This window comes from Nocardia sp. NPDC057227 (assembly GCF_042669725.1).
Lineage (GTDB): Bacteria > Actinomycetota > Actinomycetes > Mycobacteriales > Mycobacteriaceae > Nocardia > Nocardia asteroides_A.
Genome location: NZ_JBHUXA010000016.1, coordinates 56588 through 112865 on the forward strand (window position 1 = coordinate 56588; position 56278 = coordinate 112865).

Consider the following 56278-nt stretch of genomic DNA (forward strand, 5'->3'; position numbering starts at 1 on the left):
GACCCGCGACCTGGACATCGAACAGCTCGTGCAGGGCGCCTTCGCCTCGGTCGCCGACGCCGCGGACGCACTGCGGCTGCTCCCGCCCGCGCTGGCGGGGTTGCGGCTCCCGCAGCTGAGCACCCCGGCGGCGGGTGCGCTGGCCTGTAGCAATGGCGCCGCGGAGCTGCCTGCCGAGGTCGAGGTGCTGCTCAACGGAAGCGAGGTCGTACTATGCGCGCCGCACTGAATCGTCTGTCGCACAGTGAAACCGGACTCGGCGCGGCGGTGGTGCTGGTCGCCGCGCTGCTCATCGGGACGACGACGCTGCTCTACCTGCGCCCGGCCGGGCAGCGCACGATCACCTTCGAGACCACCGACGCCTCGGCGCTCTCGATCGGACTCGAGGTCCGGGTCGCCGGCGTGCACGTCGGCAAGATCACCGATATCGACCTCGGCGCCGAGGTGGTGCGGGTGCGAGCGCGGATCGCCGAGGATACCGTCGTCGGCACCGACTCCCGCGTCGAGGTGCGCATGCTCACCCCGGTGGGCGGCTACGCCGTCACCCTGGTCCCGCTCGGCGACAGGCCGCTCGGCGACACCGCGATCCCCAGCGCGCAGGTCGTGGTCCCGTATTCGATCGGCGACGTGCTGCAGGCCGCGCCGCGGGTGACCGAGCACGTGGACGGCGGCACCGTCGATGCCGACATCGCGCAGGTCGCCGCCGCGCTGGAGCACAACACCACCTCGGTCGGCTCGCTGATCTCCGGCATGAACAGCATCGCCGCGGTGATGGACCGGCAGCGGCAGCAGGTCCGCGAGATCACCGGCCTGGCCGCGGAGTACCTGGGCTCCTTCGAGGCGAACCGCGAGTTCGTCTTCGACCTCATCCGGCAGATCGACATCGTCGCCACCACCTACAACAACACCCACGTGGGGTTCAACGAGGCCTACCGGCTGCTCGGTGACGTGCTCATGCGGTTGCAGCCGATCGAGCAGTACTACCTGGACCACCGCCGGGAGGTCGTCGACGCCGCGCAACGGGTCAGGGACTCCATCGCCGGGTTCGAGGCGAACATGGGCCCCGCCCTCGATCAGCTGGTGACCCTGCGTGACCAGCTGCTGGCCTGGCTCACCCCGGACGGGCTGGCCACCGTGCGCGGCGGCACCGTGCTGGCCTCCGAACTCTGCATCCCCCTCCCCGGACGGACGTGCTGATATGAAGCGGACCAGCAGGCGGATCACCGCGATCCTCGGCATCGCCGGGGTGGCAGCCGCCGGTGCGGTCGGGTTCGCCGTCACCGGCGGCGACGAGCGGCCGGTCGCGGGCTACTGCGCGCAGCTTCCCGACGCCATCGGGCTCTACGAGGGCAACCCGGTGACCCGGATGGGCGTGCGGATCGGCACCGTCGACCACATCGCGCCGAAGGGCGCGTACGTCGAGGTGGGCTTCACCCTGAACAGCGGTCACGGCATTCCCGCCTCCGCCCAGGCGATCACCCGCTCCAAGTCGATCCTGGCCGACCGGAGCCTGGAACTGGTCGGCAGCCCCGGCAGCGGTCCCGAGCTCGCGGCGGGCGCCTGTATCCCGCTGACCGCGGGCCACACCCCGAAGAGCATCTCGGAGATCACCGGCTCGGCCGCCGACTTCATCGATCAGCTCAGCCCGGACACCGGGCAGGAGAGCTTCCGGACCGCGATCGCCGGGCTCGCCGAGGCACTGCGCGGCCAGGGGCCGAACGCGCGCGCCATGATGGTGCACGCCGCCGCGGCGGCGAACAGCCCCGACCAGCTGATCGCGGACCTGGGCACGATCATCGCCGACATGGCCCCGCTCACCGACGAGGCGCTGCGCAATTGGCAGGCCGTCCGGTCGATCCTGGACCAGATGCCCGCCGTGGTCGCCGCGGGCATCGATCTGTTCCCCGGTGTCATCGACGTCTGCGTCGGTGTCGGCTGGCTGGTACACATCCTGCACGACGTGCACAACAGCTACGGCGATCTGCTCTGGCCGCTGCTGCGCGGCCCCGTCACCGACGCCATCCACCTCGCGGCCGACCGCTCGGGCGATCTGCGTGGCCTGGTCGAAGCGATCCCCGCCGTCGCCGCGCTACTGCGGCAGCAGACCGGGGAGGACGGCGCCATGCTGGTCGCCTACCAGCCACCCCCGGGCGGCCCGCTGGACCTGCTGCTCGGCGGAGGCGCGCGATGAGCGCCCGCGGCCTGCGCCGGGCCGCCGTCACGGCGCTGTGCGCCACCGCCCTGGTGAGCAGCGGCTGCTCGCTCGGCCCCGACGATCTGCCCTCGGTGCGCGGCGGGATCGGCGACAGCTACGACGTGCACCTCGAATTCGCCGGGGTGATGAACCTGCCCAACGGCGCCGACGTGATGATGGACGGCCTGCGCATCGGCGAGGTCAGCGAGGTCGCGGTGCGGTCGGACACCGTGCGGGTCACCGTGCGGCTCGGGGAGGACAGCAGGGTGCCCGCGAGCACCCGCGCGATCATCCGGCAGAACACCCTGCTCGGTGACACCTACGTCGCCCTCGACCACGACGCCGTCGGCCCGGCCGAGCGCTTCCTGCGGGCCGACGACACCATCGACGTCGACCGCACCAGCTCACCGCCGCAGCTCGAGGACACCATTGCGGTGCTGGCGTACTTCGTGAACGGAGGCAGTATCCAGCGCATCCAGGACACCATGGGCCGGATCAACGCCGTCCTCCCGGTCCCCGGCGACACCCGGCGGCTGGCCGCGCTGGTCTCCACCGACCTGCGCGACCTCTCCGGCGGTATCGGCGAGATCGATCGGCTGCTCGACGGTTTCGATGCCACGGCGGTCGCGGTGAACAGCAGGGCGGAGACCCTCGGCACGCTGTTCTCCGCCGACACCGGGTACTACTGGCGCCGGGTCGCGATCAATATCGTCTCCTATATCAGCCAGATCCTGCCCTCGGTCGGCAGCGTCTACGAGGGCGGGCTGTGGCTGGTACCGATGCTGAACTCGCTCGCCGACACCGGCGGGGTGCTGCGCGGCCTGTGGGACAGCGGCCCCGCCGACGCGGCCCGGATCGCCGACTTCCTGCGGCTGACGGTGCTGCCCTTCGCCGCGCACCCCGCGATCACCATCCGGTCGGTCGAGACCGGTGCGGGCGAGCAGATCATCGCCGACGTCGAGAACCTGCTGCGGATGCTGGGAGCGGTGCGATGAACCTGAAGACCCCGCTCTCGGTCCTCGGCATGGTGGCCCTGGCCGCGGGCTCGCTGGTCTACCTCGGCGACATCGGGCTCGAGCCCGGCGCCTTCGCCGATACCAGTACCGCCAGCATGACCATCCCCGACACCAACGGCCTGGTCGCGGGCTCCCGGGTGCTGCTGCGCGGCGTGCAGGTCGGCCACATCAGCGCCGTGCACACCTCGGCCGCGGGGGTGACCGTCGACTGGAACTACGAGCGCGACACCAGGATTCCGGTCGCGAGCCGGTTCCGCGTCGACAACCTCTCGGCGCTGGGCGAGGCCTACCTCGCGGTCCTGCCGCCCTCGAGCTCCGGCCCCTTCCTGGCCGACGGCGCGGCCGTCCCCGCCGAGCAGATCGTCGTCCCGACCACCTTCGACGAACTGTCCCGGCGGCTGACAACCCTGCTCGAACAGATCGAGCCGGAGCAGGTGAGCGCCATCTTCGCCACCGTCGACACCGCGCTGCCCGAGGACCCGTGGGTCCTCGGCGACCTGAACCGGGCCGGCCGGTTGCTCTCCGCCATGCTGCTGCAGCGCTCAGGCAGCCTGACCCGGCTGCTCGACACCATCCAGCCGCTGCTGCGCCAAACCGCCACGGTGCCCGACGATCTCGCCGCCACCACCCCGATGCTCGCCGACTTCGGCTCCGGCTTCCGCGACCTGCTCGGCGGCATCCACTTCGCCGCCTCGTTCGGTCCGCTGAAGGACGGCATCGAGTACGGCGCCGGGCCGCTCATCGACCAGCTGCAGGGTTTCCTCGACGACACCGCCGCCGACCTGAACATCCTCGGCACCGAGCTGCTGCCCGGAGTCACGGCGGGCGGCGCCGCGCTGTCGACGGTGAACATCGGCCGGTTGCTCGACAACGCGCTCGCCGCCACCGGACCCGGCGACGCGGTCACCGTGCGCGTGACCGTCCCCGGCCGCTGATTCGAAGGAGTGAACACATGACCGACAAGACCGAGCACGCCACCCCGCCCGCTCGGCGCGGGACGCTGCGCGGAGACTCCGCGATCAAGGTCAGCACCCTGCTCACCGGGCTGGTGATCCTGGCGCTGGTGGTCACCGCCGGGGTATTCGGTCTGCAGTGGCGGAGCGCCGCGAACGAGCTCACCGCCGCCGACGCCGCCGCGGCCGACACCGCCCGCGCCGAACAGGTCGCGCTCGACTACGCCACCGCGGCCGCCGAGATGAACTTCCAGGATCTCGCGGCCTGGCGCACCCGGCTCACCGAGGGCACCAGCCCCGAGCTCGAGGCCCGCCTCACCCAGGCGGCGACCTCCATGGAACAGATCATCGTCCCCCTGCAGTGGGTCTCGACCGCGCAACCCATCGCCGCCAAGGTGCGCTCCGAGGACAACGGTGTGTATTCGGTCGACTGCTTCGTCGGCATCACCACCAGGAACAGCCAGGCGCCCGATGGCATTCAATCCACCGCCACGTACAAGCTCAGCATCGATCGCGGCAGCAACTGGACGATCACCGACATCGGTGGCATCGGGACCCCGCTCGGCGCGGGCGCGCCGCGCTAGGGAAGTGATCGCCGGATCCGGCAGATCGTGATGGAAGAGGTGGAGCTGAACCGTCTGCGGCGCTCGAGCTGCCATCGGCGAACTCGCCGGGGTGGACCGGCCATCGAACAGGTGTGCTGGACATCCCGGCCCGCTCATCGCGACGGATCGCGGCGAACAGCTCGACCCGCGAGGCGTTCCGCTTCGGACCCATCGCGGTGGGTTTGGACGTGTCGACGCAGATGGGAGGCAGTGTGCGTAGCAGATCCTCGGATCATGTCTTCGGGGGTGCCTTCGAAGACGATGCGGCCACCGTCGTGCCCTGCTTCGGGGCCGAGGTCGATGATCCAGTCTGCGGCGGCGATGACATCGAGATTGTGCTCGATCACTATGAGCGTCGAGCCGGCGGCCACGAGACGGTCGAGCAGGGTGATGAGCCGGGCGATGTCGGCGATGTGCAGGCCGGTGGTCGGCTCATCGAGGATGATCGTTCGGCCTGGCGTGCCGAGTTCCGCTGCGAGCTTGAGTCGTTGACGTTCACCGCCGGAGAGGGTGGAGAGCATCTGGCCGAGTGTGAGATATTCGAGTCCCACGTCGCGGAGCCGTTCGAGGATGCGCAGGATGGGCGGTTGGACGAAGAAGCCGAGGGCGTCGGTGACGCTCATCTCGAACACGTCGGCGATGCTCTTGCCCTCGACCGTGTGGGCCTGGGCCTCCGTGGTGAAGCGGCGTCCAGCGCAGACTTCGCAGCGAGTGAGTACGCCCTCCATGAAGGCCAGGTCGGTGTAGATCACCCCGTTGCCTTCGCATTCGGCGCACCCCCCGCTGGAGTTCGGAGTGAAAAGGCCGACGGGCTGCCGAGTTGCTTTGGCGAATGCGTCGCGGATCAGGTTCAGTAGTCCGGTGAAGGTGGCCGGGCTGGAGCGGCGGGAGCCACGGATCGCTCGTTGGTCGATGACCACGGTGCCGGGCTCGACCGCGGGGAGGCTGCCGAGGACGAGGCTCGACTTTCCGGAGCCTGCGACGCCTGTCACCACGGTCATCACCCCTCGCGGGATGCCAGTGTCGACGTGTTGGAGATTATTGGTATCGGCGTCGCGAATCTCGATCCAGTCGGTGGTCTCGCGTCGATCCCGCTCGACTCGTCGGTGCTCTCTCAGGCCGCGGGCCGTGGGCGTGTCGGCTCGGATGAGCCCGTCGTAGTCACCTTGATAGATGATGCGTCCACCGGCGGCCCCGGCTCCGGGGCCGAGGTCGATGATGTGATCGGCGAGGGCCATGATGTCGGGATCGTGCTCGACCACGAGCACGGTGTTCCCTCGGTCGCGGAGTGCTTGCAGCATCCGTCCGAGTGCGGCCACGTCGCGTGGATGCAGGCCGACCGTCGGTTCATCGAACACGTAGAGCATGTCCGCGAGGGCGCTGCCGAGGTGACGGACCATCTTGATTCGCTGTGCCTCGCCGCCGGAGAGGGTCGAGGTCGCGCGGTCGAGGCTGAGGTAGCCGAGCCCGAGAGTCGTCATGCGTTCCAGATGGACGCGCAGGCTCGCGACGAGTGGAGCGACCGCTGTGCCGTCGATGCCGTCGGCCCAGGTCGCGAGGTCGCTGACCTGCATCGCATTGCAGTCCGTGATGGAGACGCCGTGAATCAGGCTCGCCCGCGCCGGCTCGGCCAGCCGACTGCCACCGCACTCCGCGCACGCCGCCCGTGCGACGATCCGCTCGAAGGCGGTTCGCTGGGCCGCCTTGAATGACTCGGGTTCGCGCTGCAGGTAGATGCGGTTGAAGCGCGTCACCAGTCCCTCGTAGGCGGTGCCGACCACGTCCATGCCCGCGGGCGGGCTGTGCTTTCCCGCCGGAGCGTGCAGGAACAGGTCGCGCTGTTCCGCGGTGAAGTCGCGGATTTTCAGGTCCGGGTCGAAGAATCCCGACTTGACGTATGCCTTCCACAGCCAAGTTCCCGGCTTGAAGGTCGGGAAGGTGATTGCGCCTTCGTTGAGGGAGCGATCGTCGTCCACCAATTCGGATTCGACCACCGCGGCTGCTACGCCGAGCCCTTGGCAGTTCGGGCACATCCCTGCCGGGTCGTTGAAGCTGTAAGCGTGGGAGTACCCGGCGGACGGTTCGCCGAGCCGGGAGAACAGCAAGCGCAGCCGGGCACCGATATCGCTGATCGTGCCCACCGTCGAGCGCGGGCCACCGCCGAGGCGTTGCTGATCGACCACAATCACCGCGGACAGGTTCTCCAATACATCCACGTCCGGGTGCGCGTAGGTCGGGAGGCGCCCCTGCGCGAACGCGGAGAACGTCTCGTTGAGCTGTCGCGCCGACTCGGCCGCGATCGTGTCGAACACCAGTGACGACTTCCCCGACCCGGATACACCGGTCACCACGACCATGCAATGCTTCGGCACGTCGACGTCAACGTCTTTGAGGGTGTTCTGCCGTGCCCCGCGCACTCGGATCAGGTCCTGAGTTTTCGTTGTCATGAAAGCCTCCGGTATGCGCGAATCGACAAAAGGACGAACAGCACGGCGTGGTCGGCGGCGACGGCGGTGAGCATGTCGGCGAACACGACGATGGAGTCGCCGTTCGTGCCGGCGATGGCCGCACCGAGCAGCACGACCATGACCGGACACAGCAGTTGGATGCCGACCACCTGATTCCTTTCGTGCAGATGCAGATACCCGTCTTCGAGGGTTCGAGGTCCTTCGGTGTTCCGGTCGCCGACACCGTGCCCTCTCGGAGAATCGCTACGTCGTCGGCCTCTTCGAGGTACTGGGTCGCGAGAAGCGCGGTCGAGCGCCGGCCGATCCGCGCCCGGAAACGACTTCCGCGCACCCTGCACGATGGTCGCGCCTCCTGTGCTCTCATTGCTGCTCATGTCGGTCCCCGCCGTCGATCTCTACACTGTAATATACAACGCATAGATAGGAGTCGGGCGATGGCGAAGCGAACCGGCGTCGATGAGCTGAAGCTCCTCGGCCTGCTGTGGAGGGAGACGCCCGCGGGCACCCGCAGCGGGATCAGCAAGCAGGGCATCACCACCCTGGCCGTGCACCTTGCCGACACGGAAGGCATTGACGCGGTCACCATTCGCCGCCTCGCCGCGGAGGCTGGAGTGACCGCGATGGCGCTCTACCCGCACATCGGTGGCCGCGCGGAACTCATCGAGCTCATGCTCGATCACGTCGCGGGCTCGACTTACGCGAAGACCGGGGTGCCCGACGATGCGGACTGGCGCGCGCGGATCTCTGCGATCGCCGATGCCAACTGGACGAGTTGTCAGAAGCACCCGTGGATCACCGACGCTGCTCCGGGTCGACCCGTGCCGGGCCCCGGCACGTCGGCCAAGTACGAGGCCGAACTGCGCGCACTCGACGACGTCGGCCTGACCGACATAGAGATGGACCACACGCTGACAGCGCTCGTCTCACTGGTACACGGCACAGCCAGAGCCACCATCGCGACTCAGCGATCACGCGAACCCGACGAGCAGAACGACACAGGATGGTGGGCGAACATCGAGCCCGCGCTGACCAGTGCTATCGGCAGTACCACACGGTTCCCCACCGCTTCGCGAGTCTCGCGGGCGGTCGGTGAGGCGACCGGAAAGGCCAACGACCCGGAGGGCGCCTACCGTCGGGGAGTGGCCCTATTCATCGAAGGGCTCTCCAATCACGTACGAGACTGATCCCGGGCCGGGATGGCGCAGGAAGTCCTCAGCGGTGGTAGGGGCCGGGATCGTCGTTGATGAAGGGCTGGTCACCATTGCCGTCGATAGGCCCCGGAGAAACCGTCGCCCCGACACGATCCGGCCTCGCCGCGGGCAGCTACCAGGTGGAGTTGAACCGTCAGCGGCGCCGGCCGTATCGTCGCGGCGCTCCGAGCTGCCATCGGCGAACTCGCCCCGGGGTGGACCGGCTTCGCCCGCGCCGCTCCACGGCGGAGCTGACCCGGCGTCCCGGGCCGCTGCGTCGGCTGCCCGCCGCGCTGCCGGTGCGCACCTCCGCTGATGCGCCGAGCGTGCGGTGAACTGGCGCCTGCGCGCCGAGCCAGTCCTCGATCGGTGTGCCCGGACGCGGTCAGCTTCCCGCGCGGTGGAGCGGTGCGGCCGCCGTGAGGGCGGTGTGCCCGACCGGCTCGAGCAGAACCTCGGGAATGTCGGTGTGCACCGCCCGCACGAACTCGCCGAGCCCCTTGGCCTGCGGGTCGGTCCTGGTGCAGGAGGCGACGCCTTCGCCGAGGAAGCCGACGATCACGAAGTTGAGCGCGCGCAGGTTCGCGAATTCGTAGCGGCGGATCTCGTAGCCGGCGGCTTCCGGGACGAGCGCGCGGAAGCGCTCGGTGCTCAGGTGGGCGCGGAGCCATTTCCAGCGCCGGTCGGTGTCGGTCCACAGCCCCACGTTGGCCTTGCCGCCCTTGTCCCCGGAGCGGGCCGCGACGATCGCGCCGAGCGGTGCGCGGGTACGCGGCCCGAAGTCCGTCGGCGTCCCGTCCGGTTCGGGAGCCGGCGCGACCACGCCGGTCCAGCGGTCGTCGGTGTGCGGGCAGTGCGGGACGGCTTCCCAGGAGCCGTCGGCGTGGACGACGACGTGGGTGACCTCGGTGGCGGGGACGGTCGTCGGCCAGTAGACCCCGAACTCGGTGGCGGAGGTGGGCGGGGTGGTCGTGTGGAAACCGGCGTACCCGCCGACGAAGAGTTCGAGCACGGCGTCGGAGAAGGCCCGGTCGACCGGAGCGCGGTCGCGGTGTTTGACGGTGATCCGCAGGTGCGCGGTGGCCTCGGCGAAGCACGTGGGATCCGGGCGGTCGTAGCGCAGCAGCTGGATGTCGACGTCGTCGAACTGCTCGACGCCACCGAGGGTGTCGAGGAGCAGATCGGTGGCCCAGCGCGCCTTTTCCTCGATGTCGAGGCCGGTGAGCACCATCGTCATGGTGTTGCGGTAGCCGCCGATGCGGTTCATGGCCACCTTGAGCAGCGCGGGCGGCGGGCTGCCGGTGGTGCCGGAGACCCGCACCCGGCCGGGGCCGTCCTGGGTGACGGTGAGGGCGTCGAAGCGGGCGACGACGTCGGGGTTGGGGTAGATCGGTGAGTCCACCTCGTAGAGCAGCTGCGCGATCACCGTTCCGGGGGAGACCAGCCCGCCGGTGCCCGGGTGCTTGGTGATGACGAAGCTGCCGTCCGCGGCGAGCTCGGCGATCGGGGAGCCGGGGAAGCGGCGGTCGGTGATCTCGGGCAGGTTCGCGTAGTTTCCGCCGGTGGCCTGGGGACCGCACTCGATGATGTGCCCGGCGGCGACCGCACCGGCCAGCGCGTCGAAATCGGTGCGCGCCCAGCCGTGCCACCAGGCGCCGGCGCCGACGACGAGGGCCGCGTCGGTGACCCGGGGCGCGATCACGACGTCGGCGCCGTGCGTGAGAGCGGCGGCGATGCCCCAGCCGCCGAGATAGGCGTTGGCCGAGACCGGTTCGCTGCCCGCGTCGGCGAGCGCGCGGCCGGTGTCCAGATTGCGGAACGGGTACTCCGCGCGCAGCTCGGCCAGCCGGGGCATGAGGTCGTCGCCCTCGACGTGCGCGACCCGCAGGTTCAGGCCCTGTTCGGCGATGATCTCCCTGATGTGCGCCGCCATCCCGGCCGGGTCCAGACCGCCGGCGTTCACGACGACCTTGATGCCGCGTTCGGCGCACCGCCGGGCGACGCGCGCGAACTGGCGGGGGAAGGTGCGCGCGTAGCCGGCGCCGGTGGGTTTGCGGGCTGCCTTCCAGAGGATGAGCATGGTCAGCTCGGCGAGGTAGTCCCCGGTGACCACATCGATCTCGCCGCCCTCGACCAGATCCTCGAGGGCGGAGAAGCGGTCGCCGTAGAACGCCGAGGCATTGCCGATGCGGACCGGGCGGCGCGGCGCGGTGGTGGTCATGATCGTCCTCCGGTGGGTGGGCGGCCGGGGCCGGGGGCGCCGGCGAAGGCCTGGGCGATCGCCGTCCAGGAGCGCGCCACGGGGCCGGTAATGGTGAGCGCGGTGTCGAGGGGGTGGCGGCGCTGGGTGACGACGAGGGCGAAATCCTCGGCCGGGCCGGTGATCCGGTCGGTCGCGTCGTCCGGGCCCCAGCTCCAGGTGGCACCGGCGTCCGGTGCGGTGAGCTCGACCCGCACCGGCGTCCGCGGGACGTCGAGTCCGCGCAGCGCGTGGCTGAAGCCGAAGGTCGAGACGCCGAGGTGGCAGATGCTGCGCAGCCCGCGCCCGATCGGCTGCGTGGCACCGATGGTGTCGTAGATGTCGCGGCCGTGGGCCCAGGTCTCCATGAGCCGGGCGGTGACCGAGGAGGCGACGCTCATGGGCGGCCCGAACCACGGCAGCCTGCGGCGGGGGTCCTGCTCGGCGAAGGCGGTCAGCAGGTGCCGTCGCGAGGTGGTGAACCAGTCGACGAGCTCCGCGACCGGCATCTCGCGGTTGTCGGCGGCGACCAGGTCAGGGAAGTCGTCCCCGCGCGCGACCAGCCGGGCCGCGTCGATCTCGAACAGGGTGGGGTCGGCCAGTGCCAGCACCGCGCAGTCGTCGAAGTAGGCCAGGTGCGAGACCTGGTCGCGCACCGCCCAGCCCGCTGCCGGGGTCGGCTGCTCCCACTGCGGTTCGTTGAGGCCGGCCAGCGTCTCGGTGAGCCGGTCGGTTTCCCAGGCGAGATCGCCGAGCAGCGCCGGAAAGTCGAGTCCCATCAGTGCCCCCGCCAGACCGGGGTGCGCTTCTCCACGAAGGCGCGCATTCCCTCCTGCGCGTCCCCGGAGGTGTAGACCGGGGCCCAGAGCTGCTCGGCCTCGTCGAATGCCGCGCTGAGCGGGAGTTCGGCGGTCAGCCCCGCGGTGCGCTTGCCCGCCAGCACCGACAGCGGCGCGTTCCCGGCGATCTGGGCGGCGAGCTCGCCGGCGACCTCGAGCAGCCGGTCCGGTTCGGCGAGCCGGTTCACGAAGCCGATGTCGTACGCGCGGTCGGCGGTCAGCGGCCGCCCGGTGAGCAGCAGCTCCATCGCGATCCGGCGCGGGATCATCTGGGCGAGCGGCGCCGCCCACGGCGCGCCCCTGCCGACCCGCACCTCGGAGATGGCGAAGGTCGCGGTGGTGGCGGCGACACACAGGTCGCAGCTCTGCGCCAGCAGGAAGCCACCGGCGAAGGCGGCGCCGTTCACCGCGGCGATGGTCGGTTTGTCCACCTGGATATTGCGGCCGAACTGGGGCACGTAGTCCGGCGGCGGGATGGTCAGCCCCTCCGCCGACATCTCGGCGAGGTCGCCGCCCGCGCAGAACGCCTTCGTGCCGCTGCCGGTGAGCACCAGCACCCGGGCGTCGTCGTCGGCGGCGAAGCGCCGCGCGCCCTCGAAGAGCCCCGCTCGGACCTCCCGGTTCAGGCTGTTGCGGGCCTCGGGGCGGTCGATCGTCAGCCAGGCGATGCCGTCGCGCAGCTCGTAGCGGACCGCGGTCACGACGCCGCCTCCTCGACCTCGACCACGGCGAGGATCTGCCCGGCGTCGACCTGGGCCGCGGCGGTCACCGGGATCTTCACCACGATGCCGTCGGCCGGGGCGCGCACCGTGTGCTCCATCTTCATGGCCTCGAGCACCAGCACCGGGTCGCCGGAGCGGACCCGGTCACCCTCGCCGACCTCGATCCGGACCACGGTGCCCGGCATAGGGGCGAGCAGCGAGCCCGCCTCGTCGGGGTCGGCGGGCTCGGGGAACCGGTCGACCTCGCGCAGCGCGGTGGAGCCGAGCGGGCTGTCGACGTACCAGTTCGCGCCGTCGCGGACGAGCCGATAGACCCGGCGCACGCCGTCGATCTCCGCGTCGACCTCGGTGCCGGAGGCCGCGAGAACGGTCACCGGCCCCGGCTGCCACTCGTCCACGGTGGCCTCCACCCGATCCCGGTGCACCCGGTAGCCGACGTTCAGGGTGGTCTCGCCCGCGGCGAAGGCGATCGACTGCGGCGCGCTGTAGAGGGTGCGCCAGCCGGAGGGCAGCCCGCCGAGCACCGGCGCCTGTCCGCGCCGCTGCGCCTGCCCGGCCACGGCCGCGACCAGGGCGTGCACCCGGACCGATGCCGCGCTCGCCGCGGCGGTCTCGGCGAGCGCGCCCGCGCCGCGGCGTTCCAGCCAGCCGGTATCGATGGTCCCTGCCCGGAACTCGGGGTCGCGCAGGATGCCGATCAGCAGGTCGCGATTGGTGGTGACGCCGTGCACGGTGGTCTCGCGCAGTGCCCGCGCCAGCAGATCGCAGGCCTCGTCGCGGGTGGCGCCGTGCGCGATCACCTTGGCCAGCATCGGGTCGTAGTAGGTGCTCACCGTCTGCCCGGAGACGAAGCCGGAATCGACCCGCAGGCCGGGCAGCTCCGGGAACCGCAGGGTGCTGAGCCGACCGGAGACCGGGACGAAACCGGCCGCGACGTCCTCGGCGTAGAGCCGCACCTCGACCGCGTGGCCCCGCGAGCCGGCCGCGGCCACCTCGGGCGGCAGCGGCTCGCCCGCGGCGACCAGCAGCTGCGCGCGGACCAGGTCGGTGCCGGTCACGAGCTCGGTCACCGGGTGCTCCACCTGCAGCCGGGTGTTCACCTCGAGGAAGTAGAACGCGCCGTCCGGCGCCATGACGAACTCGACCGTGCCCGCGCCGGTGTAGGACAGCGCCTCGCCCGCCGCGATCGCGGCCCGGCCCAGCTCGGCGCGCAACTCCGCGTGCACGACCGGGGAGGGGGATTCCTCGACGATCTTCTGGTAGCGGCGCTGGATCGAACATTCCCGCTCGCCGAGATGTACCACCGCGCCCGAGCTGTCGCCGAAGATCTGCACCTCGATGTGGCGCGGTGACTCGACGAACTTCTCCAGGAACACGGTGCCGTCCCCGAAGGCCGATGCGGCCTCGCGGGTCGCGCTGCGCACCGCCTCGGCCAGCTCGCCGGGGCCGGTGACGATCCGCATGCCCCGTCCACCGCCGCCGAAGGCGGCCTTGACCAGGATCGGGAAGCCGATGCCTGCGGCGGCCGCGGCCAACTCGCCGGGGTCGTCGCCGGTGACCGTGGCACCGGGAAGCACCGGGACCCCGGCGGCGGCCATGATCTCCTTGGCCTCGATCTTGGAGCCCATCGCGGCGATGGCGGCGGGCGACGGCCCGACGAACACCACCCCGGCCGCCGCGCAGGCACGGGCGAAATCGGCGTTCTCGGAGAGGAAGCCGTAGCCGGGGTGCACGGCGTCGGCGCCGGTGCGGCGGGCCGCGTCCAGCACCAGATCGGTGCGCAGGTAGGTCTCGGCGGGAGTCGACCCGGGCAGCCGGACCGCCTCGTCGGCGGCGTGCACGTGCGGGGCGTCGCGATCGGGGTCGGAGTAGAGCGCGACGGTCGCGATATCCATGGTGCGCGCGGTGCGCATGATGCGCGCGGCGATCTCGCCGCGGTTGGCGACGAGGAGTGTGCGGAGAACAGGCATCGAGGACCTCACATCCGGAAGACGCCGAAGCCACGGCGGCCGGTGACGGGGGCGGAATGGACGGCCGAGAGGGTCATGCCGAGCACGGCGCGGGTGTCGCGGGGATCGATGACGCCGTCGTCGTAGAGCCGCGCGGAGACGTAGAACGAGTGCGACTCGTCGGTGATCTGCCGCTCGATCTCGGCGGTGCGCCTGGCGTCGGCCTCGGTGTCGAATTCGCGCCCGGCCGCGTCCGCGGCCGCCCGGCCGACGATGGAGAGCACCCCGGCCAGCTGCTGGGCGCCCATCACCGCGAGCTTGGCGCCGACCCAGCTGAACATGAAGCGGGGATCGAAGGCGCGCCCCGACATGCCGTAGTTCCCGGCGCCGAAGGAGCCGCCCATATTGATCGTGATGTGCGGGACGGTGCTGTTGGTGACGGCATTGATCATCTTCGCGCCGTCCTTGATGATCCCGCCCTGCTCGTACTCGGTGCCGACCATGAAGCCGGTGACGTTCTGCAGGAAGATCAGCGGCGTGTCGGTCTGGTTGGCCAGCAGGATGAACTCGGTGGACTTCTTCGACTCCGCGCTGAACAGCACACCGCGGGTATTGGCCAGGATGCCGACCGGGAAGCCGTGCACGGTGGCCCAGCCGGTGGCGATGCTGGTGCCCCACAGCGGCTTGTACTCCGAGAAACGCGAGCCGTCGGCGATCCGCGCGATCACCTCGCGGGGATCGAAGGGCACCCGGGAATCCGCGGAGGCGATGCCGAGGAGTTCGGCGGGATCGTAGCGGGGCTCCTCGACCTCGGGGGCGGGGCCGGGGCCGTGCTTGTGCCAGTTCAGGTGTGCGACGATGTCGCGCCCGATGCGGATGGCGTCGCGCTCGTCGACGGCGAAGTGATCGGCCAGCCCGGAGACCCGCGCGTGCATCTCGGCGCCGCCGAGCGCCTCGCTGTCGGCGTCCTCGCCGGTGGCCATCTTGACCAGCGGCGGGCCGCCGAGGAAGACCTTCGCGGCCTTGTCAACCAGCACGGCGTGGTCGCACATGCCGGGCACGTACGCCCCGCCCGCGGTGGCATTGCCGAAGACCAGGGCGACGCTCGGGATGCCGAGCCCCGACAGCTCGGTGAGCTCGTGGAAGATGCGCCCGGCATTGACGAACAGGTCGGCCTGGGTCGGCAGATCGGCGCCGCCGGACTCCACCAGGTACACCACCGGGAGCCGGTTGATCCTGGCGATCTCCAGCGCGCGCAGATTCTTGCGCAGCGTATAGGGATTCATGGTGCCGCCGCGCACCGTCGGATCGTGCGCGATCACCATGCACTCCACGCCGGAGATCACGCCGATGCCGGTCACGATCGCGGCGCCGACCTGGAACTCGGTGCCCCACGCAGCGAGCGCGGACAACTCGAGGAACGGGGAGTCGCGGTCGACCAGCAGCTCGATGCGCTCGCGGGCGAGCAGCTTGCCGCGGCTGCGGTGCCGCTCGGCGTAGCGCGCGCCGCCGCCGGCGGCGACCAGTGCGAGCTGCTCGTCGAGCTCGGCCACCGCGGCGGCCTGGCCCCGCTGATTGTCGAGGTAGGTGGTCGAGGAGGTGTCGACCCGCGATTCGAGGACAGGCATCAGCCCCGCCTTTCGGGTGTGCTCGGAAAGGGTGACGGTGGCGCGTGGGCCCAGCGCCGCAGTTAGTGAATGGCGATACACTAACTCACGCGGAGTGCTCCGGGAAACCCCCGGTGACCGGGGAATCGGAGTTCGTCCCGCCTGCGTGCGATCGACTGCCCCTGATGGGGAGCGGGGCGTCCTTCCAATGGGGGATACCGGTCGCCGCGCGGTACTCGGCGGCCAGCGCCGCGACCACCTCGGCGACCGGGCTGACCCCGGTGACGGCGCCGACGCCGTGGCCCGCGCTCCACGCGGCGCGGTTGCGCAGCAGCCGGTCCTGGGCGAATCCGGCATCGGCGGGGTCGTCGGCGCCTGCGCTGTCCAGCCACGCGGCGAGCAGGCTCGCGGGAATCCCGCCCACCCGGTCGGACAGCCGCACCTCGTCCATCGAGGAGGCGACGACGGCGCCCCGGTAGGCCGGGTCGGCGAGGCTCTCCGGTGTGGCGATGAACCGGGTGCCGAGGTGCACCAGGTCGGCGCCGAGGGTCAGCGCCGCCGCCATGGCCACCCCGTCGGTGATCCCGCCCGCGAGCACGAGCGGGCCGTCGAAGCGGGCGCGGACCGCGCGGACGAACGCGAAGGGGTTCGCCCAGCCGGTCTGCCCCCCGGCCCCGGCGGTGAGCAGCACCAGCCCGTCGGCGCCGACGGCGAGCGCGCGCTCGGCGTGCGCCAGATTCGCCACGTCGGCGAAGACCAGGCAGCCGATGTCGTGCAGCGGCCCGATCACCGGAGCAGGCGAACCGACGCTGGTCACGACGATCTCTACGCGATGCCGGAGCAGGCACGCGAGATCGGTGGCGAGCCGGGCATTGCTGCGGTGCACCACCAGGTTCGGTGCGACGGGTGCCGCGTCGAGCCCCGCCAGCGCGGCGGCGATCTCCGTCAGCCAGCCGTCCAGTTCCCGCTCGTCGGCGGCGTTGTGGGTGGGAAACGAGCCGATGACCCCGGCGGCAGCGGCGGCGGTGACGAGGCCGGGGCCGGAGACCGCGGTCATGGGGGCGGCGATGGCCGGGATGGTGAGCCGTTCGGTCAGGGGGGCGGGAAGCGGCACGATGCTCCTCTAGTGAATCTGATAGTGAACCATGAATCACTAAGCGTAGGTATTTTCACGAACGAACGGGATGCAACGGCTTGACACGGTGATGTGGATCACTGCAAGGTGTGGTGAGTGAATCGCGCGACACAACGGGCGGGCGGCTGTGCCGCTCGGGGGTAGCCCGGAGAAGGGCACTGGGGCAATGACGGCAGCGGCCGGCAATCATCCATCGGGCGGGCTCGGGTCCGCGCTCGACCGGATCGCAGTGGCGCGGTCCGAGTCCGATCTTCTCTGCGGTCAGGGAGATTTACGGCCCCACCGGCTTCCCGCGGCGTTCGCGCGGCTGCGAGCACTGGGCGACACCGCCGAGCTGCTGGCCGCGGTACCGGCCGAGCTGTGCGCGGCGGGCGGTTTCGACCGCGCTCTCATCGCCGGGGTCGACGGCTCGGCCTGGCGTCCGCTGCGCTGGCACCGCCTCGGCGGCGACGTCGCCGCCCCGCCGGGCACCGTCGTCGCGCTGGCCTCCCCGCTGCTGGAGGCGGAGGTGGTCCGCCGCAGGCTGCCCGCGCTCGTGACCGACGCCGCCGCGGAGCCGCGCGCGCACCGCGCGCTCGTCCGGCTGGTCAGGACCGGGGAGTACGTGGTGGCGCCGATCGTCGCCGAGGACACGGTGATCGCGCTGCTGCACGCCGACACCGCGGTCACGGGCCGCCCGCTCACCGTCGTGGACCGCGAGACCCTGCGCCGCTTCGCCGACACCGTGGGGGTGATCTACGAGCGCCTGGCGCTGGCCGAGCGCATCGACCGGCAGCGGGCGGAGTTCGAGGCGGCCACCGTCGCGCTGGCGGACATGTTCACCGCGCACCCGTCGCGGGCGCTGCCCGGACCCGCGGTGCGCGGCGCGGTGGCGGTGCCGCACGGCGCGCTCGCCGCCCGCCGCGGCGCATCGCCGGGAGCGCAGGGCGGTCCACCGCTCACCGAGCGGGAGCGGGAGGTGATGGGGCTGCTCGTCGCCGGCGCCACCAACGCGCAGATCGCGGCGCGGCTCACCGTCGCCGAGAGCACGGTCAAATCCCACGTGAAGCACATCCTGCACAAGTTGGGTGCACCCAACCGGGCGGGCGCGATCGCGCGCTACGTGCAGGCGACGAGGTACGAACGGAGCGCGTGATGGTGGTATCGATGGCCGCTGACCCCGCGGTCGGCGCGGCGACGGTCCGCGCGCGGAGCGCCCAGCGGCGCGCGGACGAGCTGGCCGCCACGCTCGCGCTGCTGCGCCGGGCGGTGCTGCGCGAATGCGGCGACGCCGTGCTCCCCGATCCCCGCACCGACGGCGCGTGGCGCGCCGCGGAGACCGTCTCGGTGCTGGTCCACCGCTGCCAGGCGGCGCTGCGCGATATCCCGGCGGACCAGGAGCAGCGGGCCGAGCGGGTGTGTGGGCTGGTGCTCGACCTGCAGCGGCTGGCGCTCGACCTCTACCTGCACGACACCGCGCAGCGCAGCGGCAGGCTGGCCGACTGCGCGGCCGGGCTGAACCGGCTGCGTTCGGTCCCCGACCCGGCCGCGCTGCTCGACCTCGCCTGCGGGGAGATCGTGCTGCGCTGCGGTTTTCAGCGGGTGGTGCTCTCCCGGGTCGGGGTGCGGAGCTGGAGCCCGTGGCTGTCGCACTTCGCCGCCGACGCCGGGGCGGGCTCCTGGATCACGGAGTGGATCGACCAGCAGATCCCGCTCGAGCCGACCGCCCCGGAGGCGCGGCTGCTGACCGACCGGCGGGCATCGCTGGTCCAGGACACCGCCAGCGCCGGGGTGTACCGGCCGATCATCGTCGACGCCGGACACTCGCGCTCCTACGTGGTCGCCCCGGTCCTGCACGGCGACGAGGTGGTGGGCATAGTGCACGCCGACCACCACCCCTCGGCGCGCCGGGCCGACGAGACCGACCGGGACATCCTCTGGGCCTTCACCGACGGCTTCGGGCACCTCTACGAGCGCACCGTCCTGCTGGATCGGCTGCGCAGCCGGCGTGATCACGCGCGGGAGCTGGTGGGCGCCGCCGTGCGCCGGATGGACGAACTCTGCGAGACCGGCACCGTGCTGGCCCGCGACAACGACCGGGAGGGCGCCGCGGGCACGGCGCCGGGGGCACATCCGGAATCCGGGCTCACCGTCCGGGAAGCCGAGGTGCTGCGGTTGATGGCCGACGGCCGGACCAACCGCGCCATCGCCGATCGCCTGGTGATCACCGAGGGCACCGTGAAATCACACGTCAAGCACATTCTGCGGAAACTGGGCGCGGTGAACCGGGCGCAGGCGATCGCCTGGTCGCTGGCGCGCGGATGACGGCGGTGGGCTCCGCCGGGAGGCCGAGCCCACCGAACGGTCAGTCCTGCGCGCGCGCCGACTGCAGCAGGAACTGCCCGATGTAGGTGCGCGACTGGTCGGCATTGAGCGGCTGGAACATCGAGGCCGCCGAATCCCGGTAGAGCCGCTCGAAGATCGCGCCCTTCCGGAACGAGGAGCCGCCGACCAGGCTCATCGCGTGCCTGGTCATGTGCAGCACATTGTCGGCGATGAAGGTCTTCGCCAGCCCGATGTAGGGGAAGCGGAGCTCGGCGGGCCACTCGGCGTCCCGGCCGGAGATGACCTCTTCGCAGGTGCGGTAGAGGACCCGGCGGCTGAGCTCGACGCGGGAGGCCAGGTCGCCGACGCCGTCGATGATGTGCCCGACCCCCGCCACCTCGGTGTCGGCGGCGACGATCGCGCCGAAGGTCGCGCCGAGGCGCTTCTTCGCCAGCGCCGCGACCGCCTCCTCCAGGACGCGCTGCTGCATCCCGAGGTAGATGCTGGCGAACATCAGCGACGCCCACTCCAGCACGCCGAAGGCGCCGGTGCGCCACTGACAGATGAAGCCGTCGGCGGGCACGTAGTAGCCGTCGAAGTGGATGGTCTGGGTGCCGGTGGCGTGCATACCCAGTGCGTCCCAGGTCTTCTCGATCCGCAGCCCGTCACCGTTGCCGTCGGCATCGACGGTGAAGTCACCGATGAAGAAGCTCTCCGCAGCGACCCGCGCCTCGAAGTCCTCGGGCAGATTGCCGTCGGCGTCGGTGATGGTGGCGTTGGTGGTGATGATGTCGGCGGCCTCGCACAGCGTGCCCCAGGTCTTCTTGCCGTAGAGCCGCCAGCCGCCATCGGGCTGCGGCACCGCCTTCATGTCGGCGAGCCCGCTGAAGCCGGCGCGCTGCTCGGAGAAGGGACCGAACACCAGCTCGCCGTCGGCGACCCGGCCCAGCCAGTACTTGTTCTGCTCCTCGCTCATCAGGCTGCCCGCGATGCCGACCATGATGTAGTGCATGTTGTAGGCGAGGGTGATCGCCGAATCACCCCGCGACAGCTCGGTGATGATCTTCGAGGCGTGCAGCAGGCTGCCGCCTGCGCCGCCGAATTCCTTGGGTACCGGCAGCGCCCCCAGCCCGGACTTCTTGAATACCTCGATGGAGGGCACGGCGAAGGTGTTCTCGGCGTCGTAGCGCGGCCCGATTTCCCGGAAGAATTGCGACACCTCCTGCGCCGTGCGGAAGTAGGGCTCGAAATCCTCGTCGGTCAGGTCGTGTTTCAGCACGGGGGTCTCCTCTTGTTCGTATCGGCGGTAGCGAGTCTGGTCGGTGGCGGACGTCCCGCGCGCCTCCCGAAAGAGGGATTCGCACCCGGCGAGGGGGAGAAGGCGGGGTGCGGGGCACGGCGCCCCTCCCCCCTTCGAGCAGTGGTTTTCCCCCGTCAGGAGGTCGTGGGCCCGGCCGGGGGAGCCATACCGTGAAGACCGGGATCATTATTCGTTCGATCACGAAGGAGAGTGGCTGTGAGTCATTTCTTTGCCGTCAAATGGCTGAAGGCATTCCGGGAGAGCCCCGAAGCGGTCGTCGCGCTCTACGCCGACGAATTCCTCTTCGAGGACCCCATTCTCGGACAGCGGATCACCTCGAAAGAGGAGCTGCTGCGCATTTTCGCGCCCTACGCCAACAAGGACACCGAAAACGGGATCGGTATCAACAATTTCCGGATCGACGAGGTGATCGGCGACGAGCACTCGGCGGTGTACCGCTGGACCTGGGACGCCCCCACCGCCACCGCCTTCGTCGGCATCCCGGCCGGCGGCAAGGTGCCCGGCAGCCGCGGCCTGACCTTCCACGTCTACGACGCCGACGGCCGGATCACCAAGGAGGCCAGCCTCTGGGACGTGGCCACCGCGGTCGCCGAACTCGGCCAGCCGATCACCCCGCGCGCGGTCGCCACGCTGCCCGTGCCCGCCTGAACACCGTACCGACGGAAGGGAACCAACGACGATGACCGACCATCAGACCCACGCCAGGCGCTGGGCCTCGGCGCTGATCACCGATACCGCCACCGCGCTCGACCTCTACGCCGACGACCTCGTCTTCGACGACCACCGCGACCGCGACCACGTGCTCGACACCGCCATCACCAAGGACGAGCTCGCGCCCCGCCTGGCCGTCTACAGCAACCGCGACAACGCCAACGGCGCCGGCATCCACGAGTTCCGGGTGGACGAGAGCTACCCGCTCCCCGGCGTGAACGGCCTCCCCTCCGTGGTGATCCTCTGGAGCTGGACCGGCGAGAGACTCGACAGCTACCGCGGCGTCCCGGCCGGTGGCCGCACGCTCACCACCCGCGGCATCACCTGGCACCAGCTCGATGCGCTGGGCCGGATCACCCGCGAGGTGACCTACTGGAACGACACCCCCGTGCTGCAGGAGCTGGGTATCCCGATCATCACCCCCGAGTACTGGGTGGAGGGCTTCGATCCCGCCACGCTCGCGGGCGCCTGACATGTGGGGCACGTTGCCGGACGTCCTGGACCGGGCCTGCACCTACTACGCCGGCAATACCGCGGTGATCGACGGCGACCGCTCGATCACCTACCGCGAGCTGGAGCAGTGGCGCAACCGCGTGGCCAACGGGCTGCGCTCGCTCGGGGTGCGCAAGGGCGAGCGGATCGGGCTGCTGCTCCCGAACAGCCTCGAGTTCATCCCGACCCAGCACGGGATCTGGGCGGCCGGCGGCGTGCTCGTCCAGATGCCCGCGCGCGCCCCCGCGGAGGGCTTCCGCAGCAACCTCGCGCAGACCGAGGCGACGACGCTGATCTACGACGCGCAGTTCGAAGACCGGGTCGCCGGGCTGCGGGAGCAGCTTCCGGCGCTGCGGCACGTGATCCGGGTCGGCGGCGACGCGCCGCTGCCCGACGGCGTGCTCGACTACGCCGCGGCCTTCGACACGCAGCCCACCGACCGCCCCGAGGTCGGGCTGCACGAGGACGACGAGGCGTACGTGCTGTTCACCTCCGGCAGCACCGGTGACCCGAAGGGTGTGGTGAACTCCCACTTCACCTGGGGCCACTACAGCATCACGGCGGGGCTGGAGATCGGTGACATCCGCTTCGGCGAGCGGTTCGCGCACGGCGCGCCGCTGACTCATTTCACCCAGATCTTCGTGCTGCCCACCTTCCTGCGCGGCGGCACCAACATCATGCTGCCCGGCCTCGACGTCGACGTGCTGCTCGAAGCGGTCGAGGAGCAGGGGGTCACCGCCACCGCGGTCGTCCCGACGATCGTGTACCTGCTGCTCGATCACCCGCGCCGCGCCGAGTACGACCTGAGCTCGCTGCGGACGATGATCTACGCGGGTGCCCCGATCGCTCCCGAGCGGCTGCGCGAGGCACTGAAGATCTTCGGGCCGATCTTCGTGCAGACCTACGCGGGCACCGAGCCGGGCTACGTCTCCTGCCTGCGCAAGAACGAGCACCGCCCCGACGACCCGGCCTGGGCCGGGCGGCTCGCCTCGGCGGGCAGGCCGATGTTCCAGGTGCGGGTCTCGATCCAGGACGAGCAGGACCGTCCGCTGCCCGTCGGCGAGGTGGGGGAGATCTGCTCGCGCCAGCTCGGCCAGATGCTCGGTTACCTCGACCCGGCCCGGAATGCCGACGCGCTGCGCGACGGCTGGGTGCACACCGGCGATATCGGCCACCTCGACGCCGACGGCTTCCTCTACCTCGTCGACCGCAAGAAGGACATGGTCGTCAGCGGCGGCTTCAACGTCTTCCCGCGCCAGGTCGAGGATGCGCTGGCGACCCACCCGGCCGTCGCGCAGTCGGCGGTCTTCGGTGTGCCGCACGAGAAGTGGGGCGAGGCCGTGCACGCGGTGGTGGTGCGCAAGCCGGGCGCCGAGGTCGCCGAGACGGCGCTCGTCGAGCACGTGAAGGCCGCGCTCGGCAGCGTGCCCGCCCCCAAGTCGATCACCTTCGCCGATGCCATCCCGGTCAACCCGGCGGGCAAGGCCGACAAGAAGGCGCTGCGCGCACCGTACTGGCAGGGCCGCACCCGCCAGATCGGCTGACCCCCCCATCCATCCCGCTCAGGAGAACACCATGACCACCCCGCACTACTCGCTCTACATCGACGGCAAATGGGTCGACACCGGCGACGTCTACGAGATCCGCAGCCCGGCTACCGAGGAGCTGGTGGCCACCGTCGCCCGCGGCGGCGTCGCCGAGGCCGATCGGGCCGTGGCCGCCGCGCTCGCCGCGCATCGGGACGGACAGTGGCGCCGCACCTCCCCGCAGCAGCGCGCCGCGCTCCTACATGACGTCGCGGGCAGGCTCGCCGCCCGCACCGACGAACTCGCCGCGCTGCAGTCGAGGGAGAACGGCGCCACCATCCGGATCACCGGCGCCCTGCACATCGGGCTCTCGGCCGCGCAGCTGCAGTACCTGGCCGCGCTGGCCGAGGACTACCCGTGGGAGACCGAGGGCCCGCAGATCGGCCCGGTACCCGCCGCCGCGGGGCTGGTGCGGCGCGAGCCGCTGGGCGTGGTCGCGGCGATCGTGCCGTGGAACATCCCGCTGCTCACCATCGTCTGGAAGATCGCCCCCGCGCTGGCCGCGGGCAACACCGTCGTGCTCAAGCCCGACGAGCACGCCCCGCTGCTCGCGCTGGAGCTGGCGCGCGAATTCGAGGCGGCCGGGCTGCCGCCGGGGGTGCTCAACGTGGTCACCGGCGACGGCGACCCGGTGGGCGCGCACCTGAGCGGCCACCCCGACGTGCGCAAGGTTGCCTTCACCGGCTCTACCGTGGTGGGCAAAGCCATCCTGCGCCAGTCCGCGGACACCGTGCGCCGGGTGACCTTGGAACTCGGCGGCAAGGGCGCCAACATCCTGCTCGACGACGCCGACCTCGATATCGCCGTCGACGGCGCGCTCTTCGCGTGCATGGCCAACAACGGCCAGGCGTGCGAGGCGGGAACCCGGCTACTTGTCCCCGCGCAGCGCCACGACGAGGTGGTGCGCCGGCTGGTCGAGCGCGGCTCGACCCTGGTGCTCGGCGATCCGCTGAGCCCGGGAACCCATGTCGGGCCGATCATCTCGGCCGAGCAGCGGGACCGCATCCTCGACTACTTCCGGATCGCGGCCGAGGAGGGCGCGTTCGCGGCGCTCGGCGGGCGCGCCCCGGAGGGCGACGGCTTCGACCGCGGCTTCTGGATCGAGCCCACCGTCTTCACCGGCGTCACCAACGACATGCGGATCGCCAGGGAGGAGGTGTTCGGCCCGGTGCTGACGGTGCTCCGCTACGACACCGTCGACGAGGCCGTCGCCATCGCCAACGACACCCCCTACGGCCTCTCGGCCGGGGTGTGGGGTGGGGAGGAGCAGGCGCTCGAGGTGGCCCGCAGGCTGGAGGCGGGCATGGTGTGGGTCAACGACTGGCACGTCATCCACCCGGCCTACCCGTTCGGCGGTTACAAGGAGAGCGGCCTCGGCCGCGAGGGCGGCCCGCACGCCCTCGACGAGTACACCGAGCAGAAGTTCGTCTCGCTCGACCGCTCCGGCGGGATCGCGAACCGGGCCTTCGCGATCGTCATCGACCCGGCCGGCTGATGAGCGCCGCGCCGCCGGTGGCCCGGACGCCCCGGATCGTGGTCGAGCTGCGGGTGGCCGGGGGAGCCCCCGACCTCGTCGAGCTGACCGTCGCCCCGCGGCGCGAGATCGTCCGGGTCCGGGCGGCCGACGTCTCCGCGGTTCCGCGCGCGTGTGCCGCGGCGCGCGCGGAAGCGGTGGCACGCACGGAAGCGGCGGCACGCACGGAAGGAGCGGCGCATGCGGAAGCGGCGGCGCGCGGGCCCGGCGTGAGCATCCTGGTCGAGCTGGCGGTCCTGCTAGCCGCCGGCACCGGCGCGGCGCGACAGCGGCTGGCCGAGCTGGAGCGCGCCGGGCGCTGGATCCCGCCCGGCCTCCGCTACCTGGGCACCCCGGCCGGACTGGCCGGGCTGATCACCGATCTGCGCTATGTCGCGGGCGTCGACGGGGTGCTGCTGCGCCCGATCTCGATCACCGACGTCGCAGGCCCGCTCGCCATCGGCACGGTGCCCGCGCTCGAACAGCTCGGCGTCCGGATCGCACCCGGCGCCGTGCGGCGATTGCGCCCGGCCGCCGCGCCGCGGCGCACCGTCCCCGCACCCCGAAAGGAGCAACCATGTCCCACACCACCGTGAGCGCGGAGGACTACCGCGCCGCCATGCGCCAGCACGCCGCGGGGGTCACCATCGTGACGCTGGATTCCCCCCGCGGCCCGGTCGGCTTCACCGCGACCTCGTTCGCCTCGCTGTCGCTGCAACCGCCGCTGGTCAGCTTCAACATCACCTGCACCTCGTCCAGCATCGACGCGCTGCGCGGCGCGGAATCGGTGGTAGTGCACCTGCTCGGCGCCCACCAGCGGGACCTGGCGGGCCGCTTCGCGCGCAGCGCCGAGCACAGGTTCGCCGACGCCGCGGGCTGGAGGAGGCTCGCCACCGGCGAGCCGGTGCTGCACGACACCCCCATCTGGCTGCGGGGCGCGTTGGAACGGCTGATCCCGGCCGGTGATTCGGTGCTGGCGATCGTGCACGTGCTCGAACTGCACGGCGTCGACAGCGAGGCGGTGGCGCCGCTGCTGTACCACGGCGGGCGCTGGTCGGCCGCGGTCGCGCTCACCGACTGACGTGGCCGGGCAGCCCGAGCACGGCCCTGGCCGCTGCAGTGAGCAGCTCGCGGAGCCTGCCGCCGGGGAGCCCGCTGTTGTGGAACAGGGTCGACTGGATCGCGCCGATCGCCGCGTGCACCAGCGCCCGCGCGTCGGAGTCGGTGAGGTCGGTGCGCAGCTCGTCGAGCACGTGCACCCACTCCTCGACGTACAGGCGCTGCTTGCGGCGCAGCCGGCGCTGGTCGGCGGCGGGCAGGTTGTGGATCTCGTTGTGGTAGACCTGCGCGAGTTCGCGCTGCGCCACCACGAACTCCACCTGACCGGCGATGAGCTGGTCGAGCATCCCGCCGAGCTCGCCGACGGCCTCCACGATCTGCTCCTCGTCACGCAGCAGCTCGTCGATGGCGTGGTCGAAGAGCGCGACCAGCACCGCCGACTTACTCGGGAAGTGCCGGTAGATCCCGGAGCCGGTGATCCCGGCCGCACCGCCGATATCGGCCATCGACACCGCGTGGAAGCCGTTGCGCGCCACCAGGTCCGCGGCGGCGCCGAGGATCTTCGACTTGCGCTCCGGATCCCGGACCCGGGCGGGCGCCGCGGTGCTCCGCTGCTCGCTGATGATCGGCCTCCTGACCAGCTCGGGAACAGCTAGTTATTCATGATTCACCAACGTGGAAGTGTATCGGACGGGAGAACGTGATGCGGATCGACGGCAATATCGGCGGCACGGTGGACGGAACCGGCGGCGCCGAGCTCACGGAGCTCGATACCCAGGTCGACGCCGCCGAGTGCGCCGGATTCGACGGCGTCTGGACCACCGAGGTCGGCCGCGACCCGTTCCTGCCGCTGGCGCTCGCCGCACGCCGGAATCCCCGGCTGCAGCTGGGCACCGCCGTCGCCGTCGCCTTCGCGCGCAACCCGATGACCGTCGCCGCGACCGCCAACGACCTGCACCACCTGAGCGGCGGACGGTTCACGCTCGGCCTCGGCTCGCAGGTGAAGGCGCACATCACCCGGCGCTTCGGCATGCCCTGGTCCAGCCCGGCCGAGCGGATGCGGGAGTTCGTCGCCGCGGTCCGCGCGATCTGGGTGAGCTGGGCCACCGGAACCACGCTCAACTTTCACGGCGACTTCTACGAGCACACGCTGATGACCCCGATGTTCACCCCGCCGCCCAACCCGTGGGGGACACCACCCATCCTGGTGGCGGCGGTGGGGGCGCGGATGACGGCGGCCGCGGCCGAGTCCGCCGATGGGCTGATCGTGCACGGCTTCACCTCGCAGCGGTATCTGACCGAGGTCACCACCGCCGCGGTCCTGCGCGGGCTGGCCGAGTCCGGGCGCGAGCGCGGTGATTTCACCGTGAGCTACCCGGGGCTGGTGGCGACCGGCGACGACGAGCGCTCCTTCGCCGCGGCCCGCGCCGCGGTGCGGGAACAGATCGCCTTCTACGCCGCCACCCCCGCCTACCGCGGCGTTCTCGACCTGCACGGCTGGGGCGATCTGCACGTCGAACTGCACCGGCTCGCCGGGCTGGGGCGCTGGAGCGCCATGACCGGCCTCGTCGACGACACCGTGCTCGGCACCTTCGCCGTGGTCGGCGAGCCTGCCGCGGCGGGCGCCGAGATCGCGCGCCGCTTCGGCGGCCTGGTCGACCGCTTCACCCTCTACACCCCGTATCCGATCAGCGACGCCGCCCGGCGCGGCGTCATCACCGCGGTGCGCGGCGCCGGGTGACCGAGGAGGACACCATGGATTTCACCGAACCGGCCGAGCACACCGCACTGCGCGCGGCGGTCGCGGGCATCGCCGGGACCTTCGGCGGCGAGTACTACGCCGCGAAGGCCGAAGCACGGGAGCCCACCACCGAACTGTGGCAGGCGCTCGGCCGCGGCGGCTACATCGGCATCAACCTGCCCGAGGAGCACGGTGGCGGCGGCGCCGGTCTGGCGGAGCTGGCGATCGTCTGCGAAGAGGTCGCCGGGGCGGGCTGCCCCCTGCTGCTGTTGCTGGTGTCGAGTGCGATCTCCGGGGAGGTGATCGCCCGGTTCGGCTCCGACGCCCAGCGCAAGACCTGGCTGCCCGCGCTGGCGAGTGGCGAGCGCAAGATCGTCTTCGCCATCACCGAGCCGGACGCGGGCTCCAACACCCATCGGCTCGCCACCACCGCCACCCCGTCCGGTGACGATTTCGTGCTCCGGGGGCAGAAGTACTACATCTCCGGGGTCGACGAGGCCGACGCGATCCTGGTGGTCGCCCGGACCGGAACGACCGAGGCGGGCTGCGCCGAGCTGTCGCTGTTCCTGGTCGACACCGACATCCCCGGGCTGCTCGCGCAGCGGCTCCCGGTCTCGGTGCTGTTGCCGGAGAAGCAGTTCACCGTCTTCCTCGACGAGGTGCGCGTGCCGCGCGATCGGCTCGTCGGCGTCCTCGGCGACGGCTTCCAGCAGGCGTTCCACGGACTCAATCCGGAGCGCATCACCGGGGCGGCGCTGTGCGTCGGGGCCGGGCGCTACGCACTGCGCAAGGGCGCCGACTACGCGCGCTCACGGACCGTGTGGAACGTCCCGATCGGCGCGCACCAGGGGGTCGCGCACTCGCTGGCCGAGGCGAAGATCGCGCTCGAGCAGGCCGCCCTGCTCACGGCGAAGGCCGCGTGGCTGCACGACCGGGAGTTGCCCGCAGGGGAGGCGGCGAACATGGCCAAGTACGCGGCGGCCGAGGCGGGGCTGGCCGCGGTGGACGCCGCGATCCAGATCCACGGCGGCAACGGCGTCGCCACCGAGTACGGATTGATCCCGCTCTGGGGGCTGGTGCGGCTACTGCGAATCGCGCCGGTCAATCGGGAAATGATCTTGAACTACGTGGCCCAGCACTCGCTCGGGCTGCCGCGTTCGTACTGACTCCGATGAGGAGACATCGCCGAGCGCGCTGAGCATCCGGTCATATTGCGCGTCAACGGATTCGGGATCGGCTCGGTCGGACACCGAGTGCAGCAGCGTGCGGACCCAGGGCCACGAGCTCTTCGGACACACCGACATCGGGTTCACGGTGTAGTGGGTTTGGCAGTGCGCGCCGGGCAGGGTGGCGCCGATCGCGGCCACGAGGCCGGCGTGGGCTCCGGAGCGCCCCCGCCCGGGCCGCGGGTGAACAGGTCGCGGAAGAACGCCGGCCAGTCGGCGCCGTCCTCGCCCGAGGTGACCTCGATTCCGAGGATCTCGCGGTAGCCCTCGACGGTGACCTGGTTGACGCGGCCGTTGGTGTGGTCGCCGTAACCGGCGCCGCGGACCGTGTACAGTGCACTGCTGGATCAATTACCTGTGTGTCAGCCGTTCACCGCTTCCGCGAGGCGGGGGAGTTGCCGCAGCGGGTTGTGGTGCTCCACCTCGATCCGCTGCTCGATGTCGAAGATCTCGCTGAGTCCAGGGGTGGGGTCGCGGTCGCCGGTCTGTGGCAGGGTGGCGGCGCTGAAGGGCCAGTCCGAGCCGAAGACGATGTGGTCGCGTCCGGTGACCGCGAGCACGCTCGCCATGGCGGCGGGGGAGCCGCTGAGCGCGGTGTCGTAGTAGAAGCGCGAGATCTGGTTCTTCATGTCCAGCACCGAGGGCTTGGGCAGCTCCTCCGGCCAGAGGTCGGCGAGCACGGTCTGGGAGGCGACGCTTATCCGGTGTGAGAGGAACGGCACGGTGCCGCCGGCGTGGGCGAGCTGGAACCGGATGCCGGGGTAGCGCTGGGTCAGGCCGGTGACCATCATCAGAGTGGCGGCGCGAGTGGTGTCGAAGGTGAACTCCTCGAGGAAGTCCGGCAGTGGCAGTTCGGGTTTGGCGTCGGCGGGGATGGCGGCGGGGTGCACGAACACATAGGCGCCGCGCTGGTTCAGGGCGATCATGAGCGGTTCGAAGCGCGGGTCTCCGAGGTAGACGCCGTTGTAGGCCGTGAGCAGCACCACGCCGTCCAGGTGCAGGGTGTCGAGGGCGTGGATCGTTTCCTCGATCGAGGCCGGGATGTCGGGCATGGGGAGCACGGCGAAGGCGCCGAAGCGGGTGGGGTGGGTGCGGAACAGGTCGGCGGCGTAGGTGTTGCAGTAGCGGGCCATGTCGGTGGCTTCGCGGCCGGACAGGTAGGACACGCCGGGGTCGGAGACCGAGAGCGCCTGGGCCTGGATGCCGTAGTAGTCCATGAATCCGATGGCTTCCTCCGGCGACCACTGCGGGGTGGGGTAGCCGCCGATGGTCACGTGGCCGTGCTCGAGCAGCGAGGCGCGGTAGTCCGGGGGCAGGAAGTGGGCGTGCAGGTCGATCCGGTAGGCGCCGGTGGGGGCGGGCTGTCTGCGGATCGGCGCCGCCTGGGCTGCGGGCATGCCGGTCGCGGCCAGGGTCGCGGCACCGAGGGTGCCCGCGGCGGCGCCGCCGAGCAGGCGGCGCCTGCTGGTCGTCCGGGAGGCGAAGGGACGGAGGGTCATCGAGTCTCACTCATGGTCGGTGGGGAGCGCGAACGGGGTCGGCTGTGTGCTGTGCTTGCCGGAGCCGGTGACGGCCGGCTGGGAACGACTCATGCCTTCTCCCAGGTGAATTCGACGGTGCTCAGGGTCTCGGTGCGGTGGCCGAGCGCGGCGTGCACCCGCACCCCGGCCACCAGCGGGGCCATCGGGCCGAGCGCGCCGGAGAGCACGATGTCGCCCGCGCGCAGCGGGTCGCCGAATTCCCGGGCGGTGCGGGCCAGCCAGGTCAGGGCTTCGAGTGGATCGCCGAGGCAGGCGGCGCCGGTGCCCTCCGACACCACGTCGTCACCGAAGCTCATGCGCATGGTGATGTCGCGGGGCTCGAACTCGGCGAGCGCGAGCTGGCGCTCGCCGAGGGTGAACCAGCCGCTGGAAGCGTTGTCGGCGACGGTGTCACCGAAGGTGATGTCCCAGTCGGCGATGCGGCTGTCCACGATCTCGAGTGCTGCCACCGCGTGATCGACGGCATCGCGCACGGTGTGCGCGTCCAGGTGGTCGTCGTCGAGGTCGGTGGCCAGGACGAAGGCCAGTTCGGCCTCGACCCTGGGTTGCAGCAGCCGGGGCCGGTGCTCCGGCGGGGTCGCGGGGACCTGCATGTCGGCGAACAACACCCCGAAGTCGGGCTGGTCGACACCGAGCTGGCGCTGCACCGCCGGGGAGGTCAAGCCGATCTTGCGGCCGATCACCCGGGCGCCGGCATTGCGGCGCCGCATCGTGCCGAGGCTCTGCACGGCGTAGGCGGCGGCGATGTCGTCGCTGCCGATGAGATCCCGGACCGGAGGAGCAGGCACGCCGGTGGCGAGGGCGGTGTGCAGGCGCTCGGCGGCGGCGAGCACGGCCGGAGTGGCGGTCGTGGTGGTCATCGGATCTCCTCGGACCCCGGCCGGACGGTGGCCTTCGGGGTGGCGAGCTCGGTGGTCGTCACCACCGCGGGTGCGTTCGCGGACCGATGGGGCGACGCCGCCGACGGGATCGTTCGGGGGTCGGCGTGCGGGGCGGGCAGGCACAGCTGCCGGTTCAGCGCGGCGACCAGTGCCGCGCTCTCGTCGCGTTGCGCGGTGCCGAAGACGTAGCGGTCCGGGCGCAGCAGGACCACTCCGCCGGGGTGGAGCCGGGCTCTGCGGAACCAGCGGGTGAGCACGCCGGTGTGGTCTTCGATGTCGACGAGGTCGTCGCGGCCTTCCCCTGGCCTACCCTGCGGGCGGCCGCCCAGCGGATACACCGTGACGAAGCGCGCGCCGAGTGTGTGCAGCACCGCCAGGTTGCCCTCGGTGAAGGCCCGGCGCGGGTCGGCGGCGTAGCCGAGGACGGCGAAACCGGGGCCGAGGGTGTCGTCGAGACGCCGGTGTCTGCCGTCGTAGGTGCGGATCTCGGGCTGTGGCGCGAGCCGGCCCTGCACGCCGCGCAGCAGCGGTCGCGGCTGCCCGAGGTAGGCGCCGCGGCGGAACCGCGGTGCCGGTTTGATCTTGGCCCGGCGGATCCAGTCACCGAGGCCGGGTACCCGCACCGCGGTGGAGAGGCCGATGTCGCGGGCGGCGGCGAGTACCGGATTGCTCAGCGAGACGATGTTCTTGTTGAACACCGACAGGTCGATCATGGCCTTGGCGTGCGGGCGGCGCTCGGTCTCGTAGCTGTCCAGGATCGCCGGGTCGGCGCCGTGGCGCAGGATCGCGGTGAGTTTCCAGGACAGGTTGTCGGCGTCGCGCACCCCGGAGTTCATGCCCTGGCCGATGAACTGTGGGGTCATGTGTGCGGCGTCGCCGGCCAGCAGGACCCGGCCCGCGCGCCAACGGTCGGCGACGACGGCGTTGAAGGTGTAGACGAGCTTGCGCAGCACCTCGCACTCGTCGGGGTCGACGAAGCGGGAGATGTAGCGGCGCACGGTGGCCGGGTCCTCCATTTCCTCCCTGGTCTGCTCGTCGGTGAGCATGAACTCGAAGCGATGGTGCCCGTCGGGCTGCGGGCAGGACACGATCGGCAGCGCGGGGTCGCAGACGAAATCGAAGTAGGGCAGGTGCCGGAACGCGTCGGCGTCCGGGTGGGTCTTCAGGTCCACCACCAGCCAGCGTTCCGGGAAGCTGATCCCGGTCATCTCGATGCCGAGGTCGGTGCGCACGATGCTGCGGCCGCCGTCGGCCCCGACGAGGAACTTCGCACGTACCGATTCGGTGCTGCCGCTGTCGATCTCGGCATCCCGCTTGCCGTAACCGGTGCCGGTACCGGCCGCGTGGCGCACGGTGACCCCCGCGCCGTCCTGGTCGAAGCCGGTCACCGCGCGCCCACGCCGCACGGTGACGTGCGGGTAGCGCTCGAGCGCGCGCTCGAGGCTGTTCTCCAGGTAGGGCTGGTAGAGGAAGTTGGCGACCGGCCAGCCCAGCGGGCGCTCGATCTGATTGAACTGCGCCAGCACCCTGCCGTCGCCGCGGACCCACTGCACGGTGGAGTCGACGTTCATGTCGGCGGCGATCTCGTCGGCGACCCCGGCGGTCTGGAAGATCCGCATGCCCTCGTCGTCGGTGTAGACCGCGCGGGCCAGCCCGTAGTATTCCGGCTCGCGTTCGAGGACAAGGACGTCGACGCCGCGCCTGCCCAGCAGGTTGGCCAGGGTCAGCCCGGTCGGGCCGAGCCCGACGATCACCACCTCGTGATCGAAATCGCTCATGGCACAACGCTTCCGGTGAGTTCGGGGACGGTGATCTCCGGGGTGCGCAGCCGGGAGGCAGCGGTGCGGAGCCGGCCCAGCTTGTCCAGCGGGGTCTCCGAGAGGGTGTGATGCCCCCAGACGCTGATTCCCCGATAGGTGCTCGCGGCCCAGGCGGCGTCGAGTTCGGGGGTGACCACGATCGGGTTCCAGCCCACCTCGAGTTCGAAACCCGAGGGGGTGACGCAGTAGAAGGACAGCTCGCGGTCGTTGGTGTGCTGCCCGACCGACCATGCCATCCGGAAACCGAGCTCGGTGACGCGGCCGTAGGCGGCGAGCATGTCCTCGAGCGTCGCGGACTGGATGTTGACGTGCTGGACCCGCGTGCGGATGGGGTCGATCTTGATGCCGCGGATATTCGCGACGGCGATCGAGTGGTGGCGCTCGTTGACCCGCAGGAAGCGGATCTTCATCATCAGCCCGGAGATGTTCTCGTCGATGAAGTCCGAGAGCCGGGAGTCGAACAGGGTGCGGTAGTAGGCGTGCACGGACTCCGGCTCCCGGGACACGATCGCCACGTGCCCCATCCCGGCCTCGCCGGTAACCCATCCGGTGCTCAGCATGCGCAGCGGCTCGGCAGTGGTGACCGGGGCGGTGAAGATCTCGGTCGCGATGCCCTTGGGGCCGGGAAACCGCCACAGCCGCTGCACCCCGCGCAGCGCCGCGTCCTCGGCGCTGCCTTCTTCGATCGGGACGCCGCGGTCGCTGACCCGGGCGAGGATGCGGTCGAAGGTGGCATGGTCGTCGACCTGCCAGCCCAGGGCGGTCACGTCCTCGGCGGGGCCGCGGCGGATCAGGAACCGGCAGGCGCGGTCGTCGAGGCGGAAGCGCAGGGTATCGGCGTCGAGCCGGTCGGCGTGCAGGCCGATGGCCAGCGCACCGAAGCGCTCCCAGTCCGCGAGCCGCTGCGACTGGACAACCAGATATCCCAGGTGTACTGCGCCGTAGACGGAGCCGCTCATCGGGACTCCGCGAGGAAGGAGGCCGCGAGGTCGTTGAACAGCTCGGCGCGTTCCCACTGCACCCAGTGCCCGGTGCCCGCGGCCATGTAGACGTCGCAGTTCGGCATCCGCTCGGCCAGCATGGCCGCACCGCTCGGTCGGTTGACCCGGTCGTCGGCGCCCCAGAGCACCAGGGTGGGGTGGGTGATCGTGCTCAGCCTGGGATCGCGGGTGAAGTCCATCCGCCACAGCGTGCGCAGCGCGCCGGGGCCGGAGGGGCGGCGCAGCGGCGGATTCGCGACCACCTCGGGATCCAGGCTGGCCCGGTACCGCGTGTCGATCAGATCTTCGCTGATGGCGCTGGCATCGTGGACCAGGTACTCGCGCACGAACGCGGCGAGCTTCTCCCGGCTCGGGCCCGAGCCGGTGTAGTAGGACAGCAGGGCATTGAGCCCCGCCGTCGGCAGCGCCCGGGTGGTGCCGACCCCGCCGGGACCCATGAGGATCAGCCGATCGGCCTTCTCCGGGCGATCCATGGCCAGCCGCAGTGCGGCCGCACCACCATAGGAATTGCCGACCAGATGGGCGCGCTCGATGCCGAGCGCGTCGAGCAGCCCGCCCACCGACGCGGCCAGATCGCCGAACGGGTCGGACCGATCGATGCGCTTGGCCGAGCGACCGTAACCGGGCATGTCGGGCACGATCACCCGGAACCGCCGCGCCATGGCCTCGATATTGCGCGAATAGTTCGACAGCCCCGAGGCACCGGGACCCCCGCCGTGCAGCAGCACGACGGCACGGCCGGTGCCTGCCTCGGTGTAGAAGATCTCACGGTCGCCGACCTGGACCGTTCGCCCGGCCTCGACTCCGTTGTCAGTGCTTGTCACGGCTACCTCCACAGCTTTGATGATGAAATCATCAATCACGATGGAGTCCGCTGTCAAGGCGAAACTGATGATTCGATCAACAAGTATGGGACTGCGGAATCGCTGCTGAGCAATGTGTCAGATATGATTTCTGCAGCAACGAGACCGGAGGGGCCGCCATGACCACCGAACCCGTGGTGCGCACCCGCACGGACCGCCGCCGCGAACGCACGCGCAACGCGCTGCTCGGCGCGGCCAGGCAGTTCCTGTCCGAGGGGCGCTCGGCGGTGAGCATCCAGGAGATCACCGATGCCGCCGATGTCGGCTTCGGCTCCTTCTACAACCACTTCGATTCCAAGGACCAGCTCTTCGACGAGGCGGTGCGCTCGGCGCTGCAGGTCTACAGCGAGTTGCGCGATGGCATCGTCGCGCACTACGACGACCCGGCCGAGGTGTTCGCGGTCAGTTTCCGGATGACCGGCAGGCTGCAGCGCCGTATCCCGCAGATGGTGCGCGTGGTCCTGAATTCCGGCATGGGCGTGCTGCTGCGCGACGAAGGACTGGCGCCGCGGGCCCGCCGCGACATCGGTGCCGCGCAGGAGGCGGGGCGGTTCGAGCCGATGGATCCGGACCTGGCGGTAATGGCGGCGGGCGGCGCGCTGCTCGGGCTGCTGCAGCTCCTCGACGCCGACCCCGACGCCGACGCCGACGCGCTCTCCGACGACATGACCTACCGCACGCTGCGCATGTTCGGAATGACCAAACGCACCGCCCAGCGGCTGAGCACCGGGCCGCTCCCCGATCTCCCCCAGCTCTGAACCCGCCCACCCGGCTCGGGATCGGATCCCATCCACGCCAGGGACTTTCGCGGGCCGCCGGGCTCAGTGCCGCGGAGCCACCAGTTCGTCGCTCACCCGGCGCAATCGCCGCGCCACCTGCAGATCGCGGGCGACCGCGGACGGCTCCACGACCGCGCCGTCCTCGAAATAGCGGCCGGTGGTCTCGGCCAGTGCCGGATCGGTCGCTAGGGTGCAGAGCCGGTGCCCGCCTTCCTCGGGCGAGATCATCCGGAACCTCTTGACCAACGCCAGCAGCGGGCGCGCGAGCCGGGGTGCGCCGTCCCAGATATCGGTCGCCACCATGCCGGGGTGCACCGCGTTGACGGTGACCCCGGCTCCGGCCAGCTCCTCGGCCAGGCTGCGCGCGTAGATGACATTGGCCAGCTTCGAGCGCGCGTAGGCTTTCATGATCGAGTACCCGCCGCGCTGGTACTGCAGGTCGTCGAAGTCCAGGTCACCTCGGTAGTGCCCGGTCGAGGCGGTGATGACCACGCGCGCCGGCGCGGAGGCGAGCAACAGCGGCTCGAGCGTCTCGGTGAGCAGGTAGGGCGCGAGGTGGTTCACCGCGAAGGTCGCCTCGTACCCGTCCACGGTCTCGGTGCGGGCGGCGAACACCGCGCCCGCGTTGTTCACCAGCACATCGATGGGGTCACCGCGGTCGAGCACCGCGGCCGCGAGTGCGCGTACCGAGTCGAGCTCCGCGAAGTCGGCAGTCAGGGTGTGGACGCCCGCAGCACCGTGCGCCCGGACTCGGTCAGCGGCGGCGGCCAGCTTGGCTTCGCTGCGCCCGACCAGTACCAAGTGCGCACCTGGTGCGATCTGAGCGGCGCATTCCAGCCCGATTCCGGCAGTAGCGCCGGTGATGAGCACCGTTCGCGTCGACACGACCCTGACCTCCTTTGAAAATGATGCAATTATCATATTCATTGCTCACGTGGCTCCCGCGTCTCAGCGATGCCGCAGGAATGAGGTGATGGCGATCTCCGGCCGCGGCACCGGCCGGAACTAGATTGAACGGATGACCGGCTCCGGAGACGTGCGCGCCAACCGGCGGGGCGCACGGTCACGCCAGCGTGTACTCGATGCGGCCGAGGAGGTGATGGCGCGCCACGGCTACGCCGAGGCGACCATCCCGCGCATCGTCGCGGCCGCCGGGGTGCCGTTGAGTTCGATCTACCACTACTTCGGCTCGAAGGAGGGCGTGCTCTACGCGGTCATGGAACGCGGTGGCCGGCGAATGGCGGAGGCCGTCCCCGCCCCACCGCCGGGGGCCGAGCCGCTGTCCGCGCTCACTCTGTTCTTCGAGCAGCTCTGCGCCGCCATCGAAGCGCACCCGAACTTCTTCACCCTGCTCACCGCGACGGTCGAGATGACCGCGAGCCAGACCGCCAGACCCGCTCAGCTCGCCCGAGACCTGCGCGAACTGGGACTGGCCCTGATCCGTGAGCGCCTCGCCGCGGCGCTCGGAATGCCACCGGACGACGAGTGGGCCGAGGAGCTGGCCCGGTTCGTCCGAGCCGCGCTCGACGGCGCACTGATCGCCGAGCGAGTCGACGGCGTTCCGCTGTCGCTGACGCTGCGCCCGCTGCCGAGCGCGGTGCTCGCGGTGCACCGCGACCGTGGCTGATCGGCCCCGATCGATCAGCGTCGGCCGGCGGCGCGTGCGATTACGCGGAAGATCCGGGTGCGCGCCCGTCTGCGCAGGCGGGTGAGCAGCGGCGGTTCCGGCACCGGGGCCGGCACCGCGCCGAAGCGGGGGAACAGCGCCGCCGCGTTCGTCCGGCGGATCGCATCCCGGGTGGCCTCGTCGCATCCCGGGAACTCCGCGAGCCCGGCGTCGAAATAGTGCACCGCGGGCTCGGGCGCGAAGGGCCAATCGCTGCCGTAGAGCACGTGCCCCGGCTCGGCGAAGGTCAGCAAGGTGGGCAGTGCGGCAGCGCTCGAGGACAGCGCGGTGTCGAAGTAGAAGCCGGCGAGTTCCTCGAGCACCTCGATCGGGCTGCGCCCGGTCTGGGTAAAGATGCCCAGCGACATCCGATGCGAGGCGTAGGGAACGAATCCGCCGCCGTGGCTGAGCACGAACTTGATGTTGGGGAAACGCTGCCGGATGCCGTTGCGCACCAGCAGGTAGGCGGCGCGCGTGGTGTCGAGCAGGAAATCCGCCGCGAAGGGAAGCACACCCGGCACCGCCGGGCCGGGCAGGTCGGCGGGGTGCACGAACGCCACCGCGGACCGTTCGTCGAGCACCCGGAACAGGGCCTCCTGCCCCTCCTCGCCGAGGTAGACCCCGCGCGCGTTGCCCAGCAGCACCACGCCGTCGGCGTGCAGGGTGTCAAGGGCGCGGACCGCCTCCGCGGCGGCCGCGTCGACATCGGGCAGCGGGACGGTGGCGAAGAACCCGAAGGTTCGCGGTGCCGCCGCCGACAGCTCCGCGGCGTAGTCGTTGACCGACCGCGCCAGCTGGTCGGCTTGCGCCGGGTCGGACAGGAAGGTCGTGCCCGGCGTCGAGATCGACAGCACTGCCGAGCCGATACCGGCTCCTGCCATCACCTGTTCGGCCGAGGCCGGGCTCCAGTCCGGCAGCTCCCGCCCGCCCGCGGCGACAACACCGTTGGCCTCGAGCGCCGCTCGGTAGCCGGGCGGCAGCAGATGCTGGTGTACATCGATCCGATCCAGCGCCATGGCGCACCTCTTCCTTCTTCGCCTGCTCGTGCTGCAAGCACGTCGCGATTTGTCGATCTTATGCTCATGACTGAGATTTTCATCAGCATAGCGATCCACTCCGGCTCGATCCCCGCGATTGCGATGGGCTCGGCCGCCACGTTCTCGGCGATCACCGTCCACGTTCCGCCCGGCTCGGATTCGCCGCCGCCGTGCTTCGCACCGAGCTCGCGAACGATTGCTTGCTCTTCCGGCACACTCCACTTATTGTAACCAGCATTCCAAAAATAACTGACGAAACTATCAATGTGGAGGTTATCGTCATGACAAGTCGGAACCCGTGGTCGCGCCCGGTCGGCAGGCGCTCGGTTCTCGTCGGGACGGCGCTCGGCGCCACCGCCCTGCTGGCGGGATCCCAGCTACGATTCGCCGGTCGGTCCAGGGCAGAGGGGGCAGACCCATGGGCGGGCTGGCAACCACCGGTCCAGAGCTTCCCGAACACCTTCATCGAACAGAACGTGCCGATCCCGATGGACGACGGCGTCACCATCCGCGCCGACGTCTGGTATCCGGCCGACGAGAGCGGCGCCAAGGTGCCGGGCCGGTACCCGGTCGTGGTCACCACGCACTGCTACGGCAAGGCACTGCTGGGCGCGATGGCCGACTACAGCCGCTACGGCTACGTCGTCGTGGTCGCCGACTCCCGCGGCACCGGGGCCTCCGAAGGCAGCTTCGGCCTGCTCGACGACCGCGAAGGCGCCGACGCCTACGCCATCGTCGAATGGGCCGGGACGCAGCCCTTCTCGACCGGCAAGGTCGGGGTCGACGGCTTCTCCTACCTGGGCGCGACCGCCGCCAAGACGGCGGCGACCCGCCCTCCACACCTGGCGGCGGCGAACTTCGGCGGCGCACCGACCGACCCCTACCGCACCTTCATCACCCAGGGCGGCAACTGGAGCTCGAGTTCGGCGCTGTGGTTCGCCCTCGAACTGCTCGGGGTCGCCCCGCTGCCCTTCACCCTGAACTCCTACGGCGGCCTCGACGTCCAGCCGCGCAACCCGACCACCGACATCGCCACCTTCCTCACCCGGCTCCAGACCGACGGCAGCAGCATCCCGTACCGCTTCGCCGAACTACAGCGACTCATCGACGGCAGCAACAACTTCGACAACGGCTTCTGGCAGGAACGCACCACCGACGTCGGCAACATCGACGTCCCCACCCTGGTCTACAGCGGCTGGGCCGACCTGTTCCTGCGCGACACCCCCCGCGACTTCCGCGCACTGCCCCTCGAGCGGGGCAGCAAGCTCATGGCGATCGGCCCGTGGACGCACTACTCGCTGCCCAAACACATCGGCTCCCGCAACGACCAGCCCATCGACGACCTGCTCATCTCCTGGTTCGACCGCTGGCTCAAGGGCATCGACAACGGAGTCGACCGCCTCGACCCGGTGCTGCTGTGGGAGAACGGATCCGAACGATGGGCCGGTCACGACGACTGGCCCGTGGCCGGCACCTCCTACGACCGGCTCCACCTCACCGGCACCAGGAGCGGCACCTCGAACTCACTCAACGACGGCACGCTGACCGCCCTGCCCGCCGCCACCGCGGGATCCGACACCGAAGTGATCGATCCGCTGGCCGGCGTCTGCTCCCGGCAGACGGTGCAATACCTCGGCGGACTGCCGGTCTATCTGCCGATCGCGTTCTTCATGCCCGAATTCCCGATCAGCGAGTTCCCCGGAATCGACCAAATCGCACCCTGCTTCCGCACCGACGACCGCGCGAACGAACAGGGCGCCCTCACCTGGACCACCGCACCGACAGGCACCGACCTGCTGTTCACCGGGCCAGTCGCGCTCACCCTGCACGGATCGACCACAGCGGCGGACCCGGTATGGGTCGCCCGCCTGTCGGATGTGGCACCCGACGGCACCGCCCGCCCCATCGGGGAAGGCGCGCTCGTCGCCTCACGCCGCGCCCTCGACCCCGCCCGCACCAAGTACTCCCCGGACGGCGACGTCGTGGAACCGTTCCACATACACACCCACGAGGCCGTTCTCCCGGTACCCCGCGACGCCGTCGAAACCTACAACGTGGAAATATGGCCGACGAGCTGGCGCGTGACAGCGGGACATCGACTCCGGCTGACCATCGACGGCGCCGAGTTCCCGCACCTGCTCCCCAATGCCTCCACCCCGGACCGGCTCGGCACCCTCACGGTGCACTACGGCCCCGACCGCCAGAGTTTTCTCAACCTGCCGGTCCACCAGGGAGCGTTCCCCTAGTCGATGCACTTCGCCGAGCTGCCGCCGCCCAGGATCGCGCCCACCGACCCGGTCAACACCTACGGTGACACCGAGTTCTCGGATCCTCCAACCCGTCGCCCACCCTGGCGGCAGTTACGGCTCGAGGAACAGCGCTTCGTTCGGGAGTCGTGCGATCCCGACGGGGCCCTGTTCGCTCACGGCGACGCTGTCGGCGAGACGGTGGTGCCCGAGGTTGCAGACGAACACCATCGCCGCGGTGAGGCATGCGACGAAGCGCAACTCGACCTCTCCGATCGCATGACCGCGTTCAGCCCGACCGCGCCGTAACCGATCACCGCGACATCGTCGCGGAACCTGCCCCGGTTGTCTAGCGTCCCCCGCTGTGACATCGCCACCGGCTCCGCCGTCACACCAGCACATTGGACTCGACGCGCACCACTCCGCTCCGCTTCCGTCCAGCGCCGGTTCGCCCGTGCCGCTGTACACGGACGAGTTCATGACCGACCCGCATCGGGTGTATCGCGAACTCCGGGACCGCCACGGCCCCCTCGCTCCGGTCGAGCTGGCGCCGGACACTCCCGCGACCGTGGTGCTCGGTTACCGCGAGGCGCTGCGAATCCTGGACGACGACGCGCACTATCCCGCCGATCCCCGACGCTGGCAGCAACTCGTCGCCCCGACCTGCCCGGTGCTGCCGCTGCTGCAGTGGCGCCCGATCACCATGCGCACCGCGGGCGCGGAGCACACCCGACTGCGCGAAGCCTGCACCGCCGGGCTGGAACGGGTGGATCTGCATGCCCTGCGGCAGGTCGTGGAGCGCACGGCGATCTCGATGATCGAATCGTTCGGGGAAGCCGAGCCGGTCGAACTGCTCGGGCAGTACGCGTTCCCGCTCACCTTCCAGGTGCTCACCGAGGTGCTCGGCCTCCCGCCCGAGGCGGGCCAGCGCGCGCTCGCCGGCGTATCCGCCGTGCTCGACGCCGCGGACGCCGAATCCGCTCGCCGGGGCAACGCGGTGTTCGAGGAGATTCTCGCCGACGTCGTCCGGCGCAAGCGGGACCACCCGGACAACGATCTGCTGTCCTGGCTCATGGCGCACCCGGCGCGGCTGGACGATACCGAGATGGTCCAGCAGACCGCCATGCTCTACGGGGCCGGAACCGAACCGACCTGCGGATTGATCACGAACGCCCTGCTGCTGGAGATTACCGATGATCGCTTCGGCGGCGGCGTGCTCGGCGGGCGATCTCGACCCGCGACGCGATCGAGCAGGTCCTGTTCACCGATCCGCCGTGGGCGAACTTCAGCGTCCGGTATCCCCGGCAGCCGCAGCTGCTGAACGATGTGTGGCTGCCCGCGCACGAGCCCGTGGTGATCTCCTCGGCCGCGTGCAACGACGACCCCTCGGTCGCCGGTGACCGCACCGGGAACCGCTCGCACCTGGCGTGGGGTGCGGGCACGCACGCCTGTCCGGCGCAGTCCATGGCGCTGGTGATCGCCCACGAGGCGATCGACCAGCTCCTGGACGCGCTGCCCGAGATCTCGCTGGCGATCCCGGCGGGGGAGCTGACGTGGCGTCCCGGACCGCTGCATCGGCTGCTCGCCGCGCTGCCGGTGCACACCACCGGGCGGTGACAGCATCCGGGGGTCAGCTCTACAGGTAGCTGTAACAACCCCGCGCACAACGTGATCGGGTCCCAATGCGGGCGGCGATCGTGTTGTGCGCACGTCGACCGGGAGCGGCAGCGCGAACGGGGTCGAGGGTCATCGGGCACTCACGGCTCGAACCGCGGTCGGCCGGGAACGCGCCGCCGACCGCGCGGCCACGGTAGAGCTTCGGTCTCGTCAGTTCCTGCGGCCGGGTGAGCCGGTGGCGATGGCGTCCACGATGAAGGCGACGATGGCCTCCTGCTGCGCGGGGTCGAGGATCGTCGCCTGCCCGAGGAAGCCGGACCTGGTGAGGAGGATGCCGATGAACGCCTCCCCGGCCAGCACCGGGTCGCCGGTGATCTCGCCGCGCTGCGCGGCGGATCGGAAGATCTCCTCGACGACAGCCATGCAGCGGTCGATGGAGTCGCGGCGGAAGGCGGTGTAGATCGCCGGGTACTCCTGCGCCTCCTGCACGCAGCGCTGCAGGATCTCGATGCGGGGGCTGGTGAAGACGGCGGCCACGGCGGGGACGATCGCCAGGAGGTCGGTGTGCAGCGCGCCGGTGCCCGGGACCGTCAGCCCGGCGGCGAGGCTGCCGAGCGCGTCGGTGATGAGCCGGTCGCGCTCCGGCCAGCGGGCGTAGATCCCGCGCTTGTCGACGCCGGCGCGGGCGGCGACGCGGTTTGTGGCGAAGCCCGCTATCCCGCGCTCCGCGAGCTCCTCGACGGCGGCTCGCAATACCCGCTCGTCGATGGACGGGTCGCGGCGACGGCCCCGCGCCGGTGTCGCTGCCCCCATTACCAAACCTCACCTCATTCATGCACCATGATGGTGCATTAATTCGGTCACCATCGGGGTGACCTGCGTATTCGCGCTGTACCCAGCCTATGGCATGGGCGCTCGAGCGGTCCGGGAGGACGCGATGCTGCACGTGGGTGATCAGGCCCCCGACTTCGAACTGCTGGACCAGCGCGGTGATCCCGTCCGGCTGAGCACGGTGTTGCGGGCCGGTCCGGCCGCGCTGTTCTTCTACCCGGCGGCGCTCAGCCCCGGATGCACCAGGGAGGCCTGCCACTTCCGCGATATCGTCGGCGAGTTCGCGGCGCGCGGGGCGACGATCCTCGGGCTCAGCAATGACGATGTCGCCACACAGAAGCGATTCGACGAGACGCATCGGCTCGGGTATCCGCTGCTGGCGGATGTGGACGGGAATGTCGCGAAGGCGTACGGCCTGAAGCGCCGGGTGCCAGGGCTGCCCGCCAAGCGGGGCACCTTCGTCATCGGGACCGAGGGGCGCGTGCTCGCCGCCGTGCACAGCGAGCTGAACATGAACATCCACGCGGACCAGGCGCTCGCGGCATTGGCGGGCTGACCGCGTCGCGAGGCGCCGCCGCTCCCTTCGCCACGGGGATCGCCGAGCGAACCGTGTTCCACAACTGCGGATCGCCCCTCGGCCGGCTCGTCTGGCCGACAGCCGGCTGAGCCGATGCGGATGGGGGTTCGCGCCGGCCTGGAGGCGGGCTCACTGCCCGACCCGGACGTGGCCGGCCCGGGCATCTCTGCGGCCGTCGGCCGCGATCAATGACAAGACCGCACTGCGCGCATGGCTGTCCGGCGGGCCTGCGGATCCCTTCGCGACCGTACCCGGAGCCGGCCGCCAGGTTGACTATTGTGCTTACGGTAAAACCTACCGTACTGTTACCTGCGCCACACGGAACACGGTGATACCGGTCGCCCGGTCGGTAATTCCGCCGCGTTTCGACCGGCGAGGTCCGCGGCGATAGCTGTCCCCGCCGAGCACAGCCCACAGTTAGGTACGCGATGCGTTCACCCACCCCGGATCCCGCGCTCGGGAATCGGCTCACCGGAGAAATCGGCGTGGGGCCGGTATGACCGAGCACCTCCAGTTCCTGTTGCTCGGCATCGGCAGCGGCGGCGTCTTCGGCGCCCTCGCCATCGCGCTGGTCCTGGTCTACCGAAGCTCGGGCGTGCTCAACTTCGCGACCGGGGCGATCGCACTGAACTGCGCCTACATCTACGCCTTCCTACGCAGGGGCGAGTTCGTGATCCTCGTGCCCGGGCTGCCGAAATCGGTCGATATCGGCGGCGACCCCGGCTTCGCGGTGGCGGCCGCGGTCGCGGTGACGCTGTCCGCGCTCTTCGGGCTGCTCCTCTACGTCGTCGTCTTCCGGCCGCTGCGCAAGGCGCCGCCGGTCGCCCGCGCCGTCGCCTCGCTGGCGCTGATGATCCTGCTGGTGGCCGTCGCCGCCAAGCAGGTGGGGACGAACTCCGTCGGCGTCAAGGCGATCTTCCCGGTCGATATCTGGACCGTCGGCGAGCTGCGCATCCCGCAGGACCGGATCTACTTCGGGATCAGCATCGTGGTGCTGGCGCTCGCGCTGGCGGCGCTGTACCGGTTCGCCCGCTTCGGGCTGGCCACCCGCGCCACCGCCGAGAGCGAGGAGGGCGCTTTCGTCAGCGGGCTCTCCCCGGATCGGATCGCCGCGGGCAACTGGATGATCGGGTCGGCGGTCGCGGGCGCGGCGGGCATTCTCATCTCGCCGATCGTCCCGCTCAGCCCGACCGGCTACTCCCTGTTCATCGTGCCCGCGCTGGCCGCGGCGATCATCGGCCGGTTCTCCTCGGTCGTCGCCGCGGTCGCCGCCGGGCTGGTGATCGGCATGCTGCAGTCCGACGCCACCTACCTGTCGCGCACCTACGAGTGGCTGCCGTCTAGCGGGCTGGTGGAACTGGTGCCGCTGGTCGTCATCCTGGTCGTGCTGGTGATCAGGGCCAGGCCGCTGCCCTCGCGCGGCGCGGTCATCGTGACCGAGCTCGGCACCGCGCCCTGTCCACGAAAGATACTGCTGAGTACCGGAATCGGTGTGCTCGCCGCGGGTGCCGCGCTGATTCTCTCCGGCGGCGACCTGCGGGTCGCGATCATCACGACGCTGATCCTGGCCGTCATCGGCCTCTCCCAGGTCGTGGTGACCGGGTACGCGGGGCAGGTATCGCTGGCGCAGCTCGCGCTGGCGGGCGCCGCGGCGCACCTGCTCGGGCCGATCGCCGCGGATTGGGGCATCCCGTTCCCGTTCGCACCGCTGCTGGCCGCGGCGTTGGCGACCGTGCTCGGTGTCGTCGTCGGGCTGCCCGCCCTTCGCATCCGCGGCCTGACGGTCGCGGTCGTCACCCTGGCCCTCGCCTACGCCATCGAGGCGGTGTGGTTCCGCAATCTCGACCTCGTCCCGTCGAGCGGCATCGACATCCCGGACCCGGTGGTCTTCGGCCACAGCCTCGGCATCGGCCGCGGCGAGAACTTTCCGCGGCTCGAGTTCGGGCTGCTGTGCCTGGCGGTGCTGGCTGTCGTCGGGGCGGGCGTGGCCGCCCTGCGGCGCAGCCGGCTCGGCACCCGGATGCTCGCGGTGCGTGCCAACGAGCGCTCGGCGGCGGCGTCCGGCGTCGACGTGGTGCGCACCAAGCTGGCGGCGTTCGCGATCGGCGCGTTCATCGCCGGGATCGGCGGCAGCCTGCTCGCTTACCAGCAGACCAATGTGTCGTTCCAGTCCTTCACCGCGCTGGCCGGGCTCAGCCTGTTCGCCATCGTCTATCTCGCCGGGACGACCTCGATCGCGGGCGGCCTGCTCAGCGGCGTGCTGGGCGCGGGGGGAGTGGCGTTCCTGCTGCTCGGCAACCTCGGTGACGCCGCGGGATCCTGGTACCAGGTGTTCGTCGGAATCGGGTTGCTGATCACCGTGCTGACGAATCCGGAGGGCATCGTCGCCCCGGCGCAGCGGGCCCTGGCCCGAACCGGGAGGAAGACGGCGCCGCGAGCGGGTTCGGTGCCGGGTACCGCACAGGTGCCCCTCCCGCGCCCGGACGCGGTGCCCGGCGCTCCGCTGCTGGAGCTGGCCGGGGTGACGGTGCACTACGGCGGCGTTCTCGCCGTGGACGACGTGAGCTTCGCGGTGCCGGAGGCCGCGATCGTCGGGTTGATCGGTCCCAACGGGGCGGGCAAGACCACCCTGATCGACGCGATCAGCGGGGCGGTCCCCGCCGGCGGAACCGTGACGCTGGCGGGCGTGCGGCTCGGCGGGATGAGCGTGCACCGCCGGATCCACGCCGGGCTCGGCCGGACCTTCCAGGCCATCGAGCTGTACGAGGACCTCAGCGTCCGGGAGAACGTGCTGGTCGGGCTCTCCGGCAGGCGCCGGGCCGAACAAGCGGGCAGCGCCGCCGAGCTCGACGAGATATTCGCCCTGCTCGGACTGGTCGAGGTCCGCGACACCCCGGCGGGCGAGCTGTCCCAGGGGCAACGGCAACTGGTCTCGATCGCCCGGGCGCTCGCGGGGAAACCCGCGGTGCTGCTGCTCGACGAACCCGCGGGCGGCCTGGACACCGCCGAGAGCCGCTGGCTCGGCGAGCGGCTGCTGGCGATCCGGGCCAGCGGGGTGACGATCCTGCTGATCGAGCACGACATGAGCCTGGTGCTCAGCGTCTGCGATCAGGTGCAGGTGCTGAACTTCGGCCGCACGCTCGCCTCGGGCACACCCGAGCAGATCCGCACCGATCCCAAGGTCGCCGAGGCCTACCTCGGCACCATGTTCGCCGAGGAGGTCGTCGGATGAGTCTGCGGCTGAACGGAATCACCGCCGGGTACGGCAAGCTCGCCATCGTCCGCGACCTGGACCTCGAGGTCCGCTCCGGGACGGTGACCGCGCTGCTCGGGCCGAACGGCGCAGGGAAGACGACCCTGATGCTGACCGTGGCCGGGCTGCTTCCGGCGCTGAGCGGGGAGATCACCGTCGGCGGCACCCCGCTGCCGAAGGGCCGCCCCGCGCGCGCCAACCGAGCCGGGGTGGTGCTGGTCCCGGACAATCGGGCGCTCTTCACCGGCCTCACCGTCACCGAGAACCTCGCGATCGCCCGGCGCCGCACCGGCCGCCCGCTCGACGACATCTTCGACCTGATGCCCGCGCTGCGGCCGCGCCGGAAGGTGGCGGCGGGCGCGCTCTCCGGTGGCGAGCAGCAGATGCTCGCGGTCGGGCGCGCGCTGATCCAGGGCCCCGAGGTGCTGCTCATCGACGAGATGAGCATGGGGCTGGCGCCGGTCATCGTGGAGGACCTGCTCCCGGCCGTCCGGCACATCGCCGACCACGCCGGGGTGGCGGTCGTCCTGGTCGAACAACACGTGCGGCTGGCCCTCGCGGTCGCCGACGACGCCGTCGTGCTCGTGCACGGCGACGTGACCCTGCGCGGCACCGCCGCGGAACTGCAGCGAGCGCCCGAGCGTCTCGAAGCCGCCTACCTCGGTGGCGAAACCCCCACAGCCACCGTTTGATCCACCCCGGTCGCGCAACGGCGCCGACCACCGTCCCCAGGAGATCCCCATGTCCTTCCGCACCCGTACCCGATGGGCGGTGCTGCCGTGTCTCGCCGTCACGGCCGCGCTGCTCGCCACCAGCTGTTCCAGCGACGACGGCACCGCGTCGAGCCCGGCCGACAAGTCGGTGCTCGGCCAGGAGAACAAGGCGACCGGCGCCCCGGTGCGGATCGGCCTGATCACCACCGGCCCCAAGGCGCCGGTCTACACCGAGGAACTGGAGGTGGCCAAGGCGACCGCCACCTACATCAACGACTACCTCGGCGGCATCAACGGCCGCCCGATCGAGCTGATCACCTGCGAGGACGAACTCCAGGTGAGCCTGGCGCGCAACTGCGCGAACAAGTTCGTCCAGTCCGACGCGGTCGCGGTGGTCAGCGGCGAGGCCAACAACGCCGACACCGTCGCCTCCATCACCTCGCCCTCGGCGATGCCCTACCTCACCGCCGCGGGCGGCCAGCAGTCGCTGCTGCTGCCGAACACCTACGTGCTGATCAACGCGCTCAACTCGCTCGCCGGCGTGCCCGCCGCCTACGCCAAGCAGCAGAACTTCAAGAAGGTCGCCATCCTGGCGGTGGACTCGCCCACCGCCATCGACCCGCTGAAGCAGCTCGGCCCCTTCGCCTTCGGCAACGCCGGCGCGCAGGTCGACGTGGTGCCGGTGCCGCTCGGCACCGCGGACATGACCCCGCAGATCCAGGCCGCGCTGGCCAAGCAGCCCGAGCTGTTCCACCTGCTCGGCGACGTCTCCTTCTGCACCGCGGCGCTCAAGGCCATGCGGACGCTGAACACCACGCAGCCGGTCATGGCGGTGACCCAGTGCGTCGGCGACGCCGACACCGCCGCGCAGATCCCCGGTGGGTACGAGGGGGTCAAGATCATCGTCAATGCCGTGTTCGACCCGGCCCAGCAGGACACGAAGGTGTTCGACGCGGTCGTCGACGGCTCGGGCGCCAAGGATCCGAAGAAGGCCGCCTCGGTGTTCCGGGCGCTGCTCGGCCTGCGCTCCGCGCTCGACGGCATGCCCGGCGAGCTCAGCAGGCAGTCGGTGATCGCGCGGCTGAACGCCATGCCGCAGCCGGCGCCGCTGACGCTCTCCGGTGGCGGCACCTTCCAGTGCGGCAGCAAGCCCGTGCCGGTCGTCGCCAATATCTGCTCGGACGAGGCCCTGCTCGGCACGCTGGACGAGAACGGCGCCCCGACCGATGTCGCGCCGATCGACACGAGCCGCATCTTCGCCATGCCGGGGCGCTGACCGCCGGACTCCCCAGAAAGGCAGTGACGGATGGCTATCGAGAGGCCGTACCGGGTCGTGCAGTGGGCCACCGGCAGCGTGGGCAAGGCGGCGATCCGCCATTTCGCGCAGAGCCCGCGCTACGAGCTGGTCGGGGTGCTGGTCTTCACTGCGGAGAAGGTGGGCAGGGACGCCGGTGCGATCGCCGGGATCGGCCCGATCGGGGTGGCGGCGACCAACGATGTCGAGCACATCGTCGCGCTCGACGCCGACTGCGTCTTCTACGCGCCGGTGTCGCCGGATATCGACGCGGTCTGCCGCCTGCTGCGCACCGGCAAGAACGTGGTCACCACGACCGGGCCGTACCACCCGACCGAGTTCGCCCGCGCGGACTTCGAACGGATCGCAGCGGCCTGCGCCGAGGGCGGCTCCTCCTTCCATGGCGGCGGCATCCACCCCGGCTACGCCGGTGACCTGCTGCCGCTGACCCTGGCCAGGATCGCCAGCCGGGTCGACCACATCCACGTGCACGAGGTGGTGAACTTCCGTCAGGAGCCCTCGAAGTACATCGAGTGGACCGGTATGGGTAAGACGCCGGAGCGGTTCCGGGCGGAACCGGCGCTGCTCGGCGCCGCGGTGCCGCACTTCGCGCAGTCCATGGCCGTGATCGCCGATGGCCTCGGCCGCAGTATCGATGACATCACCGTCGCCGAGATCGAGATCGCCACGGCCACCGCGGACATCCCCTATACGGGCACCCCGACCAGCGATATCCCCGGTGTCGACGGGGTGATCCCGGCGGGCACGGTCGCCGGGCAGCGCCACCGGTGGACCGCGTGGTCGGCGGGGGCTCCGCTCATCACCTTCCACGCCGAATACACGATGGGCGATGCCGATATCGAGCCCGCCTGGAACTGCGGCCACAGCCACTACCGGCTGGTGATCGAGGGCGACCCGCCGACGGAGCTGGTGCTGCGCGCGGGCCGGGGGCCGGACGGGAACCCGGTCTACCTCGGCTACACCTGGACCGCCATGGCCGCGGTCAATGCCATCCCGGCGGTGTGCGCCGCCGCGCCGGGGCCGGTCGGCCACCTCGACCTCGGGCTCGTCCGCTTGCCCGGCGTCGTGCACCCGAAGCCGGGGCGGTGACATGGGCCGGATCCGGGCGGGTGAGGTGCTGAGCGCCTCGATCGATATCGCCGCGCCCGCCGCCGCGGTGTACGCGCTGGTCTCCGATGTCACCCGGATACCCGAGTGGAGCCCGGAGACCGTGCGCGTGCGGCGGCTGGGCCCGGCCGCGTTCCGCTCGTGGAACCGGCGGCGGCTCGGCGTCTGGCGCACCGATGCGACGATCGTCGAAGCGATTCCGGGCGAACGGTTCTCGTTCGTGGTCAAGGCCATGGGCGGGGACTGGACGCAGTGGACATATCGGCTCGAGCCGGGCGGCGACAGCACCCGGCTGACCGAGGAGTTCCGCATGTGCGTGGCGCTCCCCACCGGAGTCCTGCTGTTCGAGTACTTTTTCCTGCTCGTGCGGGACCGCAGGGCCGATCTGCGGCAGAACCTGGCGACCTCGCTCGCCCGGATCAGGACCATCGTCGAATCCGGCGCGCGCCGGTGAACAGGAGATCGCCCGTGCGCTATCGGAATCGGGTCGCCGTGGTCACCGGCGCGGGGTCGGGCATCGGGCGTGCCCTGACCATTGCCCTCGCGGCCGGGGGCGCCCGGGTCGCCGCCTCGGACATCGACGCCGACGGGCTCGCCGCGACGCGGGCGGCCTGCGCGCCGGGCAGCGTGACCACCTACCACCTCGACGTCGCCGACCGCGCCGCGGTCCGCGCGCACGCCGAGCAGGTCCGCACCGATCTGGGGCCGACATCGATGCTGTTCAACAATGCCGGTGTCGATCTGATGTCCGAGATCGAGACCATGGAGCCCGCGGATCTGGACTGGCTGTTCGGCATCAACTTCGGTGGCGTGGTGAACGGCACCACGGCATTCCTGCCGCAGCTCATCGAAGCCGGGAGCCCGGACCGCCCGGCCCGGCTGATCAACCTGTCCAGCGCTTTCGGGCTGATCGCCGTCCCCGCCCAGGGCGCTTACTGCGCCTCGAAGTTCGCGGTGCGCGGGCTGACCGAGACCCTGCGCCAGGAGATGATCATGAACGACCGCCCGGTGACCGTGCACTGCGTGCACCCGGGCGTGGTGAAGACCAATTTCGGCAAGAACATGCGCACCAGCGCCGCCGATGCCGAGGTGGCGCGATCGCTGTTCGACAAGGCCGCGCTGACCACGCCGGAGCGCACCGCGCGCACGATCCTGCGGGGCGTCGACCGGGGCAAGGCGCGGATTCTCGTCGGCCCCGACGGTCGGGTCGCCGCTGCGCTCCCGCGCCTGCTCGGCGTCTCCTACACGACGCTGCTCGCACGCGGTTCGCGCGTGACGGCGCGTCGGCGCACCACGAATTCACCGTCCGACGAGGAGAGGAACCCGCTGTGACACTGCGGATCGTGCAATGGACCACCGGAAACGTCGGACGGGCGGCACTGGGGTCGATCGTCGAACGCGACGACATGGAGCTGGTCGGGCTGTACGCCTTCAGCGCCGACAAGGTGGGGCGGGACGCCGGTGACCTGGCTCGCCTCGGCAGAACCCTCGGCGTCGCGGCCACCGACGACATCGACGCGATCATCGCGCTGCGGCCGGACTGCGTCTCCTATATGCCGCTCTACCCCGACGTCGAGCACCTGAGCAGGCTGCTCGAGGCCGGAATCAATATCGTCACCACCGCGGAGTTCATGACCGGCGCCGCACTGGGCGCCGAGTCCCGCGCCCGCCTGGAGCGGGCCGCCGCAGCCGGCGGCGCGAGCCTGTTCGGCAGCGGGGTGAATCCCGGGTGGATCGAGTATGTGGCCGCGGCCGCCTCCGGGGTGACGCGCGATCTGCGCTCGCTGCGCGTGATCGAGCAGTTCGACGTGACCATCTTGTCCGCGGACGGGAACCAGGACGATTTCGGCTGGGGCCGCCCGGCGGGTGACCCCGGCCACGCCGACGACGTCGCGGCGGGTGTCGCCGAATTCCGCGATGCCGTCGAGGTGGCGGCGCGGGTACTCGGCGTCGAGCTGGACGAGATCCGCTACGACGTCGAATTCGCGCACGCCACCGAGGAGCTGACGGTCGCCGCGCGCACGGTCACCGCGGGGACCGTGGCGGGCATCGAGATCACCTGGTCCGGTATCGCCGACGGCGCCGCGGTGATCGAGCTGGTCGCCCGCTGGACGCTCGGCACGAAGATCGAGCCCCCGTGGACCACCGACATGGGCTACACCGTCGAGGTCAACGCCGACCCGCGCGTGATCATGCGGATCGACTTCCTGCCCGCGGATATCGAGCGGATCACCGCCGAGGGCATGGCGCTGATGGGCACCGTCCTGACCGCCTCGCCCGCGATCAACGCCATCCCGGCGGTCGTGGCCGCTGCCCCCGGCATCGTCACCTACGCCGACCTGCCGCCGATCACGGCCAACCTCGCCGGAAGGTAGGCCGTGACCGAAACCGCGGTGCCCTTCCAGGCGACGCCGTTCCGGCAGGCCACGTGCACCTGCGGCACCGGGAGATCGCCGCCGAGATCGCGGCGCTCGCCGAACACAGCGGCACCGAGCGCTTTCCGCTCCGGCGGGGACCGCACCGCCCGCACCGCGGGCGAGACAGTTTCACCGATTCCAGCAACGAGGCAGGCGAGACCATGCGCAGAGTAGTTCAGTTCTCCACCGGAAACGTCGGGCGGCATTCGCTGCGGGCGATCATCGGCCGCCCCGACCTGGAGCTGGCCGGGGTGCACGCCGCGAGCCCGGCCAAGATCGGGTGCGACGCCGCCGAGCTGTGCGGGTGGGACGAGCCCACCGGGGTGCTCGCCACCGACGACGTCGAGGCGCTGCTCGCACTGAAACCGGACTGCGTCGTGTACACCGCGCTCGCCGAGACCAGGCCGGTGGAGGCGATCGAGCAGCTGTCGGCGATCCTCGCGGCCGGGATCAACGTGGTGGGGTCGTCGCTGGTGTGGATGGTCGCGCCGCGGCACGCCGAGGACTGGGTGCGCGAGCCGCTGGAAAAGGCGTGCGTGGCAGGCGGCTCCTCGCTCTACATCAACGGCGTCGACCCCGGCTACTCCGGTGACACGCTGGTGCACACCGCGCTGGGGCTGGTGACCAGGGCGGAGTCGGTCACCGTGCAGGAGATCTTCGACTACGGCAACTACGACGACGCCGAATTCACCGGCGCCGCGATGGGATTCGGTGTGACCGAGGATGCCGAGCTGCCGCCGCTGTACCTGCCCGGGGTGGTGCAGTCCATGTGGGGCGGGCAGGTGCGCAGCCTGGCCGCGGCGCTCGGGATCACCCTGGACGAGGTCGGGCAGCGCACCGAGCGGTGGTTCACCTCGGAGCGCATCGAGTGCACCATGATGACGGTGCAGCCCGGAGAGATGGCGGCGGTTCGGTTCGCCACCGAGGGGATGCTGAACGGCAAGCCGGTCATCACCATGGAGCATGTCAACCGGCTCACCCCGGCCGCCGCGCCGGACTGGGACTACCCGCCGGACGGGCACACCGGCGTGCACCGGGTGGTGGTGGAGGGTGATCCGCGGATCGAGATCAATACCCACGTCTCCCATCCGGTCCTCGACGCGACCGACGCGGGGTGCATCTCGACCGCGGCCCGGGTGGTCAATGCGATCGACTGGGTCTGCGCCGCCCCCGCCGGGCTGGTGTCGGTGGAGGACATCCCGCAGCCCGCGGTGCTCAGGGGGCTGCTGTGGTGATCGCCGGAGTCCGGGGGTGAACTCGGTCGCGGGCCGCGTCCAGCAGGGCCTTCCTGGTGGTGAGCTTGACGCGCGGGCGGCCGGTGGCGCTGCCCGCGGTCCGCTCGGCGGTGTCGATGGCCTGCCAGCCGGCGCGGTCGACGAAGCCGGGGCGGCGGGATTCCACCAGTTCGCGCAGTTCGGGCCGCCCGCGCGCGGGGGCGGCGAGTCTGCCCGCGGTGAAGTCGGCGACGAGCTGGTCGACCGTTTCCTCGGAGTCGACCCGGTTGGAGCCGATCACCCCGCGGGCGCCGCGCTTGATCCAGCCGCTGACATAGACCCCCGGTAGGGGCTCGCCGTCCGCGAGTACCCGGCCCCGCTCGTTGGGGACCACGCCGTCGCGGTCGTCGAAGGGCAGCGCGGGCACCGGCCTGCCCCGGTAGCCGATGGAGCGCAGCACCAACCCGGTTTCCAGGGTTTCGGTACGGTCGGTGGCCCCGGCGACGAGCTGCCCGTTCTCCTCGACGAGTTCGTTGTGCGCGAACTCGATCCCGCTGACGTGGTCGGTGCCGAGCACCGCGGTGGGGGAGGTGAGGAAGCGGAACACGATCCGCTTGTGCGCGGGGTCGCGCCGGGCCCGCGCGTACTCCTCGGCGAGCGTGTACTTCAGGCGTAGCGCGGGATCGATCGCCTCGGCATCCAGGTGCAGGTCATCTTCGGCGACCACCACGTCGATATTCGGCAGATGGGCGAGCGCCAGGAACTCCGGGGTGGTGTAGGCGGCCTGCAGCGGGCCGCGGCGGCCCAGGATCACGACCTCGCAAATATTGCTGGCGCGCAACGCTTCCAGCGCGTGGTCGGCGACATCGGTCCTGGCCAGCTCGTCCGGGTTCAGGGTGAGGATGCGGGCGATGTCGAGCGCCACATTGCCGTTGCCGACGACGACCGCGCGTTCGCCGGAGAGGTCGTAGCCGCGGTCGGCGTAGTCGGGGTGGCCGTTGTACCAGGCCACGAACTCCGTCGCGGAGACGCTGCCCGCCAGGTCCTCGCCGGGGATGCCGAGCCTGCGGTCGGTGGCCGCGCCGACGGCGTAGATCACGGCGTGGTGGTGCGCCAGCAGTTCCTCGTGCGTGATGTGCGTGCCGATCTCGACATCGAGGTAGTACTGCAGGGTGTCGCGGCGGAACGCCGACTCGAACATGGCCGACACCGTCTTGGTGCCCGCGTGATCCGGAGCCACCCCCGCGCGCACCAGCCCCCACGGTGTAGGCAGCCGATCGAACAGCTCGACCTGGGCATCGGCCCGCTGCAGGATGGCGTCCGCGGCGTAGCAGGCGGCCGGTCCCGCGCCGACGATCGCGACCCGCAGCGTCCCCAGCCCCCTCGGCACGCGGGCGGGCGCGGGGGCGGGCGTGAGTTCGGCCTCCAGCGGATGGCGCTCGAAGTACTCGGCGTTGATGTCCCGGTAGCGCTCCAGCGACGCGGTCAGCTCCTCGACGGCGAAGACCGCGTCCACCGGGCAGGCATCCGCGCACGCGCCACAGTCGATGCAGGTGTCGGGGTCGATGTGCAGCATCTCGGCGGTGGCGAACTCCGGCTGCCCCGGGGTGGGGCGGATGCAGTCGACCGGGCACTCGGCGACGCAGCTCGCGTCGTTGCAGCACCGCTGGGTGATGACATAGGCCATGCGCACGATCCTCGGGTCGGTTCCGACAAATACTGTAACCTTAACAGTAAGGCTTTCTGCTAGGATCGTGCTCCGGTGCTCGTTCGAGGAGGCGGTCGATGAAGACCAAGGGTGCGCTGATCTGGGATTTTCATCAACCGTGGTCGATCGAGGAGATCGAGATCGGGGAGCCGCGCCGGGGCGAGGTGAAGATCCGGATGGCGGCCGCCGGGCTCTGCCACTCCGATCACCACCTGGTGACCGGCGACATCCCGATGGCGTCCTTTCCGATCCTGGGCGGGCACGAGGGCGCCGGTGTCGTCGTCGAGGTCGGCGCGGGGGTGGACGACATCGCGGTCGGCGATCATGTGGCGCTGTCGTTCATCCCGGCCTGCGGCCGATGTCCGTCCTGCCGGGCGGGCCGGACGAATCTGTGCGACCTCGGGGCCGGGTTGCTGGCCGGGGCCTCGGTCTCCGACGGATCCTTCCGGGTGCGGGCGCGCGGACAGGACGTGTATCCGATGTCGCTGCTCGGCACCTTCTCGCCGTACCTGGTGGTGCACCGCAGTTCCGTGGTGAAGATCGATCCGGAGATTCCGTTCGAGGTCGCCTGCCTGCTGAGCTGCGGGGTGACAACGGGATTCGGCGCGGTGGCGCGGTCGGCGGAGGTGCGGCCGGGTGAGGATGTCGCGGTGATCGGGATCGGTGGTCTCGGGGCATCGGCGGTCCAGGCGGCGGCGCTGGCCGGGGCCAGGTACGTCTTCGCGATCGATCCGGTGCCCTGGAAGCGCGAGCAGGCCCTGCACTTCGGCGCGACCCACGCCTACCCCGACGTCACCGCCGCGCTGGCCGCCGTTCCCGAGC

General features: G+C 70.9%; 52 protein-coding genes and 1 pseudogene (2 of these 53 cut by a window edge). 33 read left to right on the top strand and 20 right to left on the bottom strand.

Annotated features, from left to right (window positions below):
* The 6 genes in view from ACFUJ1_RS21915 to ACFUJ1_RS21940 are tightly spaced (at most 17 nt apart) and all read left to right on the top strand, a layout consistent with a single transcriptional unit that may run on beyond the window.
* On the top strand, positions 1-229 hold the 3' portion of the coding sequence (locus tag ACFUJ1_RS21915; protein WP_378648263.1) for an MlaD family protein. The gene continues 788 nt to the left of window position 1, outside the view; 229 of the gene's 1017 nt are visible here — the last part of the coding sequence; its start codon lies off the left edge, out of view; it ends in the stop codon at positions 227-229.
* On the top strand, positions 214-1197 hold the full coding sequence (locus ACFUJ1_RS21920; RefSeq protein ID WP_378648265.1) for an MlaD family protein: 984 nt from the start codon (positions 214-216) through the stop codon (positions 1195-1197). Before ACFUJ1_RS21915 ends, ACFUJ1_RS21920 begins: the two co-directional genes overlap by 16 nt.
* A gap of 1 nt (position 1198) precedes the next feature.
* A complete protein-coding gene (locus ACFUJ1_RS21925) occupies positions 1199-2191 on the top strand; it encodes an MlaD family protein (RefSeq protein WP_378648267.1) in 993 nt (330 codons plus the stop codon).
* On the top strand, positions 2188-3189 hold the full coding sequence (locus tag ACFUJ1_RS21930; protein ID WP_378648269.1) for an MlaD family protein: 1002 nt from the start codon (positions 2188-2190) through the stop codon (positions 3187-3189). Before ACFUJ1_RS21925 ends, ACFUJ1_RS21930 begins: the two co-directional genes overlap by 4 nt.
* Entirely contained in the window at positions 3186-4145 is a 960-nt protein-coding gene (locus tag ACFUJ1_RS21935) for an MlaD family protein (protein WP_378648271.1), read from the top strand. Before ACFUJ1_RS21930 ends, ACFUJ1_RS21935 begins: the two co-directional genes overlap by 4 nt.
* Positions 4146-4162: 17 nt before the next feature.
* A complete protein-coding gene (locus ACFUJ1_RS21940; RefSeq protein WP_378648273.1) occupies positions 4163-4747 on the top strand; it encodes a hypothetical protein in 585 nt (194 codons plus the stop codon).
* Between the two features lie 134 nt (positions 4748-4881).
* On the opposite strand, the gene ACFUJ1_RS21945 is transcribed toward ACFUJ1_RS21940, so the two are convergent.
* Both ACFUJ1_RS21945 and ACFUJ1_RS21950 read right to left on the bottom strand, forming a co-directional pair.
* On the bottom strand, positions 4882-7215 hold the full coding sequence (locus tag ACFUJ1_RS21945; protein ID WP_378648275.1) for an ATP-binding cassette domain-containing protein: 2334 nt from the start codon (positions 7213-7215) through the stop codon (positions 4882-4884).
* Complete coding sequence (locus ACFUJ1_RS21950) at positions 7212-7610, bottom strand: hypothetical protein (RefSeq protein ID WP_378648277.1); 399 nt, start codon at positions 7608-7610, stop codon at positions 7212-7214. Before ACFUJ1_RS21950 ends, ACFUJ1_RS21945 begins: the two co-directional genes overlap by 4 nt.
* Positions 7611-7670: 60 nt before the next feature.
* Here ACFUJ1_RS21950 and ACFUJ1_RS21955 point away from each other — a divergent pair, with 60 nt between their 5' ends.
* Positions 7671-8420 (top strand): TetR/AcrR family transcriptional regulator, encoded by a 750-nt coding sequence (locus ACFUJ1_RS21955; RefSeq protein WP_378648279.1) that lies wholly within the window; start codon positions 7671-7673, stop codon positions 8418-8420.
* 391 nt (positions 8421-8811) lie between these two features.
* Here ACFUJ1_RS21955 and ACFUJ1_RS21960 read toward each other — a convergent pair whose 3' ends face one another.
* The 6 genes from ACFUJ1_RS21960 to ACFUJ1_RS21985 form a co-directional block, all read right to left on the bottom strand.
* Positions 8812-10647, bottom strand: coding sequence for an acyclic terpene utilization AtuA family protein (locus tag ACFUJ1_RS21960; protein WP_378648281.1), 1836 nt, complete (start codon positions 10645-10647; stop codon positions 8812-8814).
* Positions 10644-11444: a TIGR03084 family metal-binding protein gene (locus tag ACFUJ1_RS21965; RefSeq protein WP_378648283.1), complete on the bottom strand. Its 801-nt coding sequence runs from the start codon at positions 11442-11444 to the stop codon at positions 10644-10646. The genes ACFUJ1_RS21960 and ACFUJ1_RS21965 overlap by 4 nt, the downstream gene beginning before the upstream one ends.
* Positions 11444-12205 (bottom strand): enoyl-CoA hydratase/isomerase family protein, encoded by a 762-nt coding sequence (locus tag ACFUJ1_RS21970; RefSeq protein WP_378648285.1) that lies wholly within the window; start codon positions 12203-12205, stop codon positions 11444-11446. Before ACFUJ1_RS21970 ends, ACFUJ1_RS21965 begins: the two co-directional genes overlap by 1 nt.
* Positions 12202-14196 carry an acetyl/propionyl/methylcrotonyl-CoA carboxylase subunit alpha gene (locus tag ACFUJ1_RS21975; protein ID WP_378648286.1) on the bottom strand — a complete coding sequence of 665 codons (1995 nt, stop codon included), beginning with the start codon at positions 14194-14196 and terminating at the stop codon, positions 12202-12204. The genes ACFUJ1_RS21970 and ACFUJ1_RS21975 overlap by 4 nt, the downstream gene beginning before the upstream one ends.
* A gap of 8 nt (positions 14197-14204) precedes the next feature.
* Entirely contained in the window at positions 14205-15803 is a 1599-nt protein-coding gene (locus ACFUJ1_RS21980; RefSeq protein ID WP_378648288.1) for an acyl-CoA carboxylase subunit beta, read from the bottom strand.
* 85 nt (positions 15804-15888) lie between these two features.
* A complete protein-coding gene (locus ACFUJ1_RS21985; protein ID WP_378648290.1) occupies positions 15889-16896 on the bottom strand; it encodes an NAD(P)H-dependent flavin oxidoreductase in 1008 nt (335 codons plus the stop codon).
* Between the two features lie 187 nt (positions 16897-17083).
* Here ACFUJ1_RS21985 and ACFUJ1_RS21990 point away from each other — a divergent pair, with 187 nt between their 5' ends.
* Together ACFUJ1_RS21990 and ACFUJ1_RS21995 are read left to right on the top strand one after the other, a co-directional pair.
* The gene (locus ACFUJ1_RS21990) at positions 17084-18052 is read left to right on the top strand and encodes a LuxR C-terminal-related transcriptional regulator (RefSeq protein ID WP_378648291.1); all 969 of its coding nucleotides are present in this window, start codon (positions 17084-17086) and stop codon (positions 18050-18052) included.
* 11 nt (positions 18053-18063) lie between these two features.
* Positions 18064-19221: a LuxR C-terminal-related transcriptional regulator gene (locus ACFUJ1_RS21995; protein WP_378648293.1), complete on the top strand. Its 1158-nt coding sequence runs from the start codon at positions 18064-18066 to the stop codon at positions 19219-19221.
* 40 nt (positions 19222-19261) lie between these two features.
* Here the strand turns inward: ACFUJ1_RS21995 and ACFUJ1_RS22000 are convergent, their stop codons facing one another.
* Entirely contained in the window at positions 19262-20500 is a 1239-nt protein-coding gene (locus tag ACFUJ1_RS22000) for an acyl-CoA dehydrogenase family protein (RefSeq protein ID WP_378648295.1), read from the bottom strand.
* A 237-nt stretch (positions 20501-20737) separates the two neighbouring features.
* On the opposite strand from ACFUJ1_RS22000, the gene ACFUJ1_RS22005 reads away from it, so the two are divergent.
* Genes ACFUJ1_RS22005 through ACFUJ1_RS22030 form a run of 6 tightly spaced genes read left to right on the top strand, consistent with a single transcriptional unit; the run spans position 20738 to position 25925 of the window.
* The gene (locus ACFUJ1_RS22005) at positions 20738-21190 is read left to right on the top strand and encodes a ketosteroid isomerase-related protein (RefSeq protein WP_378648297.1); all 453 of its coding nucleotides are present in this window, start codon (positions 20738-20740) and stop codon (positions 21188-21190) included.
* 31 nt (positions 21191-21221) lie between these two features.
* Positions 21222-21725, top strand: coding sequence for a ketosteroid isomerase-related protein (locus ACFUJ1_RS22010; RefSeq protein WP_378648299.1), 504 nt, complete (start codon positions 21222-21224; stop codon positions 21723-21725).
* Position 21726: 1 nt separating this feature from the next.
* Entirely contained in the window at positions 21727-23289 is a 1563-nt protein-coding gene (locus ACFUJ1_RS22015; RefSeq protein WP_378648301.1) for an AMP-binding protein, read from the top strand.
* 31 nt (positions 23290-23320) lie between these two features.
* Positions 23321-24826 carry an aldehyde dehydrogenase family protein gene (locus tag ACFUJ1_RS22020; protein WP_378648303.1) on the top strand — a complete coding sequence of 502 codons (1506 nt, stop codon included), beginning with the start codon at positions 23321-23323 and terminating at the stop codon, positions 24824-24826.
* Entirely contained in the window at positions 24826-25440 is a 615-nt protein-coding gene (locus ACFUJ1_RS22025) for a hypothetical protein (RefSeq protein WP_378648305.1), read from the top strand. The genes ACFUJ1_RS22020 and ACFUJ1_RS22025 overlap by 1 nt, the downstream gene beginning before the upstream one ends.
* On the top strand, positions 25422-25925 hold the full coding sequence (locus ACFUJ1_RS22030; RefSeq protein WP_378648307.1) for a flavin reductase family protein: 504 nt from the start codon (positions 25422-25424) through the stop codon (positions 25923-25925). Before ACFUJ1_RS22025 ends, ACFUJ1_RS22030 begins: the two co-directional genes overlap by 19 nt.
* On the opposite strand, the gene ACFUJ1_RS22035 is transcribed toward ACFUJ1_RS22030, so the two are convergent.
* Positions 25915-26529 (bottom strand): TetR/AcrR family transcriptional regulator, encoded by a 615-nt coding sequence (locus ACFUJ1_RS22035; protein ID WP_378648466.1) that lies wholly within the window; start codon positions 26527-26529, stop codon positions 25915-25917. The genes ACFUJ1_RS22030 and ACFUJ1_RS22035 overlap by 11 nt on opposite strands.
* A gap of 77 nt (positions 26530-26606) precedes the next feature.
* Between ACFUJ1_RS22035 and ACFUJ1_RS22040 the strand changes: the two genes are divergently transcribed.
* Together ACFUJ1_RS22040 and ACFUJ1_RS22045 are read left to right on the top strand one after the other, a co-directional pair.
* Positions 26607-27644, top strand: a complete 1038-nt coding sequence (locus ACFUJ1_RS22040) for a TIGR03617 family F420-dependent LLM class oxidoreductase (protein WP_378648309.1) — start codon at positions 26607-26609, stop codon at positions 27642-27644.
* 14 nt (positions 27645-27658) lie between these two features.
* Entirely contained in the window at positions 27659-28810 is a 1152-nt protein-coding gene (locus ACFUJ1_RS22045; RefSeq protein WP_378648311.1) for an acyl-CoA dehydrogenase family protein, read from the top strand.
* A 15-nt stretch (positions 28811-28825) separates the two neighbouring features.
* On the opposite strand, the pseudogene ACFUJ1_RS22050 reads toward ACFUJ1_RS22045, so the two are convergent.
* The 6 genes and pseudogenes from ACFUJ1_RS22050 to ACFUJ1_RS22075 all read right to left on the bottom strand — a co-directional run.
* Positions 28826-29148: pseudogene (locus ACFUJ1_RS22050) on the bottom strand (transposase); the annotation flags it as partial.
* Between the two features lie 84 nt (positions 29149-29232).
* The gene (locus tag ACFUJ1_RS22055; protein ID WP_378648313.1) at positions 29233-30369 is read right to left on the bottom strand and encodes an amidohydrolase family protein; all 1137 of its coding nucleotides are present in this window, start codon (positions 30367-30369) and stop codon (positions 29233-29235) included.
* Positions 30370-30458: 89 nt separating this feature from the next.
* Positions 30459-31271, bottom strand: coding sequence for a 2-keto-4-pentenoate hydratase (locus ACFUJ1_RS22060; RefSeq protein WP_378648315.1), 813 nt, complete (start codon positions 31269-31271; stop codon positions 30459-30461).
* Entirely contained in the window at positions 31268-33070 is a 1803-nt protein-coding gene (locus ACFUJ1_RS22065) for a bifunctional 3-(3-hydroxy-phenyl)propionate/3-hydroxycinnamic acid hydroxylase (protein WP_378648317.1), read from the bottom strand. The genes ACFUJ1_RS22060 and ACFUJ1_RS22065 overlap by 4 nt, the downstream gene beginning before the upstream one ends.
* On the bottom strand, positions 33067-34071 hold the full coding sequence (locus ACFUJ1_RS22070) for a VOC family protein (RefSeq protein ID WP_378648319.1): 1005 nt from the start codon (positions 34069-34071) through the stop codon (positions 33067-33069). Before ACFUJ1_RS22070 ends, ACFUJ1_RS22065 begins: the two co-directional genes overlap by 4 nt.
* Positions 34068-34937, bottom strand: a complete 870-nt coding sequence (locus tag ACFUJ1_RS22075; RefSeq protein ID WP_378648321.1) for an alpha/beta fold hydrolase — start codon at positions 34935-34937, stop codon at positions 34068-34070. Before ACFUJ1_RS22075 ends, ACFUJ1_RS22070 begins: the two co-directional genes overlap by 4 nt.
* 158 nt (positions 34938-35095) lie before the next feature.
* Between ACFUJ1_RS22075 and ACFUJ1_RS22080 the strand changes: the two genes are divergently transcribed.
* On the top strand, positions 35096-35734 hold the full coding sequence (locus ACFUJ1_RS22080) for a TetR/AcrR family transcriptional regulator (RefSeq protein WP_378648323.1): 639 nt from the start codon (positions 35096-35098) through the stop codon (positions 35732-35734).
* A 63-nt stretch (positions 35735-35797) separates the two neighbouring features.
* On the opposite strand, the gene ACFUJ1_RS22085 is transcribed toward ACFUJ1_RS22080, so the two are convergent.
* Positions 35798-36640 carry an SDR family NAD(P)-dependent oxidoreductase gene (locus ACFUJ1_RS22085; protein WP_378648325.1) on the bottom strand — a complete coding sequence of 281 codons (843 nt, stop codon included), beginning with the start codon at positions 36638-36640 and terminating at the stop codon, positions 35798-35800.
* A 133-nt stretch (positions 36641-36773) separates the two neighbouring features.
* Here ACFUJ1_RS22085 and ACFUJ1_RS22090 point away from each other — a divergent pair, with 133 nt between their 5' ends.
* Positions 36774-37382, top strand: coding sequence for a TetR/AcrR family transcriptional regulator (locus ACFUJ1_RS22090; protein WP_378648327.1), 609 nt, complete (start codon positions 36774-36776; stop codon positions 37380-37382).
* 14 nt (positions 37383-37396) lie between these two features.
* Here ACFUJ1_RS22090 and ACFUJ1_RS22095 read toward each other — a convergent pair whose 3' ends face one another.
* The gene (locus ACFUJ1_RS22095) at positions 37397-38431 is read right to left on the bottom strand and encodes an amidohydrolase family protein (RefSeq protein ID WP_378648468.1); all 1035 of its coding nucleotides are present in this window, start codon (positions 38429-38431) and stop codon (positions 37397-37399) included.
* 308 nt (positions 38432-38739) lie between these two features.
* Between ACFUJ1_RS22095 and ACFUJ1_RS22100 the strand changes: the two genes are divergently transcribed.
* The 4 genes from ACFUJ1_RS22100 (at position 38740) to ACFUJ1_RS22115 (ending at position 42321) form a co-directional block, all read left to right on the top strand.
* Positions 38740-40704: a CocE/NonD family hydrolase gene (locus ACFUJ1_RS22100; protein WP_378648330.1), complete on the top strand. Its 1965-nt coding sequence runs from the start codon at positions 38740-38742 to the stop codon at positions 40702-40704.
* A gap of 3 nt (positions 40705-40707) precedes the next feature.
* Positions 40708-41013 (top strand): hypothetical protein, encoded by a 306-nt coding sequence (locus ACFUJ1_RS22105; RefSeq protein WP_378648332.1) that lies wholly within the window; start codon positions 40708-40710, stop codon positions 41011-41013.
* Between the two features lie 145 nt (positions 41014-41158).
* Positions 41159-42025 carry a hypothetical protein gene (locus ACFUJ1_RS22110; RefSeq protein WP_378648333.1) on the top strand — a complete coding sequence of 289 codons (867 nt, stop codon included), beginning with the start codon at positions 41159-41161 and terminating at the stop codon, positions 42023-42025.
* Positions 42026-42057: 32 nt separating this feature from the next.
* On the top strand, positions 42058-42321 hold the full coding sequence (locus ACFUJ1_RS22115) for a hypothetical protein (RefSeq protein ID WP_378648335.1): 264 nt from the start codon (positions 42058-42060) through the stop codon (positions 42319-42321).
* A gap of 210 nt (positions 42322-42531) precedes the next feature.
* Here ACFUJ1_RS22115 and ACFUJ1_RS22120 read toward each other — a convergent pair whose 3' ends face one another.
* Positions 42532-43134 carry a TetR/AcrR family transcriptional regulator gene (locus ACFUJ1_RS22120; RefSeq protein WP_378648337.1) on the bottom strand — a complete coding sequence of 201 codons (603 nt, stop codon included), beginning with the start codon at positions 43132-43134 and terminating at the stop codon, positions 42532-42534.
* Positions 43135-43258: 124 nt separating this feature from the next.
* On the opposite strand from ACFUJ1_RS22120, the gene ACFUJ1_RS22125 reads away from it, so the two are divergent.
* From ACFUJ1_RS22125 to ACFUJ1_RS22165, 9 genes are all read left to right on the top strand, one after another.
* Positions 43259-43708 (top strand): peroxiredoxin, encoded by a 450-nt coding sequence (locus ACFUJ1_RS22125; protein ID WP_378648339.1) that lies wholly within the window; start codon positions 43259-43261, stop codon positions 43706-43708.
* A gap of 517 nt (positions 43709-44225) precedes the next feature.
* Positions 44226-46961 (top strand): ATP-binding cassette domain-containing protein, encoded by a 2736-nt coding sequence (locus tag ACFUJ1_RS22130; RefSeq protein WP_378648341.1) that lies wholly within the window; start codon positions 44226-44228, stop codon positions 46959-46961.
* Entirely contained in the window at positions 46958-47674 is a 717-nt protein-coding gene (locus ACFUJ1_RS22135; RefSeq protein WP_378648343.1) for an ABC transporter ATP-binding protein, read from the top strand. The genes ACFUJ1_RS22130 and ACFUJ1_RS22135 overlap by 4 nt, the downstream gene beginning before the upstream one ends.
* Before the next feature lie 49 nt (positions 47675-47723).
* On the top strand, positions 47724-48971 hold the full coding sequence (locus ACFUJ1_RS22140) for an ABC transporter substrate-binding protein (protein WP_378648344.1): 1248 nt from the start codon (positions 47724-47726) through the stop codon (positions 48969-48971).
* A gap of 30 nt (positions 48972-49001) precedes the next feature.
* Complete coding sequence (locus tag ACFUJ1_RS22145; RefSeq protein WP_378648346.1) at positions 49002-50099, top strand: dihydrodipicolinate reductase; 1098 nt, start codon at positions 49002-49004, stop codon at positions 50097-50099.
* Position 50100: 1 nt separating this feature from the next.
* Complete coding sequence (locus ACFUJ1_RS22150; RefSeq protein ID WP_378648348.1) at positions 50101-50571, top strand: SRPBCC family protein; 471 nt, start codon at positions 50101-50103, stop codon at positions 50569-50571.
* 14 nt (positions 50572-50585) lie between these two features.
* On the top strand, positions 50586-51449 hold the full coding sequence (locus ACFUJ1_RS22155) for an SDR family NAD(P)-dependent oxidoreductase (RefSeq protein ID WP_378648350.1): 864 nt from the start codon (positions 50586-50588) through the stop codon (positions 51447-51449).
* Positions 51446-52492 (top strand): dihydrodipicolinate reductase, encoded by a 1047-nt coding sequence (locus ACFUJ1_RS22160; protein ID WP_378648352.1) that lies wholly within the window; start codon positions 51446-51448, stop codon positions 52490-52492. The genes ACFUJ1_RS22155 and ACFUJ1_RS22160 overlap by 4 nt, the downstream gene beginning before the upstream one ends.
* Positions 52493-52695: 203 nt before the next feature.
* Positions 52696-53769, top strand: coding sequence for a dihydrodipicolinate reductase (locus tag ACFUJ1_RS22165; RefSeq protein WP_378648470.1), 1074 nt, complete (start codon positions 52696-52698; stop codon positions 53767-53769).
* Here ACFUJ1_RS22165 and ACFUJ1_RS22170 read toward each other — a convergent pair.
* Positions 53750-55435 (bottom strand): FAD-dependent oxidoreductase, encoded by a 1686-nt coding sequence (locus tag ACFUJ1_RS22170; RefSeq protein ID WP_378648354.1) that lies wholly within the window; start codon positions 55433-55435, stop codon positions 53750-53752. The genes ACFUJ1_RS22165 and ACFUJ1_RS22170 overlap by 20 nt on opposite strands.
* A gap of 98 nt (positions 55436-55533) precedes the next feature.
* Here ACFUJ1_RS22170 and ACFUJ1_RS22175 point away from each other — a divergent pair, with 98 nt between their 5' ends.
* Positions 55534-56278, top strand: partial view of an NDMA-dependent alcohol dehydrogenase gene (locus ACFUJ1_RS22175; RefSeq protein ID WP_378648356.1) — the 5' portion only. Its footprint extends 383 nt past the window's final position; 745 of the gene's 1128 nt are visible here — the first part of the coding sequence; it begins with the start codon at positions 55534-55536; its stop codon lies off the right edge, out of view.

What these genes read in the sequence shown, in the direction of transcription:
- ACFUJ1_RS21920 (WP_378648265.1), top strand. Translation starts at nt 214, where the DNA reads ATGCGCGCCGCACTGAATCGTCTGTCGCACAGTGAAACCGGACTCGGC.
- ACFUJ1_RS21925 (WP_378648267.1), top strand. Translation starts at nt 1,199, where the DNA reads ATGAAGCGGACCAGCAGGCGGATCACCGCGATCCTCGGCATCGCCGGG.
- ACFUJ1_RS21930 (WP_378648269.1), top strand. Translation starts at nt 2,188, where the DNA reads ATGAGCGCCCGCGGCCTGCGCCGGGCCGCCGTCACGGCGCTGTGCGCC.
- ACFUJ1_RS21935 (WP_378648271.1), top strand. Translation starts at nt 3,186, where the DNA reads ATGAACCTGAAGACCCCGCTCTCGGTCCTCGGCATGGTGGCCCTGGCC.
- ACFUJ1_RS21940 (WP_378648273.1), top strand. Translation starts at nt 4,163, where the DNA reads ATGACCGACAAGACCGAGCACGCCACCCCGCCCGCTCGGCGCGGGACG.
- ACFUJ1_RS21945 (WP_378648275.1), bottom strand. Translation starts at nt 7,215, where the DNA reads ATGACAACGAAAACTCAGGACCTGATCCGAGTGCGCGGGGCACGGCAG.
- ACFUJ1_RS21950 (WP_378648277.1), bottom strand. Translation starts at nt 7,610, where the DNA reads ATGAGCAGCAATGAGAGCACAGGAGGCGCGACCATCGTGCAGGGTGCG.
- ACFUJ1_RS21955 (WP_378648279.1), top strand. Translation starts at nt 7,671, where the DNA reads ATGGCGAAGCGAACCGGCGTCGATGAGCTGAAGCTCCTCGGCCTGCTG.
- ACFUJ1_RS21960 (WP_378648281.1), bottom strand. Translation starts at nt 10,647, where the DNA reads ATGACCACCACCGCGCCGCGCCGCCCGGTCCGCATCGGCAATGCCTCG.
- ACFUJ1_RS21965 (WP_378648283.1), bottom strand. Translation starts at nt 11,444, where the DNA reads ATGGGACTCGACTTTCCGGCGCTGCTCGGCGATCTCGCCTGGGAAACC.
- ACFUJ1_RS21975 (WP_378648286.1), bottom strand. Translation starts at nt 14,196, where the DNA reads ATGCCTGTTCTCCGCACACTCCTCGTCGCCAACCGCGGCGAGATCGCC.
- ACFUJ1_RS21980 (WP_378648288.1), bottom strand. Translation starts at nt 15,803, where the DNA reads ATGCCTGTCCTCGAATCGCGGGTCGACACCTCCTCGACCACCTACCTC.
- ACFUJ1_RS21990 (WP_378648291.1), top strand. Translation starts at nt 17,084, where the DNA reads ATGACGGCAGCGGCCGGCAATCATCCATCGGGCGGGCTCGGGTCCGCG.
- ACFUJ1_RS21995 (WP_378648293.1), top strand. Translation starts at nt 18,064, where the DNA reads ATGGCCGCTGACCCCGCGGTCGGCGCGGCGACGGTCCGCGCGCGGAGC.
- ACFUJ1_RS22010 (WP_378648299.1), top strand. Translation starts at nt 21,222, where the DNA reads ATGACCGACCATCAGACCCACGCCAGGCGCTGGGCCTCGGCGCTGATC.
- ACFUJ1_RS22015 (WP_378648301.1), top strand. Translation starts at nt 21,727, where the DNA reads ATGTGGGGCACGTTGCCGGACGTCCTGGACCGGGCCTGCACCTACTAC.
- ACFUJ1_RS22020 (WP_378648303.1), top strand. Translation starts at nt 23,321, where the DNA reads ATGACCACCCCGCACTACTCGCTCTACATCGACGGCAAATGGGTCGAC.
- ACFUJ1_RS22025 (WP_378648305.1), top strand. Translation starts at nt 24,826, where the DNA reads ATGAGCGCCGCGCCGCCGGTGGCCCGGACGCCCCGGATCGTGGTCGAG.
- ACFUJ1_RS22030 (WP_378648307.1), top strand. Translation starts at nt 25,422, where the DNA reads ATGTCCCACACCACCGTGAGCGCGGAGGACTACCGCGCCGCCATGCGC.
- ACFUJ1_RS22040 (WP_378648309.1), top strand. Translation starts at nt 26,607, where the DNA reads ATGCGGATCGACGGCAATATCGGCGGCACGGTGGACGGAACCGGCGGC.
- ACFUJ1_RS22045 (WP_378648311.1), top strand. Translation starts at nt 27,659, where the DNA reads ATGGATTTCACCGAACCGGCCGAGCACACCGCACTGCGCGCGGCGGTC.
- ACFUJ1_RS22055 (WP_378648313.1), bottom strand. Translation starts at nt 30,369, where the DNA reads ATGACCCTCCGTCCCTTCGCCTCCCGGACGACCAGCAGGCGCCGCCTG.
- ACFUJ1_RS22060 (WP_378648315.1), bottom strand. Translation starts at nt 31,271, where the DNA reads ATGACCACCACGACCGCCACTCCGGCCGTGCTCGCCGCCGCCGAGCGC.
- ACFUJ1_RS22065 (WP_378648317.1), bottom strand. Translation starts at nt 33,070, where the DNA reads ATGAGCGATTTCGATCACGAGGTGGTGATCGTCGGGCTCGGCCCGACC.
- ACFUJ1_RS22070 (WP_378648319.1), bottom strand. Translation starts at nt 34,071, where the DNA reads ATGAGCGGCTCCGTCTACGGCGCAGTACACCTGGGATATCTGGTTGTC.
- ACFUJ1_RS22080 (WP_378648323.1), top strand. Translation starts at nt 35,096, where the DNA reads ATGACCACCGAACCCGTGGTGCGCACCCGCACGGACCGCCGCCGCGAA.
- ACFUJ1_RS22090 (WP_378648327.1), top strand. Translation starts at nt 36,774, where the DNA reads ATGACCGGCTCCGGAGACGTGCGCGCCAACCGGCGGGGCGCACGGTCA.
- ACFUJ1_RS22100 (WP_378648330.1), top strand. Translation starts at nt 38,740, where the DNA reads ATGACAAGTCGGAACCCGTGGTCGCGCCCGGTCGGCAGGCGCTCGGTT.
- ACFUJ1_RS22105 (WP_378648332.1), top strand. Translation starts at nt 40,708, where the DNA reads ATGCACTTCGCCGAGCTGCCGCCGCCCAGGATCGCGCCCACCGACCCG.
- ACFUJ1_RS22120 (WP_378648337.1), bottom strand. Translation starts at nt 43,134, where the DNA reads ATGGGGGCAGCGACACCGGCGCGGGGCCGTCGCCGCGACCCGTCCATC.
- ACFUJ1_RS22125 (WP_378648339.1), top strand. Translation starts at nt 43,259, where the DNA reads ATGCTGCACGTGGGTGATCAGGCCCCCGACTTCGAACTGCTGGACCAG.
- ACFUJ1_RS22130 (WP_378648341.1), top strand. Translation starts at nt 44,226, where the DNA reads ATGACCGAGCACCTCCAGTTCCTGTTGCTCGGCATCGGCAGCGGCGGC.
- ACFUJ1_RS22135 (WP_378648343.1), top strand. Translation starts at nt 46,958, where the DNA reads ATGAGTCTGCGGCTGAACGGAATCACCGCCGGGTACGGCAAGCTCGCC.
- ACFUJ1_RS22140 (WP_378648344.1), top strand. Translation starts at nt 47,724, where the DNA reads ATGTCCTTCCGCACCCGTACCCGATGGGCGGTGCTGCCGTGTCTCGCC.
- ACFUJ1_RS22145 (WP_378648346.1), top strand. Translation starts at nt 49,002, where the DNA reads ATGGCTATCGAGAGGCCGTACCGGGTCGTGCAGTGGGCCACCGGCAGC.
- ACFUJ1_RS22150 (WP_378648348.1), top strand. Translation starts at nt 50,101, where the DNA reads ATGGGCCGGATCCGGGCGGGTGAGGTGCTGAGCGCCTCGATCGATATC.
- ACFUJ1_RS22165 (WP_378648470.1), top strand. Translation starts at nt 52,696, where the DNA reads ATGCGCAGAGTAGTTCAGTTCTCCACCGGAAACGTCGGGCGGCATTCG.
- ACFUJ1_RS22170 (WP_378648354.1), bottom strand. Translation starts at nt 55,435, where the DNA reads ATGGCCTATGTCATCACCCAGCGGTGCTGCAACGACGCGAGCTGCGTC.